General features: G+C 66.1%; 41 protein-coding genes, 1 tRNA gene and 2 pseudogenes. 15 read left to right on the top strand and 29 right to left on the bottom strand.

Going from position 1 to position 52,490, the window contains the following annotated elements:
- Together ACFW0B_RS07040 and ACFW0B_RS07035 are read left to right on the top strand one after the other, a co-directional pair.
- Window positions 1–329 (top strand): annotated as a pseudogene (locus ACFW0B_RS07040) (transposase); the annotation flags it as partial.
- A pseudogene (locus ACFW0B_RS07035) lies at window positions 305–1,240 on the top strand (IS3 family transposase); the annotation flags it as partial. The pseudogenes ACFW0B_RS07040 and ACFW0B_RS07035, both read left to right, overlap by 25 nt.
- Before the next feature lie 213 nt (window positions 1,241–1,453).
- Here the strand turns inward: ACFW0B_RS07035 and ACFW0B_RS07030 are convergent.
- From ACFW0B_RS07030 to ACFW0B_RS07015, 4 genes are all read right to left on the bottom strand, one after another.
- On the bottom strand, window positions 1,454–1,633 hold the full coding sequence (locus ACFW0B_RS07030) for a hypothetical protein (protein WP_449147216.1): 180 nt from the start codon (window positions 1,631–1,633) through the stop codon (window positions 1,454–1,456).
- 91 nt (window positions 1,634–1,724) lie between these two features.
- On the bottom strand, window positions 1,725–1,931 hold the full coding sequence (locus tag ACFW0B_RS07025; protein WP_449147215.1) for a DUF3203 family protein: 207 nt from the start codon (window positions 1,929–1,931) through the stop codon (window positions 1,725–1,727).
- Window positions 1,932–2,309: 378 nt separating this feature from the next.
- Window positions 2,310–3,713, bottom strand: coding sequence for a sigma-54-dependent transcriptional regulator (locus ACFW0B_RS07020; RefSeq protein ID WP_449147214.1), 1,404 nt, complete (start codon window positions 3,711–3,713; stop codon window positions 2,310–2,312).
- Entirely contained in the window at window positions 3,713–5,170 is a 1,458-nt protein-coding gene (locus tag ACFW0B_RS07015) for a sensor histidine kinase (RefSeq protein WP_449147213.1), read from the bottom strand. Before ACFW0B_RS07015 ends, ACFW0B_RS07020 begins: the two co-directional genes overlap by 1 nt.
- A gap of 383 nt (window positions 5,171–5,553) precedes the next feature.
- On the opposite strand from ACFW0B_RS07015, the gene ACFW0B_RS07010 reads away from it, so the two are divergent.
- The 5 genes from ACFW0B_RS07010 to ACFW0B_RS06990 are packed head-to-tail and all read left to right on the top strand — an operon-like array spanning window position 5,554 to window position 11,344.
- Window positions 5,554–6,903, top strand: a complete 1,350-nt coding sequence (locus tag ACFW0B_RS07010; RefSeq protein ID WP_449147212.1) for a hypothetical protein — start codon at window positions 5,554–5,556, stop codon at window positions 6,901–6,903.
- A 39-nt stretch (window positions 6,904–6,942) separates the two neighbouring features.
- Entirely contained in the window at window positions 6,943–9,159 is a 2,217-nt protein-coding gene (locus ACFW0B_RS07005) for an Ig-like domain-containing protein (protein WP_449147211.1), read from the top strand.
- 10 nt (window positions 9,160–9,169) lie between these two features.
- Window positions 9,170–9,640: a curlin gene (locus ACFW0B_RS07000; RefSeq protein WP_449147210.1), complete on the top strand. Its 471-nt coding sequence runs from the start codon at window positions 9,170–9,172 to the stop codon at window positions 9,638–9,640.
- A 55-nt stretch (window positions 9,641–9,695) separates the two neighbouring features.
- A complete protein-coding gene (locus ACFW0B_RS06995; RefSeq protein WP_449147209.1) occupies window positions 9,696–11,003 on the top strand; it encodes a curlin in 1,308 nt (435 codons plus the stop codon).
- A gap of 44 nt (window positions 11,004–11,047) precedes the next feature.
- On the top strand, window positions 11,048–11,344 hold the full coding sequence (locus ACFW0B_RS06990; RefSeq protein ID WP_449147208.1) for a hypothetical protein: 297 nt from the start codon (window positions 11,048–11,050) through the stop codon (window positions 11,342–11,344).
- Window positions 11,345–11,659: 315 nt separating this feature from the next.
- On the opposite strand, the gene ACFW0B_RS06985 is transcribed toward ACFW0B_RS06990, so the two are convergent.
- From ACFW0B_RS06985 to ACFW0B_RS06890, 20 genes are all read right to left on the bottom strand, one after another.
- Entirely contained in the window at window positions 11,660–12,505 is an 846-nt protein-coding gene (locus tag ACFW0B_RS06985) for a CsgG/HfaB family protein (protein WP_449147207.1), read from the bottom strand.
- Between the two features lie 27 nt (window positions 12,506–12,532).
- Window positions 12,533–12,937 (bottom strand): curli assembly protein CsgF, encoded by a 405-nt coding sequence (locus ACFW0B_RS06980; protein ID WP_449147206.1) that lies wholly within the window; start codon window positions 12,935–12,937, stop codon window positions 12,533–12,535.
- Window positions 12,934–13,326 (bottom strand): curli production assembly/transport protein CsgE, encoded by a 393-nt coding sequence (gene csgE / locus ACFW0B_RS06975; RefSeq protein ID WP_449147205.1) that lies wholly within the window; start codon window positions 13,324–13,326, stop codon window positions 12,934–12,936. Before csgE ends, ACFW0B_RS06980 begins: the two co-directional genes overlap by 4 nt.
- A complete protein-coding gene (locus tag ACFW0B_RS06970) occupies window positions 13,323–13,811 on the bottom strand; it encodes a type II secretion system protein (RefSeq protein ID WP_449147204.1) in 489 nt (162 codons plus the stop codon). Before ACFW0B_RS06970 ends, csgE begins: the two co-directional genes overlap by 4 nt.
- Window positions 13,798–14,172, bottom strand: coding sequence for a type II secretion system protein (locus ACFW0B_RS06965; RefSeq protein WP_449147203.1), 375 nt, complete (start codon window positions 14,170–14,172; stop codon window positions 13,798–13,800). Before ACFW0B_RS06965 ends, ACFW0B_RS06970 begins: the two co-directional genes overlap by 14 nt.
- 2 nt (window positions 14,173–14,174) lie before the next feature.
- Window positions 14,175–14,645 carry a type II secretion system protein gene (locus ACFW0B_RS06960; protein WP_449147202.1) on the bottom strand — a complete coding sequence of 157 codons (471 nt, stop codon included), beginning with the start codon at window positions 14,643–14,645 and terminating at the stop codon, window positions 14,175–14,177.
- A gap of 3 nt (window positions 14,646–14,648) precedes the next feature.
- Window positions 14,649–16,469 carry a secretin and TonB N-terminal domain-containing protein gene (locus tag ACFW0B_RS06955; RefSeq protein WP_449147201.1) on the bottom strand — a complete coding sequence of 607 codons (1,821 nt, stop codon included), beginning with the start codon at window positions 16,467–16,469 and terminating at the stop codon, window positions 14,649–14,651.
- The gene (locus tag ACFW0B_RS06950) at window positions 16,466–16,969 is read right to left on the bottom strand and encodes a secretion system X translation initiation factor (protein ID WP_449147200.1); all 504 of its coding nucleotides are present in this window, start codon (window positions 16,967–16,969) and stop codon (window positions 16,466–16,468) included. The genes ACFW0B_RS06955 and ACFW0B_RS06950 overlap by 4 nt, the downstream gene beginning before the upstream one ends.
- A 2-nt stretch (window positions 16,970–16,971) precedes the next feature.
- Window positions 16,972–17,523: a GspMb/PilO family protein gene (locus tag ACFW0B_RS06945; RefSeq protein WP_449147199.1), complete on the bottom strand. Its 552-nt coding sequence runs from the start codon at window positions 17,521–17,523 to the stop codon at window positions 16,972–16,974.
- Entirely contained in the window at window positions 17,510–18,055 is a 546-nt protein-coding gene (locus ACFW0B_RS06940; RefSeq protein WP_449147198.1) for a pilus assembly protein, read from the bottom strand. Before ACFW0B_RS06940 ends, ACFW0B_RS06945 begins: the two co-directional genes overlap by 14 nt.
- Before the next feature lies 1 nt (window position 18,056).
- Window positions 18,057–18,848, bottom strand: a complete 792-nt coding sequence (locus tag ACFW0B_RS06935; protein WP_449147197.1) for a hypothetical protein — start codon at window positions 18,846–18,848, stop codon at window positions 18,057–18,059.
- Complete coding sequence (locus ACFW0B_RS06930) at window positions 18,829–20,517, bottom strand: GspE/PulE family protein (RefSeq protein ID WP_449147196.1); 1,689 nt, start codon at window positions 20,515–20,517, stop codon at window positions 18,829–18,831. The genes ACFW0B_RS06935 and ACFW0B_RS06930 overlap by 20 nt, the downstream gene beginning before the upstream one ends.
- A gap of 302 nt (window positions 20,518–20,819) precedes the next feature.
- The gene (locus ACFW0B_RS06925; RefSeq protein ID WP_449147195.1) at window positions 20,820–21,455 is read right to left on the bottom strand and encodes a SurA N-terminal domain-containing protein; all 636 of its coding nucleotides are present in this window, start codon (window positions 21,453–21,455) and stop codon (window positions 20,820–20,822) included.
- A 13-nt stretch (window positions 21,456–21,468) separates the two neighbouring features.
- Complete coding sequence (locus tag ACFW0B_RS06920) at window positions 21,469–23,028, bottom strand: ABC transporter substrate-binding protein (protein ID WP_449147194.1); 1,560 nt, start codon at window positions 23,026–23,028, stop codon at window positions 21,469–21,471.
- 11 nt (window positions 23,029–23,039) lie between these two features.
- Window positions 23,040–23,678: an SCO family protein gene (locus tag ACFW0B_RS06915; RefSeq protein WP_449147193.1), complete on the bottom strand. Its 639-nt coding sequence runs from the start codon at window positions 23,676–23,678 to the stop codon at window positions 23,040–23,042.
- Window positions 23,675–24,358: an SCO family protein gene (locus tag ACFW0B_RS06910; protein ID WP_449147192.1), complete on the bottom strand. Its 684-nt coding sequence runs from the start codon at window positions 24,356–24,358 to the stop codon at window positions 23,675–23,677. Before ACFW0B_RS06910 ends, ACFW0B_RS06915 begins: the two co-directional genes overlap by 4 nt.
- A gap of 10 nt (window positions 24,359–24,368) precedes the next feature.
- Window positions 24,369–26,264 (bottom strand): YncE family protein, encoded by a 1,896-nt coding sequence (locus tag ACFW0B_RS06905; RefSeq protein WP_449147191.1) that lies wholly within the window; start codon window positions 26,262–26,264, stop codon window positions 24,369–24,371.
- 272 nt (window positions 26,265–26,536) lie between these two features.
- Window positions 26,537–32,329 (bottom strand): manganese-oxidizing multicopper oxidase MnxG, encoded by a 5,793-nt coding sequence (gene mnxG, locus ACFW0B_RS06900; protein WP_449147190.1) that lies wholly within the window; start codon window positions 32,327–32,329, stop codon window positions 26,537–26,539.
- Between the two features lie 228 nt (window positions 32,330–32,557).
- The gene (gene mnxG, locus ACFW0B_RS06895) at window positions 32,558–38,371 is read right to left on the bottom strand and encodes a manganese-oxidizing multicopper oxidase MnxG (protein ID WP_449147189.1); all 5,814 of its coding nucleotides are present in this window, start codon (window positions 38,369–38,371) and stop codon (window positions 32,558–32,560) included.
- Window positions 38,372–38,757: 386 nt separating this feature from the next.
- A complete protein-coding gene (locus ACFW0B_RS06890) occupies window positions 38,758–39,393 on the bottom strand; it encodes a lytic transglycosylase domain-containing protein (RefSeq protein WP_449147188.1) in 636 nt (211 codons plus the stop codon).
- Between the two features lie 163 nt (window positions 39,394–39,556).
- Between ACFW0B_RS06890 and gspG the strand changes: the two genes are divergently transcribed.
- The 3 genes from gspG to ACFW0B_RS06875 all read left to right on the top strand — a co-directional run bounded on the left by gspG (window position 39,557) and on the right by ACFW0B_RS06875 (window position 41,444).
- Window positions 39,557–39,979 (top strand): type II secretion system major pseudopilin GspG, encoded by a 423-nt coding sequence (gspG, locus tag ACFW0B_RS06885; protein WP_449147187.1) that lies wholly within the window; start codon window positions 39,557–39,559, stop codon window positions 39,977–39,979.
- Window positions 39,980–39,984: 5 nt separating this feature from the next.
- The gene (locus ACFW0B_RS06880; protein WP_449147223.1) at window positions 39,985–41,175 is read left to right on the top strand and encodes a type II secretion system F family protein; all 1,191 of its coding nucleotides are present in this window, start codon (window positions 39,985–39,987) and stop codon (window positions 41,173–41,175) included.
- A 193-nt stretch (window positions 41,176–41,368) separates the two neighbouring features.
- A tRNA-Ala gene (locus ACFW0B_RS06875) sits at window positions 41,369–41,444 on the top strand.
- A 66-nt stretch (window positions 41,445–41,510) separates the two neighbouring features.
- Here ACFW0B_RS06875 and ACFW0B_RS06870 read toward each other — a convergent pair.
- The 3 genes from ACFW0B_RS06870 to ACFW0B_RS06860 form a co-directional block, all read right to left on the bottom strand.
- Window positions 41,511–42,044: a response regulator gene (locus ACFW0B_RS06870; RefSeq protein ID WP_449147186.1), complete on the bottom strand. Its 534-nt coding sequence runs from the start codon at window positions 42,042–42,044 to the stop codon at window positions 41,511–41,513.
- Window positions 42,045–42,231: 187 nt separating this feature from the next.
- Window positions 42,232–43,662: a sigma-54-dependent transcriptional regulator gene (locus ACFW0B_RS06865; protein WP_449147185.1), complete on the bottom strand. Its 1,431-nt coding sequence runs from the start codon at window positions 43,660–43,662 to the stop codon at window positions 42,232–42,234.
- 6 nt (window positions 43,663–43,668) lie between these two features.
- Window positions 43,669–45,078, bottom strand: a complete 1,410-nt coding sequence (locus ACFW0B_RS06860) for a sensor histidine kinase (RefSeq protein WP_449147184.1) — start codon at window positions 45,076–45,078, stop codon at window positions 43,669–43,671.
- 580 nt (window positions 45,079–45,658) lie between these two features.
- Here ACFW0B_RS06860 and ACFW0B_RS06855 point away from each other — a divergent pair.
- Both ACFW0B_RS06855 and ACFW0B_RS06850 read left to right on the top strand, forming a co-directional pair.
- Window positions 45,659–46,477: an outer membrane protein OmpK gene (locus tag ACFW0B_RS06855; RefSeq protein ID WP_449147183.1), complete on the top strand. Its 819-nt coding sequence runs from the start codon at window positions 45,659–45,661 to the stop codon at window positions 46,475–46,477.
- Between the two features lie 109 nt (window positions 46,478–46,586).
- Window positions 46,587–46,898 carry a hypothetical protein gene (locus tag ACFW0B_RS06850; RefSeq protein WP_449147182.1) on the top strand — a complete coding sequence of 104 codons (312 nt, stop codon included), beginning with the start codon at window positions 46,587–46,589 and terminating at the stop codon, window positions 46,896–46,898.
- A gap of 290 nt (window positions 46,899–47,188) precedes the next feature.
- On the opposite strand, the gene ACFW0B_RS06845 is transcribed toward ACFW0B_RS06850, so the two are convergent.
- On the bottom strand, window positions 47,189–48,634 hold the full coding sequence (locus tag ACFW0B_RS06845; RefSeq protein ID WP_449147181.1) for a high affinity choline transporter 1: 1,446 nt from the start codon (window positions 48,632–48,634) through the stop codon (window positions 47,189–47,191).
- A 388-nt stretch (window positions 48,635–49,022) separates the two neighbouring features.
- On the opposite strand from ACFW0B_RS06845, the gene ACFW0B_RS06840 reads away from it, so the two are divergent.
- The 3 genes from ACFW0B_RS06840 to ACFW0B_RS06830 all read left to right on the top strand — a co-directional run bounded on the left by ACFW0B_RS06840 (window position 49,023) and on the right by ACFW0B_RS06830 (window position 51,656).
- Entirely contained in the window at window positions 49,023–49,859 is an 837-nt protein-coding gene (locus ACFW0B_RS06840) for an arylamine N-acetyltransferase family protein (RefSeq protein WP_449147180.1), read from the top strand.
- A 92-nt stretch (window positions 49,860–49,951) separates the two neighbouring features.
- Entirely contained in the window at window positions 49,952–50,701 is a 750-nt protein-coding gene (locus ACFW0B_RS06835) for a phytanoyl-CoA dioxygenase family protein (RefSeq protein WP_449147179.1), read from the top strand.
- A gap of 496 nt (window positions 50,702–51,197) precedes the next feature.
- Window positions 51,198–51,656: an LEA/WHy family protein gene (locus ACFW0B_RS06830; protein WP_449147178.1), complete on the top strand. Its 459-nt coding sequence runs from the start codon at window positions 51,198–51,200 to the stop codon at window positions 51,654–51,656.
- 3 nt (window positions 51,657–51,659) lie between these two features.
- On the opposite strand, the gene cysC is transcribed toward ACFW0B_RS06830, so the two are convergent.
- Window positions 51,660–52,241, bottom strand: coding sequence for an adenylyl-sulfate kinase (cysC, locus tag ACFW0B_RS06825; RefSeq protein ID WP_449147177.1), 582 nt, complete (start codon window positions 52,239–52,241; stop codon window positions 51,660–51,662).
- Window positions 52,242–52,490 lie beyond the last annotated feature (249 nt).

Below are 52,490 nucleotides of genomic sequence, written 5' to 3'. Positions count from 1 at the left end.
GTCGTGCAGTTACAGGAACTCCTCGACGCCAACCAGCCACTGGCCACGGTCTATGTGCTCAAGGATGCCCTGAAGGAAATCTGGTATGCCCCCAGCGTGCGGGAGGGCTGGCGGCGCTGGCGAACCTTCGCGCCATTGCAACGCTTTGCCCGCAACCTGCGCAAATACGCCCGGGCATCCTCGCCAGTGCGCGCTTCCCCCTGCACACCAGTGTCCTGGAGGGGGTGAACAACCGCATCAAGGTGATCAAACGCATGGCCTATGGCTTTCGGGACTCGGCCTACTTTTTCCTGAAAATCAAGGCCGCCTTCCCCGGGAAAGCGCGATGAACCTTAAAAAAGGCTACCGCTCTCTTGATGTCAGACGAACTCGATCGTACGCGCTGATAGACCAGTTGAGTGAGCAGGAGTCGGTAGAAGTGGTCTGTTCAGCTTTCGATGTGGCGCGGTCTTGCTACTACGCCCACCGCCTTCGACGTCGCCATGTCGATGCTCGTCGCATTGCGCTACGCAGCCAAGTCAACCAGCTGTTCAGCCAGAGTCGAGGCGCGGCCGGCAGCCGCAGCATCCTGGGCATGCTGCGCGAAGACGGCGTGACGATTGGCCGTTTTCGCGTGCGTCGGCTGATGCGTGAGCTGGGTCTGGTCAGCAAGCAGCCAGGCTCGCACGCTTACAAGCAGGCCACGGTTGAACGCCCGGACATCCCGAACCGGCTGAACCGCGAGTTCACGACCGAGCATCCCAATCAGGTCTGGTGTGGCGACATCACCTATGTCTGGGCGCAAGGCCGCTGGCATTACCTGGCCGCCGTGCTGGATCTGCATACGCGACGTGCGATCGGCTGGGCGTTCTCGGCCAAGCCAGATGCCGAACTGGTGATCAAGGCGCTGGACATGGCCTACGAACAACGCGGCCAGCCACAGCAGGTGCTGTTTCATTCGGATCAGGGCAGCCAGTACGCCAGTCGCCTGTTCCGGCAACGGCTCTGGCGCTACCGGATGCAGCAGAGCATGAGCCGTCGGGGGAATTGTTGGGACAATTCGCCGATGGAGCGCCTGTTCCGCAGTCTGAAGTCGGAGTGGATCCCGTCGACGGGCTACCTGACGGCGCAGGAGGCTCAGCGGGACATCAGCCATTATCTGATGCACCGCTACAACTGGATCAGGCCGCATCAATTCAACGATGGGCTGCCGCCCGCCGTGGCCGAAGAAAAACTTAACCCACTGTCCGGGATGGGTTGACCACTACAAGCCGAGTTCAAACGACCCCGGCCCAAATGCAAAGCCCCTGAAGATCGAGAGATTTTCAGGGGCTTTTTCTTTCTTCGGCCTGGAGCGTCGATGAAATGCCGAAACCAGAGCCGGGAGCCCGATCAGGTGGGTGACGTCCATGCCGCTTGATTTCATTCTGACATTAAAGATTTCGACAACGCCATCTCCACACCCCCTTCCCGTTCATCCCCGGTGGGAATGCCGGAAGGTTTCCGCGTCGTCCAGAGTGGTGTCGAACAGCGGATCGTCGGGGTCACGCTCCAGTTCCAGATCCACGCAATCGGGGTCGATCAGCCAGAGCGGGAAGTCATCCCGCACCGTGTCCGCCTTACCGGACCCACCGCTTCTTCGCTCACTACTCATGCTGCACCTCGTGCAAAAGCCAGGGCTTATGAACATTGGAGCCAGGCCCGCGCGGCTTCGTTCAGCCTTTCTTGCCACTATTGCCCGACGCCTATTTGCGCGCATCCCTGGCGCCGATGCCGATCAGCATCTGCGCCTGGATGTCGCTGATCACGGCGTCGCCATCCACGCAATGGATCACCGGAGCGTGAAGCGCTTCGTCGGTGCTGACGATCACCTGGCGAATGGGCAGTTCGACCCACTGGCTGTTGAGCAGCAGGCTGCACAGGCCACTGTCCAGGTCGATACTCACGATCATGACGGCCACCTCGCATTGACGGATGCCTATCCCGGTAGAAGCGCGGAAACCGCCAAAGTTCAGGGCCGGTAGCTGCATTACCAGTAGCAGCGAATGGCTCCCTGTTCGCCAGCAGGCTGGCCCCTGCAAGGCGCCTGGAGCGCTGGCAACGACAGCACGCAGCCCTGCCACGCACCCGCAAAATCAAAGGCGCCAGCCCCTTGCGGGGCTGGCGCCTGGAATAAGAAATCGGGGCTGGTGTGAGGGCACCAAACCCCGGTGGACGATGCGGCGATGCGAGCAGGATCGCAGCCCGGCCACAAGGATCTCCTCCTCCCGTACTGGCGAGAGGGAGTGCTAGGGAACTCTGGCGCCCAGGGCGCCGTGCCTGGTGGTGGATCAGTGGCGACGATCCGGCCTCACCAGGCCCAGTTTTTCGATTCGGTAACGCAGCATGTCCCGCGTCAGGCCCAGCAGGCGCGCGGACTTGGTGACATTCCAGTCGGTCTTGTCGAGCATCCTGATGACCATGTCCCGCTCGGCCTCAGGCTCGACACCCTGGCCGTTGCCATTGCCGTGGGTGCGGTAGCGGCCGGAGAGCTCGTCCACCAGGCTCGGGCAAATGTGCAATTGCGCCGCGGTCACCAGTTGCCCCTGGGCCAGCAGCACGGTCTGCTCCAGCATGTTGCGCAGCTCGCGCACGTTGCCCGGCCAGCTGTAGCTCATCAGCAGGTGTTCGGCCTCGTCGCTGAACTGCAGCCCTGGCTTGCCGTAGCGTTTGCCGTGCAGTTTGAGGAAATGCCGGGCCAGCAGCAGGATGTCGTCGCCGCGCGCATACAGCCGGGGCACGCGAATGGAGATGATGCGCAGGCGGAAGAACAGGTCGCGGCGGAACTTGCCCTCCTGCACCATCTGTTCGAGGTTGCAGTTGGTAGCGCTGATGATGCGCAGGTTGACCTTGCGCTCTTTCACCGAGCCGATGCGGCGGATGGTGCGGTCCTCCAGCAGCTTGAGCAGCTTGGCCTGGAGCATCAGGTCCATCTCGCCCACCTCGTCGAGGAACAGGGTGCCGCCGTCGGCGGCCTCCACCAGGCCCACGCGGCGGTCCTTGGCATCGGTGAAGGCGCCCTTCTCGTGGCCGAACAGCTCGGCCTCCAGCAGATTCGCGGGAATCGAGGCGCAGTTGAACTCGACGAAGGGTCCCTTGCTGCGCGTGCCGTCGAAGTGCAGGGCACGGGCGATCAGTTCCTTGCCGGTGCCGGTCTCGCCTTCGATCAGCACCGCCGGCAGCTCGGCGTCTGCCATGCGGCTTTCGGCATCCAGCAACTGGCGCACCATGGATTTGACTTCCAGCATCGCCGGCGAATCGCCAATCAGCGCCTCCAGCCCGGAGTCCTGGGCCGCACGGCTGTGATAGAAGTCCAGCTTGTGCTCCAGGCGCTGCGCTTCCAGGGCCTTTTCCAGCAGCAGCTTGAGCTCGGCCAGGGCCACCGGCTTGGTCAGGTAATGGAAGGCACCGGCCTTCATCGCCTGCACCGCATCTTCGATGTTGCCGTAGCCGGTCATCATGATCGGCTTGATCTGCGGCGCACGGGCGCTCACTTCGCGGATCAGCTCATGGCCGCTCATACCCGGCAGGGAATTATCGGTGAGCAGCACGTCGGGCACTTGGTCCTGCAATAGTTCCAGTGCCTCTTCGGCCGAGTGGCACACCAGGGCCTCGAAGTTCTTGCGTTCGAGGTAGGTCTGGATATTGCCGGCCAGCAGCTCGTCGTCTTCGACAATCAGTACGCTGTGTTCCATTACCTGCGTCCCCCAGCGACCTTGAAGTTCAGGCAGATGCGGGTGCCTTCCCGCTCGCGGCTGGTCAGGCTGACCTTGCCGCCGAAGCGCTCCATGATTCGCTTGACCATCAGCAGCCCGACGCCGAGGCCGCCCTGCTTGGTGGTGTAGTAGGGCTTGAAGGCCATGGTTTCCTGCTTGCGCGTCATGCCCTGGCCGGTATCGGTGACGGCCAGCAGCAGGCGCTTGCCGGTGCTGTCGGGATTGAGTTCGATGCGCAGCAGGCCGCCGTTGGGCATGGCCTCGATGGCGTTGGCGAACAGGCTGTTGAGCACCTGCGCCAGCAGCACCCGGTGACTGACCACCGCCGGCGCCGACTCGGCATGGAACTCCACCCGCACACCGGCGTGACGGATCTGCTGTTCGAAGCCATGCAGTGCCTCGCTGATCACCGCCACCGGCTCCACCGCCTCGACCTCACCGGACATCGGCCGTGCCGAAATCAGCAGCTCGCGCACCCACTTCGACATGCGGTCCACCTGGGTGATGATGTCGGTGATGTTCTTCTGCACCGGCGGGGGCACCAGTTCCGCGGCCAGTTCGGCGCTGGAGCGGATCGACGCCAGCGGATTGCGCAGGCTGTGGGCCACCGCGGAGGACATCTCGCCGAGGGCAACGAAGGTTTCGTTGGCGATCAGTTGGCTCTGCTGCTGGGCCAGCAGCCCCTGGGCGCGGCGCACGATCCAGTACAGGCCGAAGTAGATCAGCCCGCCGCCGATGACGGTGGCCAGCCAGATCAGCGCGAAGCCACGCTGGATGCGCTGCACCAGGTCGCGGGGCTCCTTGTAGATTTCCACCACCGACGCCACGCCGCCCTGATCGTCCAGCAGCGGGATGTAGTTCTCGATGAACAGGGTGCGCGGTGCACGGAGGAATTTCTGCTCGCTGCGCCCGCTGTTGACCTCCTCGTAGCTGCTGGCCACCTGCCGCGGCGAAGAGAAGGCTCGCTCCAGATCCTCGTTGCCGCTCATGTCCTTGCCCACCAGCGCCGGGTTGGTGGACCAGACGATCACCCGGTCGGCGCCGTAGATATTGGCCAGCAGGGCATCGGGCAGCATGGCGATGTGATCGAGGAATTCATCGCGCGCCCGCTGCCGCGCCTCCATCATGCTCTGCGGGTGGTGGCCGTCCTGGCGGGCGTCCAGCAGCTCGCCCATGGTCATGCTCGCCGGCAGCGCCACATGGCGGATCTCGGCCGAGGCGATGGCCTGGATGAACTGCGAGCTGAGCATCGCGTCGCGTTCGATACTCTCGGTCATCACGAAGCGCGTGGAGATGATCCCAAGGCCGATGGCCACGCTGGCGATCACCACCAGGCTGACCAGCGAGAACCAGCGCAACAGGTTGAATGGCGGCGGCGGCGAATCGCCGGTCTTGCCGATTGCGTACCTATCCCGGATCACAGACAGAGCGCTCATGGAAACCTTCCTATGCGTTGCGTGATGGGTTCCTCCCGTCATGCCAACCGGGCGGCCTTGGACGCTTGTGCCAGTGCATAAACCAGGCCTGTTTTGCCCAATTTCCCTGAAAGCCCCGCAGCACAGGGCTTCCACGGTTTCCCCCGGCATTTCCCCGGCATTTCCCCACACCGCCACCACCCCCAAATTCACCCAGTTCTGGGGGACTCCCCCACCTCGGTGGCGGCGGCGGCGATTTTCTCCGCTGCAACCGGAAGCCGTTAACCACGCGGCCTGGCGAGGTGATTTCACAACACTGGCACGCTCGTTGCGGAGAACCGGGCTGCCAGCCTGTGGCAACGCGAATCCGCAGCAAGGCGCCCACATTGCAAGAGGGAAAGCTCATGCAACGCACAATCTCCAAGGCCACCACCTCGATACTTCTGATCGTCGCGGCGAACCAGGCGCCTGCCGCCCTGTTCGACGTAGACCCTGGCCCCTACACCCCCGAAAACGGCTCCTTCGCCGCCTGGTACCAGGACACCCACGGCCGCACCCTTGACCTCTGCCTGTCGAAGACCCAGAGCAGCCGGGCTCCTGGTAGCTACATGTGCACGCTGTCACCGGAGCCCGGCGTATTCGACGACACCCAGCCGGTGGTCTTCCCCACCAACTTCCCGCCTGAAGCCTTCTGGTACACCGCCGACGCCACTATCGTCGACGCTGCCAGTGGCATCGACCTCACCTACATCGCACACCTGGAAGCGGCCTTCGCGGCGGAAGAGCCCAAAGACGGTAACCAGGTCAGCTTCGCCCGCATCCGCATCCGGGTGGATGTCCCCACCCCCGGGACCTACACCATCACCCATCCCTATGGTGTGGAAGTGATAGAGGTCACCCCGGAAGACTTTGGCACCGACGGTGATCGCGGCATCAACATGACCCGCGATCTCGGCATCGGCCCGGCGAAGAACTACACCGGCGCCCTGCGCGGCGACCTCGGTCCGTTCCTGCGCAGCGTCAACGGCCCCTACACCGAGGTGAACCCGGATACCGGCGAAACGGAACGCTTCATCGGCGACCCCAACCTGGAAGAGCCGGTCACCGGCAGCCCGTTCAATACCAACTACGTGCGCATCCAGGGCCCCGGCGGCATCGACCTGACCACCAACCTGTTCTCCGTCTCCGGCAAGCTCTCCGCGGTGCAGCGGCCGACCCCGGTAATCGTCCAGCGTGCGACCTACTCGCGCGCAACCGGCGCAGCAAGTACCAGTGCCCAGCAGGACGTCTTCGCGCTGGCGCCGCCGCCACCCGGTACCGCCAACTATGAAGATGCTGCGGGAGCCACCGTGACCATGACCGAGGCCAACGCCACTGGTAGCTGGTATGGCCAGTCCACTGGCAATCCTTCATTGCCGGCCAGCGTCACCGTGAATGTCGATAACAGCATCGCCATCCCGGAAAACACGCCGAACTCAGTGAGCGCACCGCTGGTGGATCTGGTCCAGATCCAGCGCGCCGAGTACAGCCTGAACTCCGGCCAGCTGACCGTGGTAGCCAGCAGCAGCGACGAGACCAATCCGCCCGCGCTCACCGCCACCTCCACCAGCGGCGCGCTCATCGGCTCGCTCAGCATCGGCAACGGCGCAACCAAGACCTTGATCACCGGTTTCACCCCCAACCCTCCGGCGACGGTCACCGTCACCTCGGAGTTCGGCGGCAGTGATACCGAAGAAGTGGTCATTCTTCCCTAAGCGACCCCAGAGCCGAGCGCTCAAGCGCCAGGAGGCAACATGAACAAGTGGTCCTGCCTGCTTCTCACAACCCTGGGTCTCGCCGTGGCAAGTAGTGACATGGCGCAGGCCGCCCTCGATGCGGTCGACCCGGGTCCATACACAGCCGCCACCGGTTATTACCCCGTTTGGTACCGGGATAGCGAAGGCCTGAGCCTGGAACTCTGCCAGTCCAAGGCACTCAGCCTCACCGGTGGCAACATGTGCGGCTTGACTGCCGAAGGCGGCTTCAATCCCCAGCAGCCGATGGTCTTCCCCAACAACTGGCCCGGCGAGGCGTTCTGGTACATGGCCCAAGCCCGCATACCGGATGCGGCCAACTACGGCCTGGAGGTCTACACCGCCGCCATCGAAGCTGCCTTCGCCCAGGAGATTCCCATCCAGGGCCAACAGCAGAGCTTCGCGCGCATCCGTATCCGCGCCACTATCCCCACGCCTGGCACATACACGATCACCCACCCCTATGGTGTGGAGGTCTTCAACGTGACCGCGACGGATATCGCAGACAGAGGTGGCCGGCGCGCCATCAACATGACTCGCGATCTCGGCATCGGTGGGCCGGTCGATTTCACCGGAGCCCTCAACGGTGACGTCGGCCCCTTCCTCAAAGGTGCAGGCTATCCCTACAGGGCCACCAACCCGGAAACAGGAGAAGAAGAGCAGTTCATTGGTGATCCCAACATTGCCACGACCGTAACAGGCAGCCCCTTCGGCACCAACTACGTCGAAATCAGCGGGCCGGCGGGGACCATCCGCACCGACCTGTTCACAGTCAGGGGCAAGATATTGGACTCCCGTGCCCCCACCGCGGTGGAAATCGATCGGGCCACTTACCGGCGCACCAGCCAGGGCACCCGCCTGGAAGTCTTCGCCAACGGTCCGGCCAACGCCGAACTCTGCTACCGGGAAACCCTGGATCTGCTGCAAGGCACTGCCCGACCGGCCTGTCTGCAGGATATGGTGAATGACGGCAGCGGTTACTTCTTCGCCCACAATCCGGCCCCGGCCGTGATTCCGCCCTTCGTGGTGGTCACCGGGTCCGACCCGTCCGGCACCACCAAGCCGACCGCGGTTTCCCGTGACGTCACGGACGTGGTGAAGATCAGCGCCGCTCGCTACAACTGGGCCGATCGTTCGCTGACCGTCGAGGCCAGTTCCAGCGATGAGACGCAGATTCCCGATCTCGCTGTCCAGGGCTTCGGCCGCATGACCAAGGCGGGTGTCCTGCAGACCCTGCGGGTAACTGACCTGTCCCAGCCGCCAGCCGTCGTCACGGTGAAGTCCGCCGCAGGCGGTGCCGATACCGAGCCGGTGGTCGTGGTCGGCAGTGCGCCGGAGGAAGTGCCCAACCAGCCGCCCGTGGCGCAGAACGACAGTGTCAGCACTGGCTTCGGTGTACCGGTGAACATCAATGTGCTGCTCAATGACACCGACGCCGACGGCGACCTGCCGTTGTCCATCGCCAGCTACACCCAGCCGGGCGACGGTCAGGGCAGCGTGACCCAGAACGGCAGCGCTGTCCTGGTCTACACGCCGCCGCCGGTGGTCAACAGCCCGCTTGTCGCAACCTTCACCTACCGTGTGATGGACGCGCGTGGCGAGACTTCGCTGCCGGCCACCGTCACTGTCAGCGTCAGCCCGAACCAGCCGCCAGTGGCCGTCGCCGATACCGCCGCGACCCTGAACGTACCGGTGACCATCGACGTGCTGGCCAACGACAGTGATCCGGAAGGCAACCTGCCGCTCAGCATCGTCAACCTGACCGCGCCGAACCAGGGTACGGCGAGCATCAGCGGCACCAGCATCATCTACACGCCACCGGCCTCGTTCACCACGGCCTTCACCGCCACCTTCACCTACCAGGTCCAGGACGCCTTCGGTGCCCTCTCCGCCCCGGCCACGGTGACCGTGCAGGTGACGCCGCCGCCGACTGCCGCGGAGAACTTCACCGTGGCCACCAGCGAGTTCACCCTGCGCTCCAACGGCCGGGTGACCTGGAGCCTGGACGGCACCACCTCGGTAACGACCGGCAACAGCGTGCGAGTACAGGTGACCACCAACGCCGGCCTGACGGACCTGGGCAGCGTATCGGTGCCGGCCAGCGGGCGCTGGCGGGTGTCGGTCACCACCACCAACGTGCTCCCGACCGCAAACCCGACCGCGACCATCACCACCTCCGCGGGAACGGTGCGCACCGTGCCGATCGCACCGCGCTAGGAGCCTGGCCATGAACACCGCCACCGTGCTGCGCCTCGCCACCCTGTTCGCCCTCGGGCTGGGCAGCGGCGCGCTGCCGGCGGCGGACTTGATGGAAAACTACGACCTGGCCGGCGGCAACGTCGACCTCGCCAGCCCGCAAGACGCCCCCCTGGACCAGCAGGCCCTGGTGCGCCAACTGGGCGAGGCGAACGTCGCGCTGCTGACCCAGAACGGCCAGTCGCTGCTGGGGCAGATCATCCAGAACGGCAGCGACCAGGAGGCCTACATCCTCCAGGAAGGTGTGCAGAACCTGGCATCCATCTCCCAGCAGGGCACGGGGAACCAGGCCTACATCTCCCAGAGCGGCGCCAACAATCGCGCCGGAATCGACCAGGTCGGCGACTACAACAGCGCAACCATCACGCAGTCCGGGGAAGGACTGAACAGCAGCATCACCCAGTACGGAAACGGCCTGAGCGTGCAGGTGATCCAGCACTGAAGGCGAACTCACGACCCGAAGTATTCGCAGGGAACCATCCCCAGGAGGCAATACCATGTTCAAGTACAAGCCGCTTGCCGCCGCAATCCTGGCCCTGGTCAGCATCCAGGCCTTCGCCGACGACAGCACCTCCAACCAGACCCAGAGCGGCGTCGAGAACGTCGCCGAAGTGCAGCAGAACGCCGCCCCGACCACCGCGGCCCAGAACCAGACCGGTACTGGAAACGACGCATTCGCCGACCAGTCGGATGGCACCAGCGTCGTGACCCAGACCCAGAACGGCGAGTTCAACGCCTCCACCGGCGTGCAGGGCAGCGACTTCGGAGGCCAGATCACCCACAACCAGACAGGCGAGTGGAACGCAGCCCACAGCGAGCAGTGGTTCAACGACGCCAGCCAAACCACAGTGACCCAGGACGGTAACTACAACGACGCGTTCAGCATCCAGGACAGCCAGATCGGCAGCAGCGTCGTGATCAACCAGGTCGATTCGGAAAACATCGCCAGCGCCGAGCAGCTCTTCGGCGCGGACAACTGGACCACGATCGACCAGAGCGGCACCGGCAACGAATCCGGTACCTGGCAGGTCGACCAGACTGGCAGCCTCATCGGCATCCAGCAAAGCGGCGAGCTGAACATCAGCTACGTCGACCAGAGCCAGGGCAACGGCAACCGGGTGGACGTGCTCCAGACCGGAGAAATCGGCTACATCGAGGTCTGGCAGAGCGACCAGGAAGGCGGCCAGGTCAGCGTTGAGCAGGGCGGCGGCGCGCTCAACGAAGTGGTGGTCGACCAGAGCTTCGGCTCCAACAACCTGGCCACCGTGATCCAGAACGGCGACACCAACGCCGCCTGGGCCGACCAGTACGGGGCCACCGACTCCACCACCACCCTGACCCAGACCGGAGGCGGCAACTTTGCCCTGACCTACCAGGAAGGCGAGCGCCTGGGCATGACCGTGACCCAGAGCGGCGACGGCAACAGCGTTTTCGCCAGCAACTGGCAGGGAGACCCGCTAGGCGGCCAGTTTGGCGCCGACCAGACGGTGGTGCTGAATCAGGACGGCAACGGCAACACCGCCAACTTCACCCAGGAAGGCAGCTTCAACGAGCTGTACTTCGACCAGTTGGGCGACGACAACACCCTGACCATCAGCCAGAGCGACAGCAACAACCTGGCCGAAGGCTTGAGCGAAGGTATCGGCAACATGACCAGCATCACCCAGGCCGGCATGTACAACATTACCGCCATCAACCAGGTGGGTTCGGACAACCAGGCCACCGTCACCCAGAGCAGCCTCAACATGAACGCCAACGTCAACCAGACCGGCACCGGCAACGTCGCCATCGTCTCCCAGCAGTAACGCCCCTGCGCCGCCGCCCTGCATGGGCGGCGGCTTTTTTTGCCATGCTCCTCGCCGCCCTGCTGGCCAGCGCCAGCCTCCAGCTGCAACCCCAGGCCCCCGGCCAGGCCGAGCTGCGCCTGTGCTTCGAACCCGCAGGCGCGGCCATCCGCTACGAACTCCTGGTCACCGCCCAGGGCCCGGCAGGCAAAAGCCAGTCACGCCAGCAGGGCAAGGCCAGGCAAGACTGCCCGGTGCGCAACACCCTCAGGCTGGCACCAGGAACGCGGGTGCAAGCGCGACTCAAATGGTGGGTGGAAGGGGTGGAGCAGGTCGCGGTGGTGAAGGAGATTGGTTTGTGAAGAAGGGAACTCGCGCTACGGGTGCGCCGTGCGCACCGGCGGTTTCGCTGGGGCTTGGAGGCGGTGCGCACAGCGCACCCTACGCTCTGTGCCTGTGGCGGGCTACCGACCGGGGCCAGTCCGGAATCCTTGTGGGGGCGATTTCAATCGCCAAGCAGACCGCAGGTCTGCCTCTGGGAATCCCAGCCGGGTCCAGCTGCCCTCTCCCCAACCCTCTCCCGCAAGCAGGAGAGGGGGCTGTCCGTGCAGACCCTCAGGCCCGTGCACTCACCCTGTGGGGGCGAATTCACTCGCCAGGCAGGGCACCGCCCTGCCCTACTCGATCGACGCCTGTGCGCCCATGTATTTCTTCAGCGAGGTCTGCTCCAGCGGCTGGTCGCCGGCGGCCTGCCACAGGTGGCGTTCCACGCCTTGGGCGATGAGGTGGGCCACGGCGGATTCGATGGCCGACAGCACGCAGAGCTGCGCCGGTTCGTTGGTGGTGTAGCCGGCTTCGGCCTCCAGCAGCTCCTTGAACTCGATGAACTTGAACACGCTGGCGCTCTGCCCCACCGAGTAGATGGTCTTGGAGGTCATCACATTGGCCAGAACCATGCCGCTGCGCACGTCCACCGCGCGCAGGTTCACCGATACCTGGTCCACGCGGTACTCGTGGGAGGCACCGATGCCCAGGTAGCGGGCGCCTTCGCCGCCACTGCGGACGTTGGTGTCATAGGCGATGATGCCGCCCTCCAGCAACAGGTTGGCGGCCTGCAAGGGCGGCAGCTGGCTCTGGATGTTCGCCGGGGTGTTGGGCTTGTTCTGCGAGGCGCGGATGATCTTGCGCTCGGTCAGCACGTTCTGCAGGCCTTCGCGCTCCAGCACCATGAACCAGCCGCTGGCCTGCAGTGCGTCCACCAGCATGCTGGCGGCGCCCTGGGTGACGCTGGTGGAGAAGGAACTGGCCGGGTTCGGCTTGTACTGGCCGGTCTGGTCGCGGAACCCGTACACCGCCGCCACCAGCCGTCCCTTGGGCCGGGGCAGGTTGAGCAGGTCGTAATAGGTCGAGGCACGCGGGGTCAGGGTCGGGACCTGGCCCTCGGTATCCGCCGGCATCGGCTGGCGCAGACCGCAGCCTTGCAGGGTGGCGAGCAGCAGGACCAGCATCAGCACTCTGTTCATGGTCATGGCTTCCTGTCGATGCCTGGATTAGGGGAGCAGGCCGTTGACGACGACTTCCGAAACTTCGCCCGTGGCGCGATCGGTGATGACGATGGTCAGCTCACCACCGTCATCGATCATGTTGATGATGAAAGCGTCGGTGGTGAGGCTGCCGGTGTTGCCGCTCTCGATATTGGTCAGCAACTGCGACAGCAGGCGCGACTCCAGCGAGCTGGTGAAGCGCTGGAGCGCGCTCTGCCGGCTGGCGGCAGTCGAGCGCGAATCCGGGTCGTCGTGATCGTTCTGCGCCTGGGCGTTGTTCAGCAACCAGGTGCCGTTCAGCGGGTTGCCGCCGAACGAGGGGTTGACCGGGGTGTACACCAGTTCGGTGGCCTGGACCGAACCGACCAGGCCGAACCCGAGCAGCCACAGGGCAAGTCTGTTCTTGTTCATAGTTCGTCCCTCTCCATGTCGTAAGTGTCTTGCAGGAGGCGCTGCAGCTTCTGCCGGGCGATCGCCTCCAGCACCATGTCGGCCGCCGCGTAGGCGGTGGGTTTGAGTTCCGCGGTGTTCGGCGGAAGAAACTGGCGGTAGAGCACGCGCTGCTCGTACTCCACCCAGACCAGGCTGCCCCAGCGGGCATCGGGGCGTTCGCGCACCACCAGGTTGAAATCCAGCTTGCTGGTATCACGCAGGCGCTCGCTGAAGGAGCGGTAGAAGTCGTGGCCGATGTGGGAAATCGTGTAGTCGATGATGAAGCCCATGAACTCGTCGTCTTCGGCGCGCGCCGTACCCAGCACGCAGCACAGCGCGAGCATGGCCAGCCAGGGTGCGCGGCTCATCTCGACACCCCGTTGCGCGTGCCTTCCATGAAGGCCTTCTCGGCGACGAAGTGCCAGTCGGCATAACTGCCCAGGCCCTCGAATTCCACCCATTGCGGAGGGAAGTGCGCCTGTTTCAGCGGCCGCTGGCGGGACTGGCTGTAGACGCCGGCGATGCGCCCGTCGAAGGAACGGATCAGGCCCCAGTCGAGGCTGCCGGTAATGGGGTCGGGATAGAGCCGGCGCAAGTGGCGCACAGCCTGGGGAAAGCGGTTGTCTTGCAGCAGGTCTTCCAGTGACGCGGGGTACTGCGGCACGCTGTTCGACGCCCGGTAGTAGCTGCGCAGGGCCTGCGCATACTGGCTGCCGACCCAGAGCAGGTCGCGCTCGCGGGCGCGCTGGCTGGCGGTGGACCAGAGCTGCCCTGCACCGGCCAGCGACATCCCCATCAGCATGACGAGGAAGAGCACGCCGAGGTAGGTGAAACCCTGCTCACCAGTCCGCATAGAGGCTCCCGTCCCGCGCCCGCCCGGGGGCGCCGCTCTTGACGTCGTAGACGCTGCCCGGTGCGCCGTCCGGTGGCGGCAGTACCACCCACAGGTCCGTGCGCTCGGTCATCGGGTCCAGCGGCAGGGCGCGCAGGTAGCGCTGGACAACCAGCTCCTCTATCGAATCAGGATAGCGCCCGGTGTCGCCGTAGTACTGGTCCAGCGCCTCGCGCATGACCGCAAGACTCTGGCGCAGGGTGGTTTCCTTGGAGTTCTCCAGGCTGGAGAAGTAACGCGGCACGGCGATGGTCATCAGGGTGGCGATGATGGCCATGACCACCAGCAGCTCGATGAGGGTGAAGCCCTTGTGCCGTTCCATCTTCACCACTCCCGGTACGGCGTGCCGTTGAGGCCGTCGCCCTTGGCCAGGGAATAGACGTCGAACACGTCCGCGCCGGGGCGCGGGTCGTCGGCGGGGCTGGCGTAGGCGCGCAGGCCCCAGCTCTCTGCCGGTTCCAGGCGCGCATCGGCGAAGGGATCGCGGGGAATGCGGCGCAGGAAGTAGATGCGTTCGCCCTTGACGCTGCGCAGGTCGCGCACGCCATCCACCAGCACCTGCAGTGACGGCGGATAGCCGCTGCTGCCGGCGGACTTCTCGATGTGCCCGGCGTCGGCTGCCAGCTTGTAGGCATCGATGGCGTCGCGGATTTCGTAGAGGGCGGCCTTGAGCTCCTGCTCCTTGCCCCGGCGGATCACCGTTTCGGCCAGCGGTGCGGCGATGCTGGCGAGCAGGCCGAGGATGGCCATGGCGACCACCAGTTCGATCAGCGAGAAGGCAGCCTGGCGTTTCATGCTTCAGGGCCTCTCGCTGATGGGGGCGGGGCTGACCACCACCGCCGGCGCATCGGGCAGTTCCACGCCCAGGGCTTCCACCGGGCCGCGCACTGTCGGCACGCGCATGCTGCTCTCGGTGCCCGACGGGAACTCCATGTCGTAGGGGCTCTGATACGGCAGGTTGCGGACGATGCGCGGCGTGATGGAAAGCACCAGCTCGGACTTGCCGACAGTGTCCTTGTTGCTGCCGAACAGCCGGCCCAGGCCGGGGATATCGCCGAGGCCGGGGATCTTGTTGCCACTGGCGAGCTGGTCGTTGCGCACCAGGCCGGCCAGCACCTGGGTCTCGCCATCGCGCAGGCGCAGGGTGGTCTGGGCGTTGCGGGTGTCCACCTGGACCGGGATAGTGCCGTTCTGGGTCGGTGGCAGCGGCGTGGCGTTGCTCACCTCCAGGGCGACCTTGATCGCCACCTCGTTGTTCAGGTGCACCGTGGGCTGCACCTCCAGCTTCAGGCCGACGTCCAGGTAGGTGATGCTCTCGGTGATCACCGGGCCCTGGGTGGAGGGCACCGAGGTGGCGCTGACGATGGGCACCCGCTGGCCGATGTGGACCCGCGCCTGCTCGCGGTTGCTGACCCGGATCACCGGGCTGGCCAGGGTGTTCACGTCGTTGTCCTGGGCGTTGATCTTCAGCTGCGGCGACGGCGAGATGGTGATCCGCCCGGAGTCGATGCCCTTGAGTTGGTCGAGGATGGTCACCGGCGAACCGTCGCTGTTGATCACCCCGAAGGTGTTGGGCCACTGCAGGCCGAGGTCGAGGATGCGCTGACGCGACACCTCCATCACCTCCACCTCCAGCACCACCTCGGGGTTGGACTGGTCCTGGGCCTGGAACAGCCGCTCGGCCATGCGCACGGCGTCAGGCGTATCGCGCATGGTCAGGGTGTTGAGGCGCTCGTCGATGAACACGTCGCGGGTTTTCAGCAGGGTCTTGACCAGGTTCATCGCCGTGGCCGCGTCGGTGTTGGTCAGGTAGAAGGTGCGCATCACCAGGTCCTGGTAATCCTTCAGCTTCTGCGGCGAGTCCGGGTAGATGACGATGGTGTTGTCGTTCACCACCCGCTGGTGCAGCTGGTTCTGTTGTAGCAGGAGATCCACCGCGTCCTCGATCGGCACGTCGCGGACGAAGATGGTGGCCTTGAGGTCCGGGCGCACATCCTTGTCGAAGATGAAATTCAGCCCCGAGGTCTGCGCCAGCACTTCGAAGATCACCTTCAGGTTGGCATCGCGGAACTCCAGGGTGACCGGACGATCCAGACGCGAACGCAGCTGCGGATAGGGCGCGACGGAGCGCGCCTGGACCATCTCGATGCTGCGCTGCAGCTCAAGGGCTCCTTCGTGTTCCGGGTCCAGGGCGAGGATGCCACGCACCTGCCGCGCGGCCCCCACCACATCGCCCCGGCGCAGGTCGGTCTGGCCCAGGCGCAGCATGTCCTGGATGTTGCGCTGCTGCTCGATCACATGCAGGCCGTCCAGCGCACGCTGGTTGTGCTTCTCGATGCGCAGCACCCGTTCGTAGTTCAGCCGCGCGGTGGAAAAGTCGCGCTGGGTGCGGGCCAGGTCGCCATTGCTCAGCAGCGCCTTCACCGCCCGGGCGCGCTGGGTGGTCACGGCCATCTGCGCGCCAACGTCGTTGGGCGATTCGCGGGCGGCCTGTTCCAGCTTGGCCAGGCCCGCTTCGAACTGGCCGGAGTCGATCAGGTCCAGCCCTTCGCGCTGGGCCGGGCTGGTGGTGCAGCCGGCCAGCAGCACCAGCGCCAGGTACCACGCCAGGCGATTCATAGCGCACTCCCCACGGTCAGGGTCTGGGCGATGTCCAGGGGCAGATAGACCAGGGTCATTTTCTCGGCATCGATGCGCTGGACCTTGTAGGTCTTGTCGATCAGGTCGCCTTCACGCACCACCAGCACCTGCTCGCCGCGCAACAGGAACACCTGCAGCGCCCGGCGATCGTCCAGCTTGCCGATGAACTTGAACGGCAGCGGCGGCGCGGCGGGTTTGGCCGGTGCCGGCGGCGGCAGCACCGGAGCGGCCATCACCGGCGGTGGCGGCGGGGCCACGTACCAGCTCTGCGAGGCGAACAGGTCGGCCGCCGGAACCGCCACCTGGGGCACCACCGCAGGCGCCACGGCCGGCGTCGGCGCGCTTTCAACCGTTGCCGGCGCCAGTTGCCGGGCGCGCGGCATGGCGAGGAGTTCGGCCTGGTCGTCGAAGAATTCGGGAACCACCGCCAGTACGGCGGCCAAGCCGAGGAATGCCAACCAGAACAGACGGCGTGCCATGGTCACCTCGCCAGATACAGGGTCATGCGGATGCGCCCTTCGAGTTCCGAATCGGCGATCTGCTTGCGTTGGAGTTCCACCTCTTCCAGGGCCAGGGCCGGCAGTTGCGTCTGCAGGCCGTGGAGGAAGCGGCGCAGTTGCGGGTAGCTGCCGCGCACCGGCAGCAGTACCTGGTAGCGCGCCAGGCGCGTCTTGGGGTCGAGTCCGAGGGCGTATTCGCCCCGGGCCAGGGAAATGCCCTCCTCCTGGGCCAGCCCGTAGATGCGGTCGATGGCGCCGGTGGCGTCCAGTTGCGCCGGCAGGTTGCGGCGGAATTCCTCCAGCGCCGCCAATGAGGCGCCGCTGACCGGCTTGCTGACCGTCGGGGCGGCAGCCGCAGCGAGTTGTTCACGATCTTCCAGCAGCTGGCGCTCCATGCTGGCCAGGGCCTGGCGTGCCGGCAGCAGGCCGAGCACGGCGTAGCCCAGGGCCAGCAGCAGCAGCGCGCCACCAGCCAGCCCCGGCCAGCCGAGACGCTGGACCTGCTCGATGAGGATCAGCCTAGGGACGCGCATCCTTCACCCCCCAGCTCGCCAGCAGGTTGAAACGGATGGGACGCTCGGCCTGCTCGGTGACCATTTCGTGGTTGAGCAGCGAGACGTCACTCAGGGCGTCGCTGGCTTCCAGGTCGCGGTGGAACGCCAGCATGGCCGGCAGGTCGCGCGCTTCGGCGGCGATGCGCAGCTGGCCCTTGCGGGCATCCGGGGCCAGGGACAGCAGGGCGATGTCCTTGCGCGGCTGGGCTTCGAGCATGGCGAAGAGGCCGTCCCAGGGCAGGTTCATCTGTGCGGTGATGCGGCGCAGCTCCGCCATGCTGGCGGCACGGGCCTTCTCCTCGCCGGCGGACAGGGGCGCCTGGCGCAGGCCGCGCCTCAGCAGTTGCTGCTCGACACGTTCCAGTTCGGCGCTGCGGGCTTGGCGCTCTTCGCCGGTCTGCAGGTGCAGGCCGAGCATGACGACCGCCATCAGCATCCCGCCGCCCAGGAGAATCCAGCCAGGGATGGTGGAGAAGGCCTTGCGCTGGAAGTCGAGATCGATCGGACGCATGTCAGTTCACCGTCATGGCCATGGCGAAGAGCGGATCGCCTTGCGCAGCAGCCGGCAGTTCAAGCTCCAGACGGGCGATGCCGTCGGCGACCGAAGCCGCGCGCCCCGGGGCGTGCAGGAAGCAATTGACCGGCCCGTCCTGCTCCAGGCTGTGGAGCTCGCCTTCGCGGGCGATCAGGTCATTCAGGGCAGCGTCACTGTCATCCAGTGCCACCGAGCGCACCGCCGCCCAGCGGCCGCCACGGGCCAGCAGCAGGCTGCCGCGGCCGGGCTCGGCCACCAGGAAGAGAAAGTCGTCCAGCGCCAGGTCGGCGCGGTGGCGGTTGAACGCCGCCATCAGGTAAGGCTGCACCGACGCGAGCCGCAGGCTGCAGCCTTTGGCCAGGTCGCGCAGCCGCGCCAGCAGCTCCTCCGGCACGGCAGCGGCGAGACGCGGATGGCCGGCGGCTTCCGGTGAGAGTTTCAGGCTCCAGCCATCGCCCGCTTCGCCGTAGATATCCTCGAAGCACAGGCGCGCATAGCCGGCCAATTCCTCGGGGCTGTTGATGGCCTCGCTCCAGGGCACCAGGCAGAAGCGCGTGTAATGGCTGGAAAGCACCACCCGCAGCTCCCCGCGGCCGGGTTCGCGCGCGGCCAGCAGGGACTCCAGCGCGGCCATGGCGCCCGGCCAGGCCAGGCCGCCAACGCAGTCGAAATCGGCGCGGCCGAGCCAGCGCTGGTCGCGGCTGAGGTACAGGCCCACGCTGCGGGGCCCGAGCACGGCGGTGCAGGCCTCAGGCCACAAAAGTGACACGGTTGATCTCCTCCAGCGTGGTACGGCCTTCGCGGACCAGCTCCAGGGCCGAAGTGCGCAGCAGGCGCAGGCCGCGCCTGACCGCCAGGTCCTTGATGCGGCTGATGGGCTGGCGCTCGATGATGAGTTGCCGCAGGTCGTCGTCCAGGCGCAGCAGCTCGGCGATGGCGGTGCGTCCGCGATAGCCGGTGCCCCGGCAATGGCCACACCCCGGACAGATGACGAAGCGGTACTGGTGGGCGCTGGCGGGGTCGATGCCGGAGAGCAGCAGTTCTTCCTCTCCCGGCTGCACAGCCTCGGCGCAGCTCGGGCAGGCCAGGCGGATCAGGCGCTGGGCCAGCACGGCGTTGAGGGCGGAAACGAAGCTGTAAGGATCCACTTCCATCTGGCTGAAGCGGCCGATCACGTCGAACACGTTGTTGGCGTGGATGGTGGTGAACACCAGGTGGCCGGTGAGCGCCGACTGCACGGCGATCTGCGCGGTGTCGGGGTCGCGGATCTCGCCGACCATGATCTTGTCCGGGTCGTGGCGCAGGATGGAGCGCAGGCCACGGGCGAAGGTCAGGCCCTTCTTCTCGTTCACCGGGATCTGCAGCACGCCGGGGAGCTGGTACTCCACCGGGTCTTCGATGGTGATGATCTTGTCCACGCCGTGGTTGATCTCGGTGATCATCGCGTAGAGCGTGGTGGTCTTGCCGCTGCCGGTGGGGCCGGTGACCAGCACCATGCCGTAGGGCTCGGCGGCGAGCCGGCGCAGGCTGCGCAGGGTGTCTTCGTCGAAACCCAGGGACTCCAGGCGCACGCCGTGGACCTGATCGGCCAGGTCCTGCTTGTCGAGCACCCGCAGCACCGCATCCTCACCGAATATGCTCGGCATGATGGACACGCGGAAGTCGATCTGCCGGCCATTGATGCCGATCTTGAAGCGGCCGTCCTGGGGCACGCGCTTCTCGCCGATATCCAGCTCGGCCATCACCTTCACCCGCGAGATCACCTGCTCGGCCAGCTCTACGCCCGGTACCCGGCTGGAACCGCCGAGCACGCCGTCGATGCGGTACTTGATGGACAGGCCGCTACCGGTCATGCCCAGGTGGATATCGCTGGCATGCAGTTTGAGGGCGTCGTAGAGGGTGGAGTTGACCAGCTTGACCACCACGCTGGCGTCTTCGCTGATGCGCGCCAGGGAGAGGGTTTCCAGGATCTCGCTTTCCTGCACCGAGCCGGCTTCGGCCTGCAGGGATTCGACAGCGTGGAAGCTCTCCTCATGGCGCTCCAGGAAGGCCGCCAGTTCGCGCGGGTGGACCAGATGCAGCGGCGCGCCCTGGCGCTGCTCCTCGATCCAGGCCAGGCGGGCTTCGTCGAAGGGGTCGGCGAACACGCCGAGGGTCTGCCCGTCCAGCTCCAGCAGCACGAACTCACGTTTCAGCGCCTGCGCCAGGGAAATCCGCTCGAAATCGGGCGTGCCACGGCTGAGGTCTTCGAAGGCCAGCACCGGGTAATGCAGGGTGCTGCCCAGGCGCTTGGCGAACAGATCGGGTGGCAGGTCGGCCAGCTCGTCCAGGGCATCCACCAGGCGCTGGCCCAGCTCGGCCGAACGTTGACGCGCGGCGCGCATCAGTTCGGTATCGAAGCGTTCCGCTACAGGCTGCGCGAGGAGTTGGCTGTCCATGGTCTTGCCTCCAGGGGCCGTGGCATGCCGGCTTGCCGGAATCTGCCCTCGCCTGGATATACGCACGCATCGTGCCAGCCATTCCCCGCCGCTCGAGGCTTGCTAAGTCGCTGATTTCAAATGGGGTTGAATTACCCGCCCGCGGGGCTTTCCCCAAAACCGGGGGAATGGCCGAAGCGGGCCAGCGGCTATCCCCAGAAGTGGGGAATGGCTTGGGTGAGTGCTCTATGGGCAGGAAGTTCCCGCGGGCTGCACGGAACTCCATGGGAATCCTTCGCGAATGCCCCCACAAAACAGCGCCTCTACAACGCCACCAACACCTCCACCCGGCCTTTCGCGCGCAGCTTTTCCAGCGCCGCCTCGCGCCCTTTGGCCATGCGCTGGCCGGTGAGGTACTGGCGCACCAGGGCCTTGCCGCGGGTGGCGTCCAGGGACGGGTCGAGCTGGGACTTCAGGCTTTCGTAGGCCGCGTTCACTTCGCTTTCTCCGGGCGGGACGACTTCCGCCAGTTCGTCCAGCAGGCGGCTGGCGACCAGTTCGCGGCGCAGGTAGTCGCGGTAGCCGGCCTCGTCGAAACCGGCATCGGCCAGGGCGCGCTCGAAGCCGCGGGTATCGCCGAAGGCGGCCTTCATCCCGGCCAGGCTGGCGCTGACCTCCTCGTCTGACACGCTCACGCCGCGACGTTCGGCTTCCTGCCACAGCAGCTCCTTGTCGATCAGCTGCTGCAATGCCTCGCGCTTGAGCCGCTTGTAGGCCGCCGGGCTGCGGATGGCCCCCACCTGGCGACCCTGGATCTTCAGGTAGTCGGCAAAGTGCCGCTCCAGCCGGAAGTTGCTGATCTCGGTGCCATTGACCCGCGCGGCGATGCCGGTTTCCCCGGCCAGCACCAGGGGCGTGAGCAGGCCGATGACCAGCCCGAGCCAGGGGTTGCCCTTCATGCGCTGCCCTCCCCTAGAGTCGCTTTTCCACCTTGATGAACCGGCCGAGCGGCTGGAAGCTGCGCTCATGCAGGTCCACGGTGACGATGTGGGCGCCGGCCAGGCCCGTGCGCTGCCCCGGACCGAAACTCAGGGCCGGGGTCAGGCCGGTGCGGAAGCCGTGCAGGCCTTCCAGCGAGCTGACCAGCTTGTCGCGACTGACCTCGCGCCCCGCCCGCTTGAGCCCCTCGCTGAGCAGCACGGTGGCGCAATAGGCACCGACCTGCAGCAGCGCGTGCTGGCTGCCGAGACCCTGGCTGCGCCTGATCGCCAGCAGCGCCGCTTCGCCCTCCGGGGTCATGTCGGCAGGCATGAAGGGATAGGCGAGGAACAACCGCCGGGAGAAGCGCGGCGGGATGCCCAGGGCGCTGCTGGCCACCTGGGACGAGGCGGCGAACAGGTAGGGCGACAGGTTCGCCGCCTGGAGCTGCTCGGCGAGCCGGGCGAAGTCCTCCGACTGGCCGAGGAAGAACACACCCTCGGCCTCCTTGGCGGCATGCTGCAGGACGCTGTCGGTGTTGTTGGTGTCGTAGCCCAGCAGGCGCACCCGCGACCAGCCCTGGTCCATCAGACGCAGCGCCAGGGCTTCGGCCAGCACCTGCTGGCGAGCATCGCCAGGGTAGGCCACGAGGGCTTCCGGCTGCTTCAGGCCCAGGTCGCTGCTGGCGTAGCCGGCCAGGGCGAAAAGTTGCTCGCGCAGGCCCGGCAAGGCGTTGAATACCAGGGGGTTGGCGCGGGCTTCATCCAGCAGCGCCAGGGGGCCCACCAGCGGCACGCCGGCGTCGCCGATGCGCTCGGAGAGTTCGCCATCCAGCACTGGCACCATGGGCGCCAGCAAGGCAAAGACCCGGTCCGTGCCGAGCAGCTGATCCAGCGCCCGCTCCGCCTCCCGCGGGTTCGTGCCGGAGTCGCGCACCACCAGCGTCAGCTTCCGGCCATGGATGCCGCCGGCATCGTTGACCTGGGCCAGGGCGCCGCGCAGCACCGCCTCTACCGTATGCCCCAGATCCGCCAGCGGTCCACGGGTCGGCAGCAGGGTACCGAGACGCAGCTCGCCCTCCTCCACGCCGGGGTCGCGATCATCCTCCAGGCGCTTGAGGTAGGCGGAGAGGTTGGCCATGTCGCGCAAGGACATGACGAAGCGCGGCATGGCCGGATCGAGGCGGTTGCCGGCAGGGTCCAGCCCCTCGCTCACGGCACGGGCCAGCGCCCCCTCATCGTAGGGACCGTGGCTGCGGCCGTTGGCCTGCCGCTGGCCGTAGGGCGTGGAGAGCCGCCGCCAGGTAATGTCCGGCGGACGCACGCCGCCCTCGGGCCGCCCGCGGCCATCGGCACCGTGGCAATTGGCGCAAGGCATCAGCGATGCAGGTACCAGGGTGTCGGCGGCACCGACCCGCGCGCTGATCTCGCCATTGGCCGAGCCCACACCCTCCAGGTAGATGCGCCGGCCAGCCGCCTCTGCGGGGCTCAGTTCCAGCGCCAGGGCTCCGCCCGCCTGGACGAGGCATGCAGCCAGCAAAAGTGTCCGCCACATGGCCGCCACCTTCAGCGCCCGGCCACGGGCATGGTCATCAACTGCAAGCGCTGGGCGATGGCATTCACCGGCGCGTCGGGGCGGATCTTGCTCCAGCGTTTGTTCGGCACGTCGCCGGCGATCAGTAGTGTGGAATGGGCTTCGGGGCTATCTCCCAGCTGCCCCAGGCGCGACAGCACCAGGTCCATGTTGGCCTTGTCGCCGGTGAGGAAGATCCAGTTGGGCGAATCCACCCCGTGCTTGGCCGCGAAGGCCTTGAGCACTTCCGGCGTGTCGTTCTCGGCATCGCTGGACAGGGAGATGAAATAGACCTGCCTGGCCAGGTCCCCGTCCATGGCTTCGCGCACTTCCTTGAGTTTGCGGGTGATCAGCGGACAGGCATCGTTGCAGTGGGTGAAGATCACGTTGAGCATCACCACCCGGCCCTTGAGCACGTCGCTGTAGAAGCGCACCTCGCGGCCGTTCTGGTCACGCAGCAGGGTATCGGTGAACCAGGTCTGCGCGTCCCGGGTGCCGCCGGCCTTCAGCGGTTGGGCAGCGGGCGCATTGGCCGGTGCAGACGCCTGGTTTTCATGGCCCTCGTGGCCTTCGTGGGCACTGGCGCCGCTGGCCATTGCCAGGGCCAGGACGAGCGGGAGCAGGCGCTTCATGGGTGGGTCTCCTGGGCAAGGGCGCCGTGAACGCTGTGTTCGCGGGCGGCACTGAGTTCGTCGACCCGCGCCATGAGCACGGCGGGATCAGTGAAGCCATAGAAGCGGGTCCACTGCCCGGTGCGGCCGTCGCCCACCATGATCAGCGGCGGATGGTCCTGGTAGTTCGCGGTCCAGGTGCCGAGCCCCTTGAGGGTGTCGGCCACGGCTTCGCTGCTGCCGGTCAGCCAGCGCCAGCCCGGGCCGGCGTCGAAACGCCCGGCATACTCCTGCAGGCGTTCGGGGGTATCGCGCAGCGGGTCGATGCTCAGGGAAATCAGCTGCACGTCACGGCCGGCGCGCTCGCCCAGTTGCTTCTGCAGCTTCTGCAGGATCGCCGAGATCACCGGGCAGACCGTGGTGCAGCTGGTGTAGACGAAGCCCATGACGACGATGCGATCGCCCACCAGGTCGTCCTTCAGGCGCAGCTCGCGGCCTTCCTGGTCCAGCAGCGGGACATCGGCGAAAGCCACCTGGGCGCCCGACTGTGCGCCGGCGTGCCCCTGGTGCCCGGCGTGGGGGTCGGCAGTCTGGGTGGCCATGTGCGCGGCGTGTTCCGCCGGGCTGTGCTCCGCCTGCGCCGGCGTGGCCATCAGGCCCAGGGCGAGCAGTGCGGCGATGCCTGACTTCAGAGGTTCCATGGCTTGTTCCTCAGGGGGTGTTGCGAGCCTGTGCCGCGACGGCGCGCAGGCTGGCATAGGGTTGCGAGCCGAAGGGCATGTCCAGTGACGCCGAGCCCACGTGCAGGTAGTAGGCGCCGGCCTGTGGCAGCTCGATCGGCGCTTCATACACGCCCTCGCCCACTTCCACCGCGGCCACTTCGCGAGGGGGCGAAGCGGGCGCCTGGAAGTAGCGCACGCGCAGGTCGGCGATGCCGGCCTGCGGCTGGTCGGCGTCGCCCTGGAGGACGCGGAAACGCAACTGGGCGGTGGCGCCCGCAGTCACCTGCGGCTGGTCGATGAGGAACTCCACCCGAGGCTTGCTGTGCAGGGCGGCCAGGGCCTTGTTGGGCTGGACTTCGGCGCTGAAGCAGTGGGCGATCTTCGGCTGGTTGAGCATCACCGCCAGGTCGAACTTGCCCGGCGCCGGCAGCTTGACCCGGCTGCTGTACACACCCGGCTCCACCTCGCGCATGCTGCGGTCGACGACCCGTGCGGCGCGGGAGGTGTGGCCCCGGTTGAGGTAGCCGGTCATGGGGGCGTTCATGCCTTCCATGTAGAAGTAGGTGGTGTTGTCCACCGGGTTGACCACGAACACCGCGCCCTCGTCGCGAGCCTGGCTGAGGCTGTCGGCCAGCGGCAGGTCGCCGGCCAGCTTGGGGGCCGCCGGACCGGCCTCGAAGGCCTGGACGATGAGCTTGCGGTCGCGGCCCAGGGACTCCAGGTTGATCATGCTCACCTTCGGCGAGGCCAGGCCGCGGATGTAGGCGTAGTCGCGGGTGAAGACCAGCTGGTAGGGCTCGGCGGTGACCTCGGCGCGCTGGACGATTTCGTCGCTGCCGGCGTCCAGCACCAGCACCTGGTCCTCCAGGCTGTTCAGCGCCAGGCCGAAGCGGCCGTCCTGGGTGAAGCGCAGCGGCCCCAGGCCCTGGCCGGCCTCGATCACCTTGCGCACCTTGAGGCTGCGGGCGTCGATCACGGTGATGCTGCCGGCCTTGCCGTCGCTGACGTAAAGCGCGCCGGACAGTGGCGAGACGGCCAGCGACAGCGGGCTCGGGCCGGTTTCGATGTCTTTCAGCTTCTTCAGGGTGGCGATGTCCACCACCGTCACCCGACCGGCATCACGGCTGCTGACGAAGGCATGCCGCGAGTCGGCGCTGAAGGCGATTTCGTGATGGCCGCCACCGGTGGTCAGGGTCGCCACGGTCTTGCGGGTCTGGGTGTCGATCACGGTGACGCCGCCTTCTTCGCCACGCCGGGCATTGTTGCCCACCCAGAGGTAGCGGCCATCGGGCTGCAGCGCCACGCGCACCGGCTCGGGTCCGGCGGGCAGGTTGCCCAGCACCTTGAACTCGCTGATATCCACCACCGCCACTTCGCCGGCGCTGGGCATGGAAACGTAGAGCAGGCGGTCGTCGGCGCTGGCGACCCAGTCCATCGGCGGACGCTTGAGGGCGACGCGGGTCAGGGTGCTGGTGATGCCGCCCACCGAGGTCACCGGGTCGATCACGGTGAGGGCGGAATCCTTGTTCATCACCACCAGGTAGTAGCTGTTCAGGTCCACCAGCGGACGGGCGCTGAGCACGCCCTTGAGGTAGGTGCCGATGCGCACCTTGCACTGGTCCGCCTGGCCTTCCGGCAGCGCCTGGTCGAGCCAGGCGCCCGGCACCTGCCCAGCCAGGGGCTGGCCGGTGGTGGCATCGGTGAGGCGCAGGCGGATATCGGCGAACATCCCTTCGGTAAGCACGCCCTCGCTGCCCAGTGGCCGGGCCTCGAACTCGATGGCCACGCCGTCGCGCACCAGACGATTGGGCGAGTCGGCGGGCTGCTCGGCGGCACCGGTCGCGGCGGTCAGCGTGGCGATCAACAACAGACTGGAAGCTCTCACCTAGCATCCCCTCTTCCGGACCTCGCCCTGATACGCGAGCAATGCCTGTGCCATGCGACAAATGACCGTCAATTCAACAGGTTGCACAGGGACGAAGAGAAGAAAGCGGACTTTTCCCCACTGGATTCCCCTCTTGTGGGGAAAAGGCGCTTTCACGAGATGGGGCAGACGGCGCCCCGCGAGCGAAGCGAAGCCCAACAAGCCAGCCCCGCCCAAAGACGTTGGGTTTCGCTTCGCTCTACGCCAACCTACGCGGTTTCACACCTTTGGCCTTACGGCTCGCCGGTCACCCGCAACAGGCCCCAGACGCCGCCGACGTTGCCGAAGGCGGCGTAGTCCCGGTACAGGTAATCCCCCGGCACGCCGTTGGCGCCGCCGGCACTGGGTATCCACAGGCTGAAGTGGGCGGCCGGCAGCACGCTCTCCTGGGCGCCGATGTACAGGGCCGCCGGGTTCAGGCCGAAGCGCAGCGAACCGACGCCGGCGTTCTTCTGCGGGTAGCCCCACTGGTCGGTCTTCTCCGAGACGAAGGGGTTGACCGCCCAGAGGTGGCCGTCGAGCTGGAAGGTCATGCCACGGCTGCCGCCAGAGGGCATGGTCACGTGGGTGCGGAACGGCTGCCCCGGCTTGACCTTCAGGACCGGCGTCACCGGGTCACCACCCACCAGTTCGTTGCTGTAGGCCATGTGCGCGTCGGGCACGTCGCCCCAGCCGTGACCCTGGGCGTGGCCAAAGGGCGCATCCGGGGCCTTGGCGAAGCGGTACCACAGGGGCTCGCTCTTGTAGTTCACGGCCATGCCCGAGTTGTCCTTGGGATCGGCCGGGATGCCGAAGCCTTCGGAGGCCATGTTTTCCACCGGCCGGCCATTGGCCCAGCGCATGTTCAGCGACTTGTGCAGAACCAGCGAGAAGTCGCGGTACGGCGTGCCGGACAGCGGGGTCACGGTGGCGGCGGCGCGCGAGCCTGCGTCCTCGATCCAAGTGGCGCCCTGGGGTGCGATGCTCATGGCGCCGGACAGGCCTTTCTGGCCCTGCTTGATCGGGTCGGCCGGCAGCAGGTTGAAGCCGCCGAACTCCACCGGGGTGGCAGTGATGTTGTCGACGCTGCGGCCGAGCTGGGTCACCGGCTTGCCTTCACGTTCCAGGTGGCCGACGTAGAACTTGTACGTCTTCGACGGCCAGGCTCCGCCCGCTGCGCCGCGCGGTTCGACAGTCTGCACCGGGTTGATGCCGACGTTGAAGCCGTCTGCCTTGGTGATGTCGTAGGCCAGCAACTGGGTATGCAGGCCCACATGGCTAGAGGGCCGCAGCATGTTGTTGTTGAAGGTGGTGGCGCCTTGCGGGCTCAAGCGGTCGCGCTTGACCAGGCCCTGCATCACCGCACGGCTGGGCAGGTCGGGCATCGCCAGCGGCAGGCGGTTTTCCAGGGTGATGTTCACGCAGTCGCCGGCGGCGGCGCGCAGCACCAGGGGCTCCACCGGGACGCCGGGTTTCAGCTTGCCGGTGGTGGGGTCCAGGTCCGCCTTGCGTACGTAGAGGATGGCGGTGGGATCATGCAGCGGGCCGGACTGGCCGCCGATGGTGAACACCTCGCCCTCTTCCTCGTCCACCACCGTAACCAGCGGGATGGTCACCGGCCGCGGATTGAACACCAGGGTGCCACCCTGCGGGTTCAACGGGCCACCGACATGCTGGCCCTCCCCGGCCGGGTCGCCGATGGTCAGGCCCAGCGGATTGCCCAGGACGTCGTTGGCGAGCACCGCGACCACCTCGTAGTTGCGCTGCACCGTGGTGCGGGTGCCGATGCCGTTGGGATTGGGGCTGGTGCGCGGGCACACGCCATCGAACTGGGTGGTGTTGCGCGAGGCCACCGGGCGCGGGTTGTTGGGCAGGGCGAACAGGTCGTTGCGCGGCTGGGTGTAGTTGCGCATCACGCCCCAGATGCCGTTCCAGTAGCCCTCGATGGACGCGTCCATGTTGTACAGGTAGTCGGCGGCCTCATAGCCGGTATTGCCGGACATCATCGTCACCGGGGCGACGAAGCCCATCTGCTCGGAGATGCCGACCATCTGCGAAGCCCGCCAGCCGGAGTTGCCGCTGTTGCCGAAGCCGGTGCCCGAATGCAGCCACTTCACGCCGTGCAGGGTGACGTTGTGCTCTTCCTCATGGCCACCGGCATGCATGCGCAGGCGCACGTTGTCGCCGGAGTAGGCGCGCAACATCGGCGTGAAGGGATCGCCCGGCAAGTCGCCGCCGCGATTGATGTGCGGCGGGAAGCTGGTGCTGGCGCCGGTCGGCCCGGTGGCCGAACTGATGGCGCTGGGTGCCAGGTTCAGCGCCGGGATGGCCCGGTCGGTGCGGGTCTGTAGCGCATGTGCGAGGTCGCCGGCCAGGCCATCGGCCTGCATGCCGGGTTTGCCGTCCGGGGCCAGCCTGTTCGGGTCGAAGACGCGCAGGGCCACCGGCTCGTTGCGGTAGTTGACGACGAACATGCCGGGGTCATCCACCGAGATGGCCTGCGGGCAGGGACGGCTCGGGCAGCCCAGGACCAGGCCGCCAGCGGCCTCGTGTACCGACTCGAAGAGGTTGGCACCGGACTGGCGCACGGGCGGGTTGATGGCGTAGCGGAAGCTGTCCATGGAGGTCGGGTAGGCGCCCGCATTCGGGATGCCATCGGGCCCGGCGCCGACGTAGACGCCCGCCTCGTAGGCATGCTGGAAGTCGCTGTACTCCATGAAGAACTCACGGAAGCTGTCGTTCTTGCCATCGCCATCCAGGTCACCGGTGGCGATCACCGCCTGCCAGGAGGTAGGGCCACCATCCTCCCGGCCGCTACCGAGCGGCTGGCCGGTTTCGGCGTGGTACCAGCTGGAGCCGGCCGGTTCGGTGAGCACCGTGGCGTAGAGGCCGATCTGCTGGTGGGTAGAGGGGCCGAAGTGGTCGTGGGTGAAGATGTTCCCCAGGCCACGGTCGACGTTGTAGGTGTTGATCAGCGGGTCGGCGAACCAGCGTTGCAGGGTGGTGCGCGCGCCCAGCCAGTCGCTGCGGCCGAACTGGCCGAAATACGGGTGCGGCCTGGCCACCGGGCACTCCGCACTGCCATCGCGTGGGTCGGCCTCAGTGCACTGGTTGTACTCGCGAATGGCGTGGATGCGTTCCACCACCGCGGCCGGCGAGAGTGTGCCGTCCTCGTAGTTCCAGCCGTTGGCCGAGCCGTCGGAGGAGGTCAGGTCCCACTTCGGCAGGTGGATGTGCTGGCCGATGATGTCGGTGGGCGTACGCACCTGGTAGTCATCCAGCTCGTACACCGCCGGAATCAGGTTGGTGTGCTGGTACAGGGTGCAGTCGAAGGTATTCATCCGCATCACCAGCGGCTCCGGCGGCTGCTGTTTGTTGATCATCGGCCAGGCGTCTTCCCAGAGCGCAATGATTCGAGTCTGCGGGAAGTGGTAGCCGACCTTGTTGAACACCGCGTCGAACTGGATGTTGGCGCCCTTGTAGACGCGCGGGCGGTCGGCGGTGAACACCGAGCTGCCGGTGAAGGACTGGCCGGTGAGGGTGTCGCCACTGTTGTAGTGGCCGACGGCGGACGCCTGGGTCAGGCGCTTGCCGGTGTCGTCCAGGCAGGGCTCGTTGTAGGGCGCGCCGGGAACCGGCAAGGCGCCGTTGGTGCGAAACTCCCTGGCTTGCACGGTGCCGCCGGGCAGCACGGCGAAGCTCGGGTGGCTGGCCCTGGCGTGGAAGGCCATCGCCGATTGCTCGACGTCGGTGCCCTCCTCCGGCAGGAACACCGCCTTGGCGCGGCGAACCACCTTGGAGAAATCCAGGGCACTGGTGACCACTTCCGCCTCGCCGCCAGCGGACACACCGTCGAGGGTGTGGCGCGGCAGGCCGCCGTCCCAGCCGCCGGCCTGGGCCGGGTCGAGATTGGCCCAGAGCGCGTTGCCGGAATCCTTCAGGGCCTGGGCCTTGTCGCTATCGAGCATGTCCAGCGGCGGGGTGCTGGCGCGCTGGCCAACGGTGTTTTCGATCCCGCCGATCCAGAACGGGAAGCCGGGGTTCTTCAGGGTGCCATCGGCGTTTCGGTTGGCTTCGCTGCGATCCACCAGGGCCACCGAGCCCACGGCCACGCGTTCGGTTTCGTCAGTGGAATCGTCGTCGTCTTCGTCTTCGCTGTCGTCGTCGGCCACCAGGGTTTCGCCGTACTTGGGCACCACGCTCACCTTGCCCGGCATGGGCGGCATGGCCTTGCCCGGCAGCGGGACGATGGCGGGAATTGGCGTGCCGGCGATGATCTCGCCATCCGGCAGGGCACGGGCGCCGGGTGCCGGCAGGCCGCTGCGCAGCTCGAAGGGCTTCTTGTGGAAGCCGTCTTCGCCCTCTTCCGATACGGCCAGGCGGGTGCCTTCCTCGAACACGTCATGGATGCGCCACATGCCCCACATGCCTTGGGCGAAGTGCGGGTAGAAGTGGCAGTGGTAGATGGCATCGCCCGAGGTGCGGTTGCGGTTGCCGGAGCCGCCGTTGGCGATTTCGTAGGTATAGCCCGAACCCGGCCCTATGCCTTGGGCGTCGATGTAGTCGGAGTTGTCGTCATTGGGGTTGAACAGCCACTGGTGGCCGTGCAGGTGGAAGATGTGCTGCTCGTAGCCGTTGTGGGTGTTGCGAAAGCGCACCGCGTCGCCGATGTAGCTGTGGGCGACGTTGGACGGCTCGGCCGGGAACAGCGCCATGCTGGCCTTGACCCCGGTGCTGCCCTCCGGCGGCACTTCGCCGGGGCGGATGTTTTCCAGGCCAACGTTGGCCGGCACGTCCACCTGCATGGCGATGTCGCCGACGGTGTGGGCGCTGAGGAAGAACTCCTCGTAGGCGCAGGACAGGCAGTCGTGCATGGGGCCGACGCCGAGGCGGTTGGCCACCACTTCGGCACCGATGCCGCCGGAGCCGTAGTTGACCATGAAGGAATCGCGGGTGGGCTCCAGCACGTGGCCGAACACCGGGTCGGCCCAGTAGCCGGGGAAGGCCTGGGCCACGGCGTTCTCGTCATGGAAGACCGAGGAGAAATCGCGGAAGGGTTCCAGCCGGTTGGGCAGCGCCGGGTTGCGCTTGCCGTAGCTTTCCAGCGGGTAGGTGCTCTGCGGGAAGGTGCCATCGGGGTTGGGGCCCATGACCACCGCATCGGTGTCGCTGGCGATGATTTCGCCGTTGTCCATCATGGCGATGATCGGCAGGCCGGCCTTGCCTTCCTCGATCCACGGCTCGGCCCGTGGATAACGCGCCTCGTAGTCGATGATGGGCTGCCCGGCCGGAGTGCGACCGGTGCTGGCCAGGCGCATCTCTTCTTCGGTGATCACGTTGCGGTAGGTGCGCGCGCCCTTGGGCAGCACCACCACCTGGGCGAACAGGCCGTTGGCGGTGTTACCGCCACTGCCCTCACCCCCGAAGGTGGCGCCGTAGCTGCTGGCGGCGAAGGCGCCTTCGCGCTCGGCATACAGGGTATAGCTGCGGCTGCCGCCGGGCGGGATCAGGCTGTTGGGATTGCGCCCGGCGTTGGTGGCGATATCACCGATATCGTTCACTGCCTGCATGCCGTTGACCTGGAAGCCGACGTGGCGGTCGGCGACCTGCTCGTTCTTCCTGAACAGCAGCTCTTGCGGGGTGTTCGGGTTGGCCTGGAAAGCCAGCAGGTTGTGCAGGTTGATGGTCAGGCAGTCTCCCACGGCCACCCGCAATACCAGCGGACGCGGGCGCTTGTCCGGACGCAGCGCCACTTCGCCGGGCACCGCCGCCCCGCCCCGGCTGAGCGGCACTTCATGGCGATCCACCACATCGCGTTGCAGGGCGAACATCATGCCGTTGATGTTCTGCGCCCCCAGGCGGTTGAACATCAGCGGCTGGTCCAGGGCCACCACATTGGCCACCAGGTTGCGCTGGCACTGCACCGCCGCCAGCGCGTCAGCGGCCGGCCAGGTCGCGCCCAGCAGCGCCAGCGCGCCGGACAGGAAAAGGAAAGCGCCCGGGGCAAAGGCCCGCCGGGAATATGTGCTGCGTGGTGGCCGTTTCATCGTGGCAGACCTCGAACTCAGGTGCAGGAATGCGAAGGTGCACCCAAGTTCGAGCAATGCCTGTGCCATCACCAAAAACGCTTTTGCCTCAGTGACTTACACGCTGAATATGAAAGTGAGCCAGCATTCTCCTCATGGCGTTCCCCCAGATTGTGGGTCTCTACCACCAACTAGCGGGGAATCGGGCAGCGCCAGCGGGCTGACCGCTGGCGCTGCTCCGGACCCTCCTCAGGGATTCTCGTCCTCCACCCGCAGCAGACCCCAGAGCCCGGCCAGGTTGCCGAAGGCCGCGTAGTCCCGGTACAGGTAATCGCCCGGAATCGCGTTGCCACCGCCGGCACTGGGCAACATCAAGCTGAAGTGGCCGGCCGGCAGCACGCTCTCCTGGGCACCGACATAGACCGCCGTGGGGTTCAGGCCGAAACGTATGGAGCCGACCCCGGCGTGCTTCTCCGGCAGTCCCCAGATATCGCTCTTTTGCGAGACGAAGGGGTTGAACGCCCAGAGGTGGCCGTCGAGCTGGAAGGTCATGCCACGGCTGCCGCCCGAGGGCATGGTCACATGGGTGCGGAACGGCTGCCCCGGCTTGACCTTCAGGATCGGCGTCACCGGATCGCCACCCACCAGTTCGTTGCTATAGGCCATGTGGGCGATGGGCACGTCCGCAAAACCATTGCCCTGGGCATGGCCGAAGGGCGCGTCCGGCGCCACGGCGAAGCGGTACCACAGGGGCTCGCTCTTGTAGTTCACGGCCATGGCGGAGTTGTCCTTGGGATCGGCGGGAATGCCAAGTCCCTCGGAGGCCATGTTCTCCACCGGCCGGCCATCGGCCCAGCGCATGTTCAGCGAGCGCTGGAATACCAGGGAGAAGTCGCGGTACGGCGTGCCGGACAACGGGGTCACGGTGGCGGCGGCGCGCATGTCCGCGTCTTCGGTCCAGGTGGCGCCCTGGGGCACGATGCTCATGGCGCCGCCCAGGCCTTTCTGGCCCTGCTTGATCGGGTCCGCCGGCAACAGGTTGAGGCCGCCGAATTCAACCGGCGTAGCGGTGATGTTGTCGACGCTGCGGCCGAGCTGGGTCACCGGCTTGCCTTCACGTTCCAGATGACCGACGTAGAACTTGTACGTCTTCGACGGCCAGGCTCCCGAGGCGCCGGCCCGCGGCGCCACGGTCTGCACCGGGTTGATGCCGACGTTGACGCCGTCCGCCTTGGTGATGTCGTAGGCCAGCAATTGTGCGTGCAGGCCGGCGTGGCTGGAGGGCCGCATCAGGTTGTTGTTGAAGGTGGTGGCGCCTACCGGGTTGAAGCGGTCGCGCTTGACCAGGCCCTGCATCACCGCACGGCTGGGCAGGTCAGGCATCACCTGCGGCAGGCGGTTCTCCAGGGTGATGTTCACGCAGTCGCCGGCGGCGGCGCGCAGTACCAGGGGTTCCACCGCAACGCCGGGTTTCAGCTTGCCGGTGAGCGGGTCGAGGTCGCCCTTGCGCACATAGAGGATGGCAGTGGGGTCATGCAGCGGGCCGGACTGGCCGCCGATGGTGAACACTTCGCCGTCTTCTATGTCCACCACCGTGACCAGCGGGATGGTTACCGGCCGCGGGTTGAACACCAGGGTGCCGCCCTGCGGGTTCAGCGGTCCGCCGACATGCATGCCCTCCCCGGCCGGGTCGCCGATGGTCAGCCCCAGGGGGTTGTCGAGGATGTCGTTGGCGAGCGCCACGACGATCTCGTAGTTGCGCTGCACCGTGGTACGGGTACCGATGCCGCTGGGGTTGGGGCTGGTGCGCGGGCACACGCCATCGAACTGGGTGGTGTTGCGCGAGGCCACCGGGCGCGGGTTGTTGGGCAGCGGGAAGAGGTCGGAACGCGACTGGGTGTAGTTGCGAATCACGCCCCAGATGCCGCTCCAGTAACCCTCGATGGACGCGTCCATGTTGTACAGGTAGTCGGCGGCCTCATAGCCGGTGTTGCCGGACATCATCGTCACCGGGGCCATGAAGCCGAGCTGTTCGGAGATGCCGACCATCTGCGAGGCCCTCCAGCCCGAACTGGAGTTGGTGCCGAAGCCGGTACCCGAATGCAGCCACTTGATCCCGTGCAGGGTGACGTTGTGTTCCTCCTCATGGCCGCCGGCGTTCACCCGCATGCGCACGTTGTCGCCGGAGTAGGTCCGCAGCATCGGCGTGAAGGGGTCACCCGGCACGTCGCCAGCGTGGTTGATGTGCGGCGGGAAGCTGGTGCTGGCGCCGGTCGGCCCGGTAGCCGAGCTGATGGCGCTGGGTGCCAGGTTCAGCGCCGGGATGGCCCGGTCGGTGCGGGTCTGCAGGGCATAGGCGAGGTCGCCGGCCAGGCCGTCGGCCTGCATGCCGGGTTTGCCGTCCGGAGCCAGCTTGTTCGGGTCGAACACGCGCAGGGCCACCGGCTCGTTGCGGTAGTTGACGACGAACATGCCCGGATCGTCTGCGCTGATCGCCTGCGGGCAGGGCCGGCTCGGGCAGCCGAAGACCGCACCGGCCGCTTCCACCGTCGATTCCAGTTCGTTGGCGATGAACGCCCGTACCGGCGGGTTCACGGCAAAGCGGAAGCTGTCCGTGGTCAACGGGAAGGCGTCAGGGTTGGGTATGCCGTCGGGGCCGGCGCCGACATATACGCCGGCCTCGTAGGCATGCTGCATATCGCTGAATTCCAGGAAGAACTCGCGGAAGCTGTCGTTCTTGCCATCGCCATCCAGGTCACCGGTGGCGATCACCGCCTGCCAGGAAGTCGGGCCGCCATCCTGCCGGCCACTGCCGAGCGGCTGGCCGGTTTCGGCGTGATACCAGGTTGAGCCGGCCGGTTCAGCCAGCACCGTGGCGTAGAGACCGACCTGCTGGTGGGTGGACGGGCCGAAGTGGTCGTGGGTGAAGATGTTCCCCAGGCCACGGTCGATGTTGTAGCTGTTCACCACCGGGTCGGCGAACCAGCGTTGCAGGGTGGTACGCGCGCCCAGCCAGTCGCTGCGGCCGAACTGACCGAAATACGGGTGCGGCTTGGCCACCGGGCACTCCGAAGTGCCGTCGCGGGCATCGCCCTGGGAGCACTGGTTGTACTCACGGATGGCGTGGATGCGTTCCACCACGGCGGCCGGCGAGAGCGTGCCGTCCTCGTAGTTCCAGCCGTTGGCCGCACCGTCGGCAGAGGTCAGGTCCCACTTCGGCAGGTGGATGTGCTGGCCGATGATGTCGGTGGGGGTACGGATCTGGAAGTCATCCAGTTCGTAGACCGCCGGAATCAGGTTGGTGTGCTGGTACAGGGTGCAGTCGAAGGTGTTCATCCGCATCACCAGCGGCTCCGGCGGCTGCTGCTTGTTGATCATCGGCCAGGCATCCTCCCAGAGGGCGATGATGCGGGTCTGTGGGTAGTGGTAGCCAACCTTGTTGAACACCGCGTCGAGCTGGATGTTGGCAGCCTTGTAGACGCGCGGGCGGTCGGCGGTGAACACCGAGCTGCCGGTGAAGGACTGGCCAGTGAGCGATTCACCGCTGTTGTAGTGACCCAGGGCGGCCCCCTGGGTCAGGCGCTTGCTGGTGTCGTCCACGCAGGGCTCGTTGTAGGGTGCGCCGGCCACCGGCAGGGCGCCATTGGTGCGGAACTCCCTGGCCTGCACGGTGCCGCCAGGCAGCACGGCGAAGCTCGGGTGGCTGGCCTTGGCGTGGAAAGCCATGGCCGACTGCTCGACGTCTGTGCCTTCCTCGGGGAAGAACACGGCCTTGGCCCGGTGTACCACTTTGGAGAAGTCCAGGGCGCTGGTGATCACCTCGGCCTCGCTGCCGGCGGACATGCCGTCGAGCGCGTGGCGCGGCAGGCCGCCATCCCAGCCACCGGCCTGGGCCGGGTCGATGTTGGCCCAGAGCGCGTTGCCGGAATCCTTCAGGGCCTGGGCCTTGTCGCTGTCGAGCATGTCCAGCGGCGGAGTCGGCGGACGCTGGCCAACGGTGCTTTCGATCCCGCCGATCCAGAACGGGAAGCCGGGGTTCTTCAGGGTGCCGTCGGCGTTGCGGTTGGCCTCGCTGCGGTCCACCAGGGCCACCGAGCCCACAACCCGGGGTTCGGCTTCGAGTGCGGAATTGTCGTCGCCTTCTTCAGCCTCGCTGTCGCCTTCGGCCACCAGGGTTTCACCGTACTTGGGCACCACGCTCACCTTGCCCGGCATGGGCGGCAGGGCCTTGCCCGGCAGCGGGACGATAGCGGGAATCGGCGTACCGGCAACGATCTCGCCATCCGGCAGGGCACGGGCGCCGGGCGCCGGCAGGCCGCTGCGCAGCTCGAAGGGCTCCTTGTGGAAACCGTCCTCGCCCTCATCCGATACGGCCAGGCGGGTGCCTTCCTCGAATACGTCGTGGATGCGCCACATGCCCCACATGCCCTGGGCGAAGTGCGGATAGAAGTGGCAGTGGAAGATGGCATCGCCTGCGGTGCGGTTGCGGTTGCCGGAACCGCCGTTGGCGATCTCATAGGTGTAGCCCGAGCCCGGGCCTACACCCTGGGCATCCATGTAGTCGGAGTTGTCGTCATTGGGGTTGAACAGCCACTGGTGGCCATGCAGGTGATACACGTGCTGCTCGTAGCCCATGCTGATGTTGCGGATTTTGACGAAGTCGCCGATGTAGCTGTGGGACACGTTGGAAGGCTCGGCGGGGAACAGCGCCATACTCGCCTTGATGCCCGTAGCCTCCGGAGGCGGCACTTCGCCGGGGAGCAGCTGCTCCAGGCCGACATTGGCCGGCACGTCCACCAGCGTGGCGATGTCGCCGACGGTGTGGGCACTGAGGAAGAACTCCTCGAAGGCGCAGGACAGGCAGTCGTGCATGGGGCCGACGCCCAAGCGATTGGCCACCACTTCGGCGCCGATGCCGCCGGAGCCGTAGTTGACCATGAAGGCGTCGCGGGTGGGATCCAGCACATGGCCGAACACCGGGTCCAGCCAGAAGCCGGGGAAAGCCTGGGTCACGGCCGACTGGTCATGGAAGGCCTGGGCGAAGTCGCGGAAAGGTTCCAGCCGGTTGGGCAATGCCGGATTGCGCTTGCCATAGCTCTCCAGCACATAGGTCGACGGGGGGAAACTACCGTCGGGGTTGGGCCCCATGACGATGGCGTCGCTGGCGCTGGCGACGATCTGGTTGCCGTCGAGCATGGCCAGGATCGGTGAACCGGCCTTGCCTTCGCTGATCCACGGCTCGGCCTGTGGATAACGCGCCTCGTAGTCGATGATGGGATGGCCGGCCGGGGTACGGCCGGTGGTGGCCAGGCGCAGCTCTTCCTCGGTCACCGTGTTGTGGTAGGCCCGCCCGCCCTTGGGCAGCACCACCACCTGGGCGAACAGGCCGTTGCCGATATTGCCGGAAGAACCTTCGCTGCCGAAGGTGGCGCCATAGCTGCTGACGGCGAAAGTGCCTTCGCGCTCGGCGTACAGGGTGTAAGTGCGAGTGGCGCCCGGTGCCAGCAGGTTGATCTGGTTGCGCCCTGCGTTGCTGGCGATATCGCTGATATCGTTCACCGCCTGCATGCCGTTGACCTGGAAGCCGATATGACGATCCGCGACCTGGGCATCGGCATGCAGTTCGCCCACCAGGTGATCATCGTTCCCCTCGGCATTGGGGTTGGCCAGCGGGGCCAGGAGGTTCTGCACATTCACCTGCAGGCAGTCACCCTCCGCTATCCGCAGCACCAGCGGACGCGGACGCTTGTCCGGGCGCAAGGCCACGGCGCCCGGCGCCGCCACACCGCCGATATGCAGCGGGACCTGGTCGCGGTCCACCACGTCGCGGCGCAGGGCGAACATCATGCCGTTGATGTTCTGCGCACCGAGGCGGTTGAACATCAGCGGCTGGTCGAGGGCCACCACGTCTGCCACCAGCGTCCGTGCGCAATCAATGGCCGCCTCCACCTTCCCGGCTCCGACGGTTGCCCCCAGCAGGAGGGAAGCGCTGAGCAGTATGGAAAACCTCAGTGCGGCGGGACGATGGGAGGGGGTGCGGCGGGAAGGGTTGGTCCGGTTCATCTTGGCTGACCTCGGTATCAGGTACAGGGATGCCAAAGTGGGCAGGACTGCCCGAGCAACGCCTGTGCCATCACAGGAAGGCCAATGGATTCAGATAGTTATGCGTGGCAACGAGGAAAATGGCCAGTAGTTTCCCCCCCGATCCCCCACCATTTCCCCGGTATGGCAGAGAGTGGGATGGCGGGGGAGATCTAAGCACCGCGAGGCCCAAGGTTTCGCCGGTTATTCCGCATGTTTGGCTTCGCGTAGTGCCATTGGTGGATGTAAAGAGCGACATCCACCCATCGGGCCGGCTTTTCCGTGGGGGCTAATTCAAAGTGCAACTGCCCTTCTCCGCCGACGATTTCGTTGACGGAAAACGCCCCCGCATCTGGGGAATTTCCCCACTAGCGGGGGCGTTTTGTGTCGGCCTGGAGGCGCTGGTAGTGCGCCAGGACACTGGGCACGTAACGCTGGGTTTCCGGGTAGGGCGGGATGGCGCTGCCATGGGCGAGGACCGCCCCGGGTCCCGCGTTGTAGGCGGCCAGGACGAGGGAAAGGTCGTTGTCGAACATCTTCATCAGGCGCTTGAGATAGCGCGCGCCGCCACGGACGTTGGCGGCCGGGTCGAACACGTCATGCACACCCAGGTCCTTCGCGGTGCCGGGCATGAGCTGCATCAGACCGGCCGCCCCCTTGGGCGAAAGGGCAGAGGGATCGTAGTTGGATTCGGTGGTGATCACGGCATGCAGCAGCTCCGCCGGCAGGTCGTACTCGAAGGCCGCCTGGGCCACGATCAGGGCGTAGCGCGAAGCCTTTCGCGGCGCCTTGCCCGCGGTCTTGTGCGTGGGCTGGACAAGGTTCGGCGCGCTGACCGGCACGGGCCTCTCGCGGGCCACGCGCACCAGATTGCGGTCCGTTCGGTGGATGTTGGTGAGGATGATGCTGCCGTTGCTGGATACCACCCGATAGATGTCCGAGCGGGCTTCGAACGCGGTAGTCGCAAGGATGCTGAACAGCACCAGGGCAGGCACTTTCATCATTGTTCTCCCTTGTCAGGGCCAACGCCTTTCGGCTTTCCGGGTGCTGTACCGACAGCAAAGCACGTGCCGGGTGATGCGCCGGGCGATGTATCGCTCCCCTCGCCCGCTCGTCGTGCACAGCTCTTGCATAGCCTCGCTGTCGTGACCCGCAGTGGAGGCTCCCATGAAGACGTTTCGTCGACCCGAACAGGGCTTTACCCTCCTCGAACTCCTGGTTGTGCTGGTGGTGCTCGGTCTGCTGGCCGGAATCGTCGCGCCGAAATACTTCAACCAGCTGGGCAAGTCCGAAACCAAGGTGGCTCGCGCGCAGATCGAGGGATTGGTGAAGGCCCTGGATATCTACCGCCTGGAAGTGGGCCGCTACCCCAGCACCGAGCAGGGCCTGTCGGCGCTGGTGACCGCGCCGTCCGACGAGCCCCGCTGGGGCGGCCCCTATCTGCAGAAGGAGGTGCCCCAGGACCCGTGGGGACGAGCCTATGTCTATCGCTCCCCCGGTGAGTACGGCGACTTCGACCTGCTGACCCTGGGCAAGGACGGCCAGCCCGGCGGCGACGGCGAAAACGCCGAAGTCACCAGTTGGCAGTGATCGTCATGCGCTTCCAGGTGAAGGCAGTGCGCGCCCAGGCCGGGGTGGTGGCGCTGGTGGTGGACGCGGCGAACCAGGATGACGCCCGCCGCCAGGCCGAAGCCCAGGGCCTGCGGGTGCTGGCCATGCGTGCCGAACACGGCTGGTCGTGGCAGGGCTGGCGGCGCCGCGAGGCGTTCCCGCTGCTGCTGTTCAGCCAGGAGCTGACCACCCTGCTGAATGCGGGACTGGCGCTGATCGATGCGCTGGAAAGCCTCGCCGAAAAGGAGACCGACCCGCTGGCGCGCAAGGTGCTGGCCGCCCTGGTGCGGCTGCTCTATGAGGGCAAGTCGCTGTCCCAGGCCCTGGCGCAGTACCCGTTGGTGTTCCCCGCGCTCTACGTGGCCCTGGTGCAGTCCAGCGAGAAGACCGGCGCGGTGGGCGATGCCCTCGGCCGCTATGTGGCCTACCGGACGCGGATGGACGAGGTGCGGCAGAAGATCATCAGCGCCTCGGTATACCCGGTGCTCCTGTTCATGGTGGGCTGCGGCGTGCTGCTGTTTTTGGTGGGTTATGTGGTGCCGCGTTTCAGCCTGGTGTTCGAGGGGCTGGGATCGAACCTGCCCTGGCTGTCCCGGGTGCTGCTGCACTGCGGGCTGTTCCTGCACGCACACCAGGCCGAGGTGTTCGGTGGCGCGGCCCTGGCATTGCTGGCGACCGTCGCCCTGTTGCGCCAGGAAGGCGTGCGCCGCGCCCTGGCGCGCCAGGTGGAACGCCTGCCGGCGATCCGCGAGCGTCTGCGGATCTACGAACTGGCGCGCTTCTATCGCTCGCTGGGCATCCTCCTGCAAGGCGGGATTCCGATCCTCACCGCCATCGACATGGTCCGCGGCCTGCTCGGCGCCGCCTCGCGCCCACGCCTGGACCTGGCCGCCGCGCGCATCCGCGAAGGACAGGCGCTGTCCCGCGCGCTGGAGGAACATGGGCTGGCGACGCCGGTGTCCCTGCGCATGCTCCGGGCGGGCGAACAGTCCGGCAACCTCGGCGCGATGATGGAGCGCACCGCGGACTTCCATGACGAGGAAACCAGCCGCTGGATCGAATGGTTCGTGCGCCTGTTCGAGCCGCTGCTGATGACCTTCATCGGGCTGATCATCGGGGTGATCGTGATCCTGATGTACATCCCGATCTTCGAGCTGGCTTCGAGCATTCAGTGAGGGGCTGGCAGGATGAAGCCAATCTCGGAACCGGTGCGCACAGCGCACCCACAAATCTACAGTGAGGAGCTTAGCCAAGGGCCGCGCAGCGGCCCCGTAGGTTGGTCCGAGCGCAGCGAGGCCCAACAGGGCCCGGCAAAAGCACCGGTTCCTCAGGCAATCGGGAAAATCCGGGGCTAGTCTTGAACCCACCGGGGACGTAGCTCAGCCGGGAGAGCGCGGCGTTCGCAATGCCGAGGTCGGGAGTTCGATCCTCCTCGTCTCCACCACAAACCAAGCCCCCGAAGGTGAAGGCCTTCGGGGGCTTGTGGTGTCAGGCCTGGCCACGGGCCAGGTCAGGTGCCCTTCTTGACCTGCATCAGCGCTTCTTCAGAAAAGGCCGTGGGGCGGCGGCGGTCGGAGAGTACCCAGGCGCCGTCATAGAGTTTCAGCGGAAAGCTCACTTCGCCGCCGTGGCGCCTTTCCGCCTGCACCGGCGGCTCGCTCGATAACTCCTGTTCGCGCATCGCGGCACCGGGCAGGCCGTGGAGCACCACGTTACCCAGCTCGTGAAGCGGGAAAGGCTTGAGGAGGATGATGTCGATGCTGCGCTCGATAGCGCGGTTGCACACATCGATGCTCGGGTGCGCGGTCATCAGCACCGCTTCGCAGCTGTGCAGGTTACGAATGGCATCGAAGACTTCGAAGCCGGTCATGTCCGGCAAGCGATAGTCGAGCACCAGCAGGTCGGGCCTGAACTCCAGCGCGACCTGCTGGGCGATGGCGCCACTGGCCGCGGTGCGGACTTCACAGCCGAGCATCTCCAGGTAGGTCTGGAAGTTTCCGGCGAGGATTTCTTCATCGTCGACTATCAGTACTTTCTTCGACACCGCGGCTGCCCTCTGTCAGGAATTCGGACGACGGCCAGGCTGACCGCTGCGCGCGTCCTTGCACGTTCCGCGCCAAGGCTGCATCGACCCTCTGGGGCCGATACTCCGTAGAGTCTAGTTCGCGGTAGAGGTTTCACCAGACGAAAATCCCCGCCCTTAGTCGGGGAATACCCCGCAAACGGGGCATTCAGTGCTGGTGGCGGTCTGGGCGCTCCAGGCCCAGCTTGTCGATGCGATATCGCAGCATGTCGCGGGTGAGGCCGAGCATGCGGGCGGATTTCGAGATGTTCCAGTCGGTCTTGCCCAGCACCTTCACCACCAGGTCGCGCTCGGCATCGGACAGGCTCATGTTCTCGTCTTCCAGCCCCAGCGGGTCGCCGTTCAGCAGGGGCGCGGCGGCCTGGGTGACGCCCGCGCCCGCCAGCAGGCCCCGGCAGATGGTGAGTTGCTCGGGGCCGATGACAGTGCCCGGCGCCAGCAGCACGGTCTGCTCCAGCATGTTGCGCAGCTCGCGCACGTTGCCCGGCCAGCTGTAGCCCCTGAGCAGCGCTTTGGCTTCCGGGCTGAAATGCAGCCCCGGCTTGCCGTAGCGCTTGCCGTGCTGGGCGACGAAGTGGTCGGCCAGGGTCAGGATGTCATCGCCGCGGGCACGCAGCGGCGGCACCTTGATGGTGATGATGCGCAGGCGGAAGAACAGGTCGCGGCGGAACTTGCCCTCCTGCACCATCTGTTCGAGGTTGCAGTTGGTGGCGCTGATGATGCGCAGGTTGACCTTGCGCTCGCGCACCGATCCCAGGCGGCGGATGGTGCGGTCCTCCAGCAGCTTGAGCAGCTTGGCCTGGAGCAGCAGGTCGATCTCGCCCACCTCGTCGAGGAACAGGGTGCCGCCGTCGGCGGCTTCCACCAGGCCGACGCGGCGGTCCTTGGCATCGGTGAAGGCGCCCTTCTCGTGGCCGAACAATTCGGCCTCCAGCAGGTGCGACGGAATGGACGCACAGTTGAACTCGACGAAGGGCCCCTTGCTGCGCGCGCCATCGAAATGCAGGGCGCGGGCCACCAGTTCCTTGCCGGTGCCGGTCTCGCCTTCGATCAGCACCACCGGCAGGTCTTCGCCCGCCATGCGCGCTTCGGCCACCAGCAGCTGGCGCACCATGTCCTTCATGGCGCGCATCGGCTCGGAGTCGCCGATCAGCCCGTCGAGCCCGGAGTCCTGGGCTTCACGCTGCTGATAGAACGACAGCCGCTGCTCCTGGCGCCGCGCCTCCAGCACCTTGTCCACCACCAGCTTGAGCTCGGCCAGGGCCACCGGCTTGGTCAGGTAGTCGCTGGCGCCGGCCTTCATGGCTTCCACCGCGCCCTGCACATTGCCGTGGCCGGTGATCATGATGATCTTGAGCTGCTCGTCCATGGCCCGGGCCCGGCTGATCAGGTCGCAGCCGCTCATGCCCGGCAGGCAGAAGTCGGTGAGGACCAGGTCCGGGTGCTGCGACTCGATGATCGAAAGGGCTTGCTCGGCCGAACTGCAGACCATGACATCGAACTGCCGCCGCTGCAGGTAGGTGCAGAAGTTGTCGGCCAGGATTTCGTCGTCCTCGACGATCAGAATGCTGTTGCCCATGTCTTGTTATCCCCTTGCCGTGGCCCTGAACGTCAGGTGCACGTTGGTGCCGGCGTTTTCCCGGCTGTCGATGCTGACCGCACCACCGAAGCGCTCGACGATCTTGCGCACCAGCACCAGGCCAACGCCCAGGCCGCCGCGCTTGGTGGTGTGGAAGGGTTTGAAGGCCATCTCCAGCATGGCCGGCGACATGCCGGCGCCGGTATCGCTGACGGTCAGGGTGAGCAGTTGGCGGCGCGCATCCGGCTCCAGGCGGATGGCCAGGCGACCGCCGCGTGGCATGGCTTCGATGGCATTGGACAGCACGCTGCCCAGCAGCTGCTGCAGCAGCACCGGGTGGCTGACCACCTTGGGTGCCTGGCGGGTCTGCCAGTCCACCTCGATGCCGGCATGGCGGATCTGCGGTTCGTAGGCGGCCAGGGTCTCTTCCAGGGCTGCGGTGAGGTCCACCGGTTCCTGGTCGCCGGAAAGCGGGCGGGCCGACATCAGCAGCTCGCGCACCCACTTCGACATGCGGTCGACCTGGATGATGATGTCGCCGAGGTTCTTGTGCAGTGGCCCTGGGTCCACCTCCATCGCCAGTTCGGCACTGGAACGAATGGACGCCAGCGGGTTGCGCAGGCTGTGGGCGACGGCGGTGGACATCTCGCCGAGCAGGGCCAGGGTTTCGCTTTCCACCAGTTGCCGCTGCTGGTCGTCCACCAGGCGCGAGGCGTGACGGACGAACCAGAACAGGCTGAGGTAGATGGCCGCGCCACCCAGCACGGTGGCGGTCCAGAGCAGGATGAGGCCGCGATTCATGCGGGCGATCAGGTCCACCGGCTGTTTGTAGATCTCGATGGCCGAAAGCACCTCGCCCTGGCTGTCCAGCAGCGGAATGAAGCTCTCCAGATAGAGCCCCGCGGGCTCCTGGAGGAAGTAGCGTTCCACCGGGCGCTCGCCACCGCGACGGTCGACGGTGATGGTGCTGCGCGACTGGATGGCCTCCTTGATGCGGCTGTCGCTGGAAGCCTGGCGGCCCACCAGTTCCGGGCGGGTGGACCAGATCACCATGCCGTCGGGCGCGTAGACGCTGGCCAGCAGCACATCGGGCAGGCGCACGATGTGGTCGAAGAATTCCTCGTGGGACTTCGCCAGTTGTTCGTGGGAGACGCCGAGGCGCGCACCGTCGACGCGCTTGTCGAGGAACTCGCTGAGGCTCAGGCCCGGCGAGAAGTTGCCGTGGATGACTTCGACATCGGCAATGGATTTGATGAACTGGGCGCTGAGCATGGCATCGCGATCGATGCTCTCGCGCATGAGGAAACGGGTTGCCGCCGAGCCGAGCAGGATGGCCACCACAAGGATGATCACCAGGCTCACCAGGGAAAACCAGCGGAACAGATTGAAGGGCTTGGCAGCCATCGCCATCTTCATCGAGACCTCCCCATGTGTGACCGTCGGTACGCTCGCAGGACGAGTGTCAAAAGGGGTCGTCGGCCAGGCCGGCGACTGCTCGCCGACTCCCGGTAGTTATAGCCCAGGCCCCGTCGCCCGAAGCCCTGCTGCCCGGCTGCGGCTGAACGGTCTCCCGGGGAATTCCCCATTTCCCCCACCCACTCAGGGGGCCAATCCCCAACGCTCGTCGAGCAAATTCGTTCCAGAAAACACGCGACTTTTCGCCCTTCCCGCGTGGCAGAGCAGGCGGAACCGGATGGCACGGGAGTTGCCACTTTCTCCTGTCAACGCCTTACCTCGCCCCCTTCGGAGCCGGACAAACGGCGAAGTTCATCGACTGGAAGGGCGCTCTCCCCTGCGAGTCCCCTGCGCCGGCGGCGAATGCGTTCGCGCTGCTCCCCGGTGATCGGCAACTGCACGAAAAATGCGCATCAATGCTTGAAAAAACGCGAATTCCCCCGATAATCGCGCCCCCTGCTCTTCCTTCCTCCAGGCGGACATGACTGAACAGTCAAATTTCCATCTGGATGGATACGCTCGAAAACCATTGGAACCCTCGATGAATCGCCCCCTTTCTTCCCTGATGCTCGCCAGCGGCCTGCTGGCGGCCGGCAACGCCCTGGCCGACGGCCCCCTGCTGTGGCAGGACAACAGCCTGACCTACCTGTACGGCCAGAACTTCCAGATCAACCCGCAAACCCAGCAGACCTTCACCTTCGAGCACGCCAGCGGCTGGACCTTCGGCGACCTGTTCATCTTCGTCGACCAGATCAACTACAACGGCGAGGAAGACGCGAACCTGGGCAAGAACACCTACTACGGTGAGATCTCCCCGCGACTGTCCTTCGGCAAGCTGTTCGACCGGCAGCTGGAATTCGGCCCCATCAGCGACGTGCTGCTGGCCGCCACCTACGAGCGTGGCGAGAACCGCAACCAGAACTACCTGCTCGGCCCGGGCTTCGACCTCAATGTCCCCGGCTTCGACTACTTCCAGCTGAACTTCTACTACCGCAAGCCCGACGGCATCACCAACAACCCGTCTGGCCAGTGGCAGGTCACCCCGGTGTGGTCCTACACCATTCCCGTGGGGAATTCCGACATCCTGATCGACGGTTTCATGGACTGGGTGTGGAACAACAAGGACGCCACTTCCAACCGTCCCAACGACCTGCACGCCAACCTGCACTTCAACCCGCAGATCAAGTACGACCTGGGCAAAGCCATGGGCTGGAGCGCGGTGAAGCACTTCTACGTCGGCATCGAGTACGACTACTGGAAGAACAAGTACGCCATCGACGACAACGGCTTCCTCGGAGACGAGATCCTCGGCGGCACCGACCAGAACACCTTCAGCCTGCTGGCCAAGGTGCACTTCTGATGTCCGCGGGGCCCGATGCAACGACGGGCCCCTCTGGCTTGCGCCATTGCCGAAGGCGGGTGGAGAATGCGCGGCAGTCTCAGCCTGCAGTCAGACAAGGAACCCGCAGATGGCCAGCGACAGTGCCCAAGCTTCCCCTCGTACCCGGGGTGAGAAACTGATTACGGGCGGCTGGATCGCCCTGGCCATCGCCATCCCCGTCAGTTGCATCTTCTCCAGCGAACCCTTCGACTTCTCCGCCAGCCTCGCCACGCTTTCCCTGATCGCCCTCTGCGTCACCTTCGCCTGCTGGCCGAAGCTCTTCATCCCCCCCATCGACTACAAGCACCTGTGCGACAGCGTGCCGCGCAAGAGCCAGATCGCCATGAGCCTGTTCGTCGGCCTGACCGTACTGCGCGGCTTCGTCGAACTGATGGCCTGAGGCCTCGCATGGAGAGCCCCCTCTCCCTCTGGGAGAGGGTTGGGGCAGTTTGAGCTGGCAGTCCCGTAGCCCGTGGGGGCGCTTTCAATCGCGAATGAATTCGCCCACAGAGGCTTTCGCAGGTTGGGTCGGGCGGCGCTCCGCGAGCCTGCGAAATCCAACACAGTGGACTTGCCCGGTAGTGTTGGGCCTCGTTCCTCGGACCAACCTACGGGACTGATTGACATGGAATCTCCCAGCGCCGATGAAAAAGCCCCGCACTTGGCGGGGCTCTTTCATGCTTCGGTCGATCAGGCGTTGGCCGGCGACGCACCGATGATCTCGGCACGGCTGCGCACGAACTGTGGCAGCAACGAACCGACGATCATGCCCAGGGCACTGGACAGCAGGCCGGCCAGTTGCGGCGGCCAGAAGTCGGTTTCGACATAGGTCGCTTCCAGGAAGATCCAGGCAACCAGGCCGAAGGTGATGGCCAGCAGGGCGCCCTGGGTGGTGGCGCGCTTCCAGAACAGGCCGGCGAACAGCGGCACCACGGCAGCCACCAGGGTCACCTTGTAGGCGTTGCCCACCATCTCGTAGATGCTGGCATCCGAGTACAGGGCGAACAGCGAGGTCGCGATGGTCATGGCGATCACGCTCAGGCGCATGGCCAGCAGGAACTGACGGTCGTTCATGTCGGGAATGAAGCGCTTGAGCACGTTCTCGGTGAAGGTCACCGAGGGTGCCAGCAGGGTACCGGAGGCCGTGGACATGATGGCCGACAGCAGCGCGCCGAAGAACATGATCTGCGCGAACAGCGGGGTACGTTCCAGGATCAGGTGCGGCAGGATCATCTGCGAGTCTTCGGCCAGCCACTTCTGCACCATGGCCGGGTCGATCAGCGAAGCGGCGTAGGTCAGGAAGATCGGCAACATGCAGAAGGACAGGTAGAACACGGCGCCGGTCATGGAAGCGCGGGCGGCGATGTTCTCGGTCTTGGCCGACATCACGCGGGCGTACACGTCCTGCTGCGGGATGGAACCGAACATCATGGTCACCGCGGCACCGAGGAAGGCGACGATGTCCCGCGGCTCGAAGCCGTGCATGAATGCGAACTTGCCTTCGTTGGCGGCATGGCTGATCACCACGTCGGCGCCACCGGCCATGTCACCGATCAGCCAGGTCAGGTACACCAGGCCGACGACGATGATGATCATCTGCATGAAGTCGGTCAGGGCCACGGACCACATACCGCCGAACAGGGTGTAGAGCAGCACGATGCCGGTGCCGATCAGCATGCCCTGGGTGGTGGTGATGGAGCCGTCGGACAGCACGTTGAACACCAGGCCCAGTGCGGTGAGCTGTGCAGCCACCCAGCCCAGGTAGGAACCGATGATGACCAGGCTGGTGATCATCTCGACATTCGGACCGAAGCGCTTCCTGAAGAAGTCGCCGATGGTCAGCAGGTTCATGCGGTAAAGCGGACGGGCGAACACCAGCCCCACCAGCATCAGGCAACCGAAGGAGCCGAAGGGGTCCTCGACGATTCCGGCGAAGCCTTCCTCGATGAAGCTCGCGGGAATGCCCAGCACGGCCTCCGAGCCGAACCAGGTGGCGAACACCATCGCCGCGACCAGGGGGAAAGACATGCTCCGGCCGCCGGCCGCGAAGTCCTTGGAATTTTTCACACGGGTGGAAGCGTAGAAACCGACACCAACAGTGATCAGCAGGTATACCGCAACAAACCAGATCAGCATTTGTTCTTGTTCCAGAGACACGCCTGTCGGGGTCAGGGCGCCTTGGGGCGGACACCTCGACTGACGGAGTTTTTGTTATTGACGCGCAAGGGCCCGGTGCAACGCGAGGCAGGCGGGAACCATGGAGGCGCAGTCTGCCAAAGACGTAAAATATGTCAAACAATTGAGACGCGGATGAGCAAAAAAATCGACAGGAATTCTGTGCAAGGTCGACGCAAGCACGTCTTCAACACCTTGATTTAAAAGGCGTTGAAACGTCAGCTTGTGACTCGTCAGTTTTTTATTTTTTACATTCACCGTTAATTAAGAAAGACACCAGGCTACCGTTCGTCGACCAACAGGAAGCATCTGCTAGCATCCATGGGTCCCCCTCATGGAGCCGCTCCGCATGTACGCGCTGACCCCGTCGCAGACCGAAGCCTATCTGCGCCACCTGGACACCCCCGCCCCGCAGCATCCCGACCTCGCCGGCCTGAATCGGCTGATCGCCGCCCACCAGCAACGGGTGTCTTTCGAAAACGTCGACGTGCTCCTCGACCGCCCCATCCGCCTCGACGCCGACGCGGTGTTCGCCAAGGTGGTGGAGCGTGGCCGGGGCGGCTACTGCTACGAGTTGAACAACCTCTTCGCCCGCCTGCTGCTCGCCCTCGGCTACCAGGTCGAACTGCTGGGCGGCCGGGTGCGCTGGGGCCTCCCGCTGGATGCGCCGCAGACCATGCTTTCCCACCTGATGCTGCGCGTGCTGCTGCCGGAAGGCCCACACTTGGCGGATGTCGGCTTCGGCTCCGCCACGCCCTGGCGCTCCCTCCCCCTCGAAGGGCCGATCCCCGCCGACCTGCCTTATCGCCTGAGCCCCCAGGACGACGGCACGGGCGAGGTTCAACTGGAAAACTTCCGCGCCGAGACGGGCTGGGCCGCCTGCTACCGCTTCGGCGCCGCGGTGAACGCCTGGGTCGATTGCATCCCGCGCAACTGGTACACCTCCACCCACCCCGACAGCATCTTCCGCAAGATGCTGATGACCGCCCGCAGCGAGGGCGAATGGCGCCTGACCCTGGCCAATGGCGCCTTCAACAGGCGCCACCGCGACGGCCGCCTGGAAAGCCGCAGCATCGAAGACGCCGCCGAGTTGGTCGACGTGCTGCGGAACGACTTCCTGCTGGGTCTCACGGACGACGAGATAGAGCCGTTGCGACTGCGCCTGGCCGACCTGCTGGAGGGCTGACGGTAGGCTGCACGCACCGCTGTTCTGCGTTGAACGGGTGGTGCGCGCGGCGCACCCTACAGGTAAATCACGCCGCGCAAGAGGACATGCCCATGTCCACCGCCGACCATCTCGCCGCCTTGTACCAGCAGGGCTTCACCCTTCTCCCCGGTGCGCTCGACGCCACCGCCATCGCCACCCTGCGCCACCTGATGGACCAGCTCCAGCCCGTCCACTGGGACTACCTCGGCCTGGTGGACGATCACTTCAAATGCGTGTTCAACCGGGGGCCGGAATGGCTGCCCTGGCTCGACCTGCCCGGTGTGATCGAGCTGGCCGAAGCCGCGCTGGGCGAGGATTGCCATGTGATCGGGCAGACCGCCTGGCGCTGCCATCCGGGCTTCGTCGGCGCCGAACTGCACTTGGACCACCTGGTGATGGAGTTGCCGGAAAGCCTGCTGGCCGACCCTGCCTTCAGGTTGCCGATGCAGGTCTGCACCGCGCACCTCTACCTCGACGATATCGACGCCGACCTCTGCCCTACCCTGGTGATTCCCGGCAGCCACCGCGCCGGGCGCAAGCCCCGCCCCGGCGAAACCCACTGGCACGGCAAGGCCGCCGAGCCCGTGCTGTGCCGGGCGGGCGATGTGCTGATGTTCCGCAGCGAACTCTGGCACGCCGGCAGCCGCAATCGCACCCGCGACCACAGCCGCTACCTGCTGCAGGTGCACTACGGCCGACGCATGGTGGCGCAGAAGTTCTCACCCTACCTGGACTTCCGCTTCAACCCGCAGGTGCTCGCGGCCTGCACAGCGCGCCAGCGCCGGTTGCTGGGCGACCACGAAGCCGCCGAGTACGACTGACGCCGAAAAACCGAGCAACTGCTTCCACCCCAGTCTCCATGGGCAACCCAGGCATTTATCCCGAAGATATCCACAGCTCGGCCCACAGTTTTTGTGAGCATTTCCCCGTGTTGCGCGACGCACTGAACATCTCTTGCGGGGGAGATTTCATTCACGCATTCCCCCGGCATCGCAACCCGCTCCGCGCGCCGCCGCAGCACCTGGTCAAAATCCGATCACCGCGCTGGAAGTCGCGCCATTCGGCCACTCCAGCCATCCACCCCAAAGCTATCCACAGCTTGCCCCACAGAATCCGTGGGTATCGCCAACAGGCAGCCGGGGCGCCAGGGTTGCACCGCCTTCGCCCAGGAAACGAGTAACCTGAAGCGCCCCCTGTAGCACGGGCGCTGGCGCAATCCATCCAGACGATATCCACAGCTCGGTCCACAGAAAATGGGAGCACGTCGCTGCCGGGCTGTTCTTTACTCAAGGCAAGGCTTTACGCAGGAATCCCTCCATGCGCGCCGTCGCCCTGCTGTTTACCTTGCTGCTCCTGGCCGGATGCGCCGGCTTCGGCCAGCGCGATCCCTTGCAGGTGGACCTGGTGGGCATGGAACCGATCCCGGGCGAAGGCCTGGAAATGCGCTTCAACCTGAAGCTGCGGGTGCAGAACCCCAATGAAGGCGCAATCCACTACAGCGGCATCGCCCTGGAACTTGACCTCAACGACCTGCCTCTGGCCAGTGGCGTCAGCAACCAGGGCGGCACGGTAGAGGGCTTCGGAGAAACACTGATCGAAGTGCCGGTAAGCATTTCCGCTTTCTCGGTGCTGCGCCAGGCCTGGAGCCTGGCAGGCGGCCCGATCCAGAACGTTCCCTATGCCTTGCGCGGCAAACTGGGTGGCGGCTTCTGGGGAACCCGGCGCTTTACCGATGCCGGCGTACTGAGCATCCCCGAGCCCATCGACACGCCCTGAGCCTCAGTTGCTCAGCACGAACCCGAGCAGTTCATGGACCGCCAACGGTAGCGCGGTCGCCTCGGTATTCACCTCCCAATCGGCTTCGAGAGGCGGCTCATAGGGGCTGTCCAGGCCGGTGAAGTTGCGGATGCGCCCTTCCAGCGCCGCCCGGTAGAGTCCCTTGGGATCGCGCCGGGCACAGGCGTCGAACGGCGTGCTGACGTAGACCGTGAAGAACTCCCCCGGCGCGAACATCTGCCGTGCCGCCTCGCGGTCGGCGCGAAACGGCGAGATGGCGGACACGATCACCACCAGCCCCGCATCCACCATCAGCCGCGCCACCTCGGCGATGCGCCGGACGTTCTCACTGCGATCCTCCGCGGACATGCCCAGGTCGCGGCACAAGCCGCCGCGCAGGTTGTCACCATCGAGCACATAGGTGTGCAGGCCACGGGCGTTGAGCTCCACCTCCAGCGCATTGGCCAGGGTGGACTTGCCCGCGCCGGACAGGCCCGTCAGCCAGATGCAGCGCGGCCGCTGGTTCTTGATCGATGCCCGGGCCCGTGGGGAAAGCGCCAGGGCGCAGGGTATTGCCTCACTCATGAGCCAGCCCCCCGCATTCACGTTCATACACCCGGCGCAGCGGCAGCGCCTGGCGATCCACCGCGCCTGGGCGACCCGACAGGAAACTGCGCTGTTCCCCGGGGATCAGCCTCCAGAACTCAGATTGCAGCATTGCACCCTCGATACGGGCCAGGCCCGCGATTTATCCGAGCAGGCAGACTAGCAGCCGCGTTTCCCGAGAGGATCGGGACAGGCTCAAGTCGGTAAAGCATCCGATATATCTGACAT

The organism is Metapseudomonas phytobenefica (assembly GCF_043392685.1).
GTDB lineage: Bacteria > Pseudomonadota > Gammaproteobacteria > Pseudomonadales > Pseudomonadaceae > Metapseudomonas.
This window is presented reverse-complemented; position numbering and strand designations above follow the sequence as displayed.

Coding starts and splice junctions, on each gene's coding strand:
- ACFW0B_RS06830 (WP_449147178.1), top strand. CDS start 51,198: ATGCGCGCCGTCGCCCTGCTGTTTACCTTGCTGCTCCTGGCCGGATGC.
- ACFW0B_RS07010 (WP_449147212.1), top strand. CDS start 5,554: ATGCAACGCACAATCTCCAAGGCCACCACCTCGATACTTCTGATCGTC.
- ACFW0B_RS06965 (WP_449147203.1), bottom strand. CDS start 14,172: ATGGAACGGCACAAGGGCTTCACCCTCATCGAGCTGCTGGTGGTCATG.
- ACFW0B_RS07025 (WP_449147215.1), bottom strand. CDS start 1,931: ATGATCGTGAGTATCGACCTGGACAGTGGCCTGTGCAGCCTGCTGCTC.
- ACFW0B_RS06865 (WP_449147185.1), bottom strand. CDS start 43,662: ATGGGCAACAGCATTCTGATCGTCGAGGACGACGAAATCCTGGCCGAC.
- ACFW0B_RS06845 (WP_449147181.1), bottom strand. CDS start 48,634: ATGCTGATCTGGTTTGTTGCGGTATACCTGCTGATCACTGTTGGTGTC.
- gspG (WP_449147187.1), top strand. CDS start 39,557: ATGAAGACGTTTCGTCGACCCGAACAGGGCTTTACCCTCCTCGAACTC.
- ACFW0B_RS06990 (WP_449147208.1), top strand. CDS start 11,048: ATGCTCCTCGCCGCCCTGCTGGCCAGCGCCAGCCTCCAGCTGCAACCC.
- ACFW0B_RS06940 (WP_449147198.1), bottom strand. CDS start 18,055: ATGCGTCCGATCGATCTCGACTTCCAGCGCAAGGCCTTCTCCACCATC.
- ACFW0B_RS06980 (WP_449147206.1), bottom strand. CDS start 12,937: ATGAACAAGAACAGACTTGCCCTGTGGCTGCTCGGGTTCGGCCTGGTC.
- ACFW0B_RS06855 (WP_449147183.1), top strand. CDS start 45,659: ATGAATCGCCCCCTTTCTTCCCTGATGCTCGCCAGCGGCCTGCTGGCG.
- ACFW0B_RS06985 (WP_449147207.1), bottom strand. CDS start 12,505: ATGAACAGAGTGCTGATGCTGGTCCTGCTGCTCGCCACCCTGCAAGGC.
- ACFW0B_RS06840 (WP_449147180.1), top strand. CDS start 49,023: ATGTACGCGCTGACCCCGTCGCAGACCGAAGCCTATCTGCGCCACCTG.
- ACFW0B_RS06955 (WP_449147201.1), bottom strand. CDS start 16,469: ATGAATCGCCTGGCGTGGTACCTGGCGCTGGTGCTGCTGGCCGGCTGC.
- ACFW0B_RS06890 (WP_449147188.1), bottom strand. CDS start 39,393: ATGATGAAAGTGCCTGCCCTGGTGCTGTTCAGCATCCTTGCGACTACC.
- ACFW0B_RS06970 (WP_449147204.1), bottom strand. CDS start 13,811: ATGCGGACTGGTGAGCAGGGTTTCACCTACCTCGGCGTGCTCTTCCTC.
- ACFW0B_RS06920 (WP_449147194.1), bottom strand. CDS start 23,028: ATGTGGCGGACACTTTTGCTGGCTGCATGCCTCGTCCAGGCGGGCGGA.
- ACFW0B_RS07015 (WP_449147213.1), bottom strand. CDS start 5,170: ATGAGCGCTCTGTCTGTGATCCGGGATAGGTACGCAATCGGCAAGACC.
- ACFW0B_RS06930 (WP_449147196.1), bottom strand. CDS start 20,517: ATGGACAGCCAACTCCTCGCGCAGCCTGTAGCGGAACGCTTCGATACC.
- ACFW0B_RS06860 (WP_449147184.1), bottom strand. CDS start 45,078: ATGAAGATGGCGATGGCTGCCAAGCCCTTCAATCTGTTCCGCTGGTTT.
- ACFW0B_RS06925 (WP_449147195.1), bottom strand. CDS start 21,455: ATGAAGGGCAACCCCTGGCTCGGGCTGGTCATCGGCCTGCTCACGCCC.
- ACFW0B_RS07000 (WP_449147210.1), top strand. CDS start 9,170: ATGAACACCGCCACCGTGCTGCGCCTCGCCACCCTGTTCGCCCTCGGG.
- cysC (WP_449147177.1), bottom strand. CDS start 52,241: ATGAGTGAGGCAATACCCTGCGCCCTGGCGCTTTCCCCACGGGCCCGG.
- ACFW0B_RS06945 (WP_449147199.1), bottom strand. CDS start 17,523: ATGCGCGTCCCTAGGCTGATCCTCATCGAGCAGGTCCAGCGTCTCGGC.
- ACFW0B_RS06915 (WP_449147193.1), bottom strand. CDS start 23,678: ATGAAGCGCCTGCTCCCGCTCGTCCTGGCCCTGGCAATGGCCAGCGGC.
- ACFW0B_RS06910 (WP_449147192.1), bottom strand. CDS start 24,358: ATGGAACCTCTGAAGTCAGGCATCGCCGCACTGCTCGCCCTGGGCCTG.
- ACFW0B_RS06995 (WP_449147209.1), top strand. CDS start 9,696: ATGTTCAAGTACAAGCCGCTTGCCGCCGCAATCCTGGCCCTGGTCAGC.
- ACFW0B_RS07005 (WP_449147211.1), top strand. CDS start 6,943: ATGAACAAGTGGTCCTGCCTGCTTCTCACAACCCTGGGTCTCGCCGTG.
- ACFW0B_RS07030 (WP_449147216.1), bottom strand. CDS start 1,633: ATGAGTAGTGAGCGAAGAAGCGGTGGGTCCGGTAAGGCGGACACGGTG.
- ACFW0B_RS06880 (WP_449147223.1), top strand. CDS start 39,985: ATGCGCTTCCAGGTGAAGGCAGTGCGCGCCCAGGCCGGGGTGGTGGCG.
- ACFW0B_RS06960 (WP_449147202.1), bottom strand. CDS start 14,645: ATGAAACGCCAGGCTGCCTTCTCGCTGATCGAACTGGTGGTCGCCATG.
- ACFW0B_RS06850 (WP_449147182.1), top strand. CDS start 46,587: ATGGCCAGCGACAGTGCCCAAGCTTCCCCTCGTACCCGGGGTGAGAAA.
- ACFW0B_RS07020 (WP_449147214.1), bottom strand. CDS start 3,713: ATGGAACACAGCGTACTGATTGTCGAAGACGACGAGCTGCTGGCCGGC.
- ACFW0B_RS06950 (WP_449147200.1), bottom strand. CDS start 16,969: ATGGCACGCCGTCTGTTCTGGTTGGCATTCCTCGGCTTGGCCGCCGTA.
- csgE (WP_449147205.1), bottom strand. CDS start 13,326: ATGAGCCGCGCACCCTGGCTGGCCATGCTCGCGCTGTGCTGCGTGCTG.
- ACFW0B_RS06835 (WP_449147179.1), top strand. CDS start 49,952: ATGTCCACCGCCGACCATCTCGCCGCCTTGTACCAGCAGGGCTTCACC.
- mnxG (WP_449147190.1), bottom strand. CDS start 32,329: ATGAAACGGCCACCACGCAGCACATATTCCCGGCGGGCCTTTGCCCCG.
- mnxG (WP_449147189.1), bottom strand. CDS start 38,371: ATGAACCGGACCAACCCTTCCCGCCGCACCCCCTCCCATCGTCCCGCC.